55 protein-coding genes and 1 pseudogene (2 of these 56 only partly in view) are annotated in these 55,522 nt (G+C 67.7%); 28 read left to right on the forward strand and 28 right to left on the reverse strand.

Annotated features, from left to right (window positions below; all coding sequences use genetic code 11):
* The 4 genes in view from ACAM58_RS18565 to ACAM58_RS18580 are tightly spaced (at most 35 nt apart) and all read left to right on the forward strand, a layout consistent with a single transcriptional unit that may run on beyond the window.
* Positions 1 to 427, forward strand: partial view of a UxaA family hydrolase gene (locus ACAM58_RS18565; RefSeq protein WP_018905424.1) — the 3' end only. Its footprint begins 749 nt before the window's first position; the window shows 427 of its 1,176 coding nt (coding positions 750–1,176); its start codon lies beyond the left edge, outside the window; it ends in the stop codon at positions 425 to 427.
* Positions 428 to 452: 25 nt separating this feature from the next.
* Positions 453 to 1,382 carry a hydroxyacid dehydrogenase gene (locus ACAM58_RS18570; protein ID WP_244883735.1) on the forward strand — a complete coding sequence of 310 codons (930 nt, stop codon included), beginning with the start codon at positions 453 to 455 and terminating at the stop codon, positions 1,380 to 1,382.
* Positions 1,379 to 2,380: an Ldh family oxidoreductase gene (locus ACAM58_RS18575; protein WP_369663249.1), complete on the forward strand. Its 1,002-nt coding sequence runs from the start codon at positions 1,379 to 1,381 to the stop codon at positions 2,378 to 2,380. The genes ACAM58_RS18570 and ACAM58_RS18575 overlap by 4 nt, the downstream gene beginning before the upstream one ends.
* 35 nt (positions 2,381 to 2,415) lie before the next feature.
* Complete coding sequence (locus ACAM58_RS18580) at positions 2,416 to 3,408, forward strand: Bug family tripartite tricarboxylate transporter substrate binding protein (RefSeq protein WP_369663250.1); 993 nt, start codon at positions 2,416 to 2,418, stop codon at positions 3,406 to 3,408.
* Here the strand turns inward: ACAM58_RS18580 and ACAM58_RS18585 are convergent.
* Positions 3,392 to 4,597 (reverse strand): acetate/propionate family kinase, encoded by a 1,206-nt coding sequence (locus ACAM58_RS18585; protein WP_369664499.1) that lies wholly within the window; start codon positions 4,595 to 4,597, stop codon positions 3,392 to 3,394. The two genes, ACAM58_RS18580 and ACAM58_RS18585, sit on opposite strands and share 17 nt — an antisense overlap.
* Entirely contained in the window at positions 4,594 to 6,417 is a 1,824-nt protein-coding gene (xsc, locus tag ACAM58_RS18590; RefSeq protein WP_369663251.1) for a sulfoacetaldehyde acetyltransferase, read from the reverse strand. Before xsc ends, ACAM58_RS18585 begins: the two co-directional genes overlap by 4 nt.
* 158 nt (positions 6,418 to 6,575) lie before the next feature.
* Between xsc and ACAM58_RS18595 the strand changes: the two genes are divergently transcribed.
* From ACAM58_RS18595 to ACAM58_RS18640, 10 genes are all read left to right on the forward strand, one after another.
* Positions 6,576 to 7,412 (forward strand): IclR family transcriptional regulator, encoded by an 837-nt coding sequence (locus tag ACAM58_RS18595; RefSeq protein WP_015866602.1) that lies wholly within the window; start codon positions 6,576 to 6,578, stop codon positions 7,410 to 7,412.
* Positions 7,413 to 7,438: 26 nt separating this feature from the next.
* Positions 7,439 to 8,422: an AAA family ATPase gene (locus ACAM58_RS18600; protein ID WP_369663252.1), complete on the forward strand. Its 984-nt coding sequence runs from the start codon at positions 7,439 to 7,441 to the stop codon at positions 8,420 to 8,422.
* Positions 8,419 to 10,152: a cobalt chelatase gene (locus tag ACAM58_RS18605; RefSeq protein WP_369663253.1), complete on the forward strand. Its 1,734-nt coding sequence runs from the start codon at positions 8,419 to 8,421 to the stop codon at positions 10,150 to 10,152. The genes ACAM58_RS18600 and ACAM58_RS18605 overlap by 4 nt, the downstream gene beginning before the upstream one ends.
* Before the next feature lie 300 nt (positions 10,153 to 10,452).
* Positions 10,453 to 11,529: an IS110 family transposase gene (locus ACAM58_RS18610; RefSeq protein ID WP_027730205.1), complete on the forward strand. Its 1,077-nt coding sequence runs from the start codon at positions 10,453 to 10,455 to the stop codon at positions 11,527 to 11,529.
* 519 nt (positions 11,530 to 12,048) lie between these two features.
* A complete protein-coding gene (locus tag ACAM58_RS18615; protein WP_369663254.1) occupies positions 12,049 to 12,858 on the forward strand; it encodes an IclR family transcriptional regulator in 810 nt (269 codons plus the stop codon).
* Positions 12,855 to 13,847, forward strand: coding sequence for a tripartite tricarboxylate transporter substrate binding protein (locus ACAM58_RS18620; RefSeq protein ID WP_369663255.1), 993 nt, complete (start codon positions 12,855 to 12,857; stop codon positions 13,845 to 13,847). Before ACAM58_RS18615 ends, ACAM58_RS18620 begins: the two co-directional genes overlap by 4 nt.
* A gap of 128 nt (positions 13,848 to 13,975) precedes the next feature.
* Positions 13,976 to 15,409: an aldehyde dehydrogenase family protein gene (locus ACAM58_RS18625; RefSeq protein WP_369663256.1), complete on the forward strand. Its 1,434-nt coding sequence runs from the start codon at positions 13,976 to 13,978 to the stop codon at positions 15,407 to 15,409.
* Between the two features lie 2 nt (positions 15,410 to 15,411).
* Complete coding sequence (locus ACAM58_RS18630; RefSeq protein WP_369663257.1) at positions 15,412 to 16,941, forward strand: AMP-binding protein; 1,530 nt, start codon at positions 15,412 to 15,414, stop codon at positions 16,939 to 16,941.
* Positions 16,938 to 17,741: a sulfite exporter TauE/SafE family protein gene (locus ACAM58_RS18635; protein ID WP_369663258.1), complete on the forward strand. Its 804-nt coding sequence runs from the start codon at positions 16,938 to 16,940 to the stop codon at positions 17,739 to 17,741. The genes ACAM58_RS18630 and ACAM58_RS18635 overlap by 4 nt, the downstream gene beginning before the upstream one ends.
* A 50-nt stretch (positions 17,742 to 17,791) precedes the next feature.
* Entirely contained in the window at positions 17,792 to 18,814 is a 1,023-nt protein-coding gene (locus ACAM58_RS18640; RefSeq protein ID WP_369663259.1) for a DUF2272 domain-containing protein, read from the forward strand.
* Between the two features lie 31 nt (positions 18,815 to 18,845).
* Here ACAM58_RS18640 and ACAM58_RS18645 read toward each other — a convergent pair whose 3' ends face one another.
* Positions 18,846 to 19,661, reverse strand: coding sequence for an IclR family transcriptional regulator (locus ACAM58_RS18645; protein WP_278880195.1), 816 nt, complete (start codon positions 19,659 to 19,661; stop codon positions 18,846 to 18,848).
* A gap of 96 nt (positions 19,662 to 19,757) precedes the next feature.
* Here ACAM58_RS18645 and ACAM58_RS18650 point away from each other — a divergent pair, with 96 nt between their 5' ends.
* The gene (locus ACAM58_RS18650; protein WP_369663260.1) at positions 19,758 to 21,416 is read left to right on the forward strand and encodes a GMC family oxidoreductase; all 1,659 of its coding nucleotides are present in this window, start codon (positions 19,758 to 19,760) and stop codon (positions 21,414 to 21,416) included.
* The gene (locus tag ACAM58_RS18655) at positions 21,413 to 22,714 is read left to right on the forward strand and encodes an MFS transporter (RefSeq protein WP_369663261.1); all 1,302 of its coding nucleotides are present in this window, start codon (positions 21,413 to 21,415) and stop codon (positions 22,712 to 22,714) included. The genes ACAM58_RS18650 and ACAM58_RS18655 overlap by 4 nt, the downstream gene beginning before the upstream one ends.
* Before the next feature lie 121 nt (positions 22,715 to 22,835).
* On the opposite strand, the gene ACAM58_RS18660 is transcribed toward ACAM58_RS18655, so the two are convergent.
* A complete protein-coding gene (locus tag ACAM58_RS18660) occupies positions 22,836 to 23,309 on the reverse strand; it encodes a response regulator transcription factor (protein WP_369663262.1) in 474 nt (157 codons plus the stop codon).
* 280 nt (positions 23,310 to 23,589) lie between these two features.
* On the opposite strand from ACAM58_RS18660, the gene ACAM58_RS18665 reads away from it, so the two are divergent.
* The 5 genes from ACAM58_RS18665 to ACAM58_RS18685 all read left to right on the forward strand — a co-directional run bounded on the left by ACAM58_RS18665 (position 23,590) and on the right by ACAM58_RS18685 (position 29,169).
* The gene (locus tag ACAM58_RS18665) at positions 23,590 to 23,811 is read left to right on the forward strand and encodes a DUF1059 domain-containing protein (RefSeq protein ID WP_018905405.1); all 222 of its coding nucleotides are present in this window, start codon (positions 23,590 to 23,592) and stop codon (positions 23,809 to 23,811) included.
* Between the two features lie 186 nt (positions 23,812 to 23,997).
* The gene (locus tag ACAM58_RS18670; protein ID WP_015866616.1) at positions 23,998 to 24,501 is read left to right on the forward strand and encodes a (2Fe-2S)-binding protein; all 504 of its coding nucleotides are present in this window, start codon (positions 23,998 to 24,000) and stop codon (positions 24,499 to 24,501) included.
* On the forward strand, positions 24,498 to 26,747 hold the full coding sequence (locus ACAM58_RS18675) for a molybdopterin cofactor-binding domain-containing protein (RefSeq protein ID WP_369663263.1): 2,250 nt from the start codon (positions 24,498 to 24,500) through the stop codon (positions 26,745 to 26,747). Before ACAM58_RS18670 ends, ACAM58_RS18675 begins: the two co-directional genes overlap by 4 nt.
* Complete coding sequence (locus tag ACAM58_RS18680) at positions 26,744 to 28,054, forward strand: cytochrome c (protein WP_369663264.1); 1,311 nt, start codon at positions 26,744 to 26,746, stop codon at positions 28,052 to 28,054. Before ACAM58_RS18675 ends, ACAM58_RS18680 begins: the two co-directional genes overlap by 4 nt.
* Positions 28,055 to 28,122: 68 nt before the next feature.
* Positions 28,123 to 29,169 carry a LysR family transcriptional regulator gene (locus ACAM58_RS18685; RefSeq protein ID WP_015866619.1) on the forward strand — a complete coding sequence of 349 codons (1,047 nt, stop codon included), beginning with the start codon at positions 28,123 to 28,125 and terminating at the stop codon, positions 29,167 to 29,169.
* On the opposite strand, the gene ACAM58_RS18690 is transcribed toward ACAM58_RS18685, so the two are convergent.
* From ACAM58_RS18690 to ACAM58_RS18710, 5 genes are all read right to left on the reverse strand, one after another.
* Positions 29,087 to 29,935, reverse strand: a complete 849-nt coding sequence (locus tag ACAM58_RS18690) for an ABC transporter permease subunit (RefSeq protein WP_369664500.1) — start codon at positions 29,933 to 29,935, stop codon at positions 29,087 to 29,089. The genes ACAM58_RS18685 and ACAM58_RS18690 overlap by 83 nt on opposite strands.
* A 25-nt stretch (positions 29,936 to 29,960) precedes the next feature.
* Complete coding sequence (locus ACAM58_RS18695; RefSeq protein WP_015866621.1) at positions 29,961 to 30,749, reverse strand: taurine ABC transporter ATP-binding protein; 789 nt, start codon at positions 30,747 to 30,749, stop codon at positions 29,961 to 29,963.
* 5 nt (positions 30,750 to 30,754) lie between these two features.
* Positions 30,755 to 31,768, reverse strand: a complete 1,014-nt coding sequence (gene tauA / locus ACAM58_RS18700; RefSeq protein ID WP_018905401.1) for a taurine ABC transporter substrate-binding protein — start codon at positions 31,766 to 31,768, stop codon at positions 30,755 to 30,757.
* A gap of 271 nt (positions 31,769 to 32,039) precedes the next feature.
* Complete coding sequence (locus tag ACAM58_RS18705) at positions 32,040 to 33,191, reverse strand: IS481 family transposase (protein ID WP_369663265.1); 1,152 nt, start codon at positions 33,189 to 33,191, stop codon at positions 32,040 to 32,042.
* A 641-nt stretch (positions 33,192 to 33,832) separates the two neighbouring features.
* Complete coding sequence (locus ACAM58_RS18710; protein WP_369663266.1) at positions 33,833 to 35,353, reverse strand: PLP-dependent aminotransferase family protein; 1,521 nt, start codon at positions 35,351 to 35,353, stop codon at positions 33,833 to 33,835.
* A gap of 117 nt (positions 35,354 to 35,470) precedes the next feature.
* Here ACAM58_RS18710 and ACAM58_RS18715 point away from each other — a divergent pair, with 117 nt between their 5' ends.
* The 3 genes from ACAM58_RS18715 (at position 35,471) to ACAM58_RS18725 (ending at position 37,926) form a co-directional block, all read left to right on the forward strand.
* Positions 35,471 to 35,893 (forward strand): nuclear transport factor 2 family protein, encoded by a 423-nt coding sequence (locus tag ACAM58_RS18715; RefSeq protein WP_018907431.1) that lies wholly within the window; start codon positions 35,471 to 35,473, stop codon positions 35,891 to 35,893.
* A gap of 27 nt (positions 35,894 to 35,920) precedes the next feature.
* Complete coding sequence (locus tag ACAM58_RS18720; protein ID WP_369663267.1) at positions 35,921 to 37,369, forward strand: NAD(P)/FAD-dependent oxidoreductase; 1,449 nt, start codon at positions 35,921 to 35,923, stop codon at positions 37,367 to 37,369.
* Between the two features lie 92 nt (positions 37,370 to 37,461).
* Positions 37,462 to 37,926, forward strand: coding sequence for an N-acetyltransferase family protein (locus tag ACAM58_RS18725; RefSeq protein WP_369663268.1), 465 nt, complete (start codon positions 37,462 to 37,464; stop codon positions 37,924 to 37,926).
* A gap of 17 nt (positions 37,927 to 37,943) precedes the next feature.
* On the opposite strand, the gene ACAM58_RS18730 is transcribed toward ACAM58_RS18725, so the two are convergent.
* Positions 37,944 to 38,294, reverse strand: coding sequence for a hypothetical protein (locus ACAM58_RS18730; protein ID WP_015866628.1), 351 nt, complete (start codon positions 38,292 to 38,294; stop codon positions 37,944 to 37,946).
* A gap of 255 nt (positions 38,295 to 38,549) precedes the next feature.
* On the opposite strand from ACAM58_RS18730, the pseudogene ACAM58_RS18735 reads away from it, so the two are divergent.
* Positions 38,550 to 41,722: pseudogene (locus ACAM58_RS18735) on the forward strand (autotransporter outer membrane beta-barrel domain-containing protein).
* Positions 41,723 to 41,752: 30 nt separating this feature from the next.
* On the opposite strand, the gene ACAM58_RS18740 reads toward ACAM58_RS18735, so the two are convergent.
* The 17 genes from ACAM58_RS18740 to ACAM58_RS18820 all read right to left on the reverse strand — a co-directional run bounded on the left by ACAM58_RS18740 (position 41,753) and on the right by ACAM58_RS18820 (position 52,312).
* Positions 41,753 to 42,412, reverse strand: coding sequence for an FABP family protein (locus tag ACAM58_RS18740; RefSeq protein WP_018907427.1), 660 nt, complete (start codon positions 42,410 to 42,412; stop codon positions 41,753 to 41,755).
* Positions 42,413 to 42,460: 48 nt separating this feature from the next.
* Positions 42,461 to 43,774 (reverse strand): hemolysin family protein, encoded by a 1,314-nt coding sequence (locus ACAM58_RS18745; protein WP_015866631.1) that lies wholly within the window; start codon positions 43,772 to 43,774, stop codon positions 42,461 to 42,463.
* A 31-nt stretch (positions 43,775 to 43,805) separates the two neighbouring features.
* Positions 43,806 to 44,429 carry a recombinase family protein gene (locus ACAM58_RS18750; RefSeq protein WP_369663269.1) on the reverse strand — a complete coding sequence of 208 codons (624 nt, stop codon included), beginning with the start codon at positions 44,427 to 44,429 and terminating at the stop codon, positions 43,806 to 43,808.
* Between the two features lie 358 nt (positions 44,430 to 44,787).
* A complete protein-coding gene (locus ACAM58_RS18755; protein ID WP_369663270.1) occupies positions 44,788 to 46,008 on the reverse strand; it encodes a zonular occludens toxin domain-containing protein in 1,221 nt (406 codons plus the stop codon).
* On the reverse strand, positions 46,005 to 46,340 hold the full coding sequence (locus ACAM58_RS18760; protein ID WP_369663271.1) for a DUF2523 family protein: 336 nt from the start codon (positions 46,338 to 46,340) through the stop codon (positions 46,005 to 46,007). Before ACAM58_RS18760 ends, ACAM58_RS18755 begins: the two co-directional genes overlap by 4 nt.
* Before the next feature lies 1 nt (position 46,341).
* On the reverse strand, positions 46,342 to 47,778 hold the full coding sequence (locus ACAM58_RS18765; protein ID WP_369663272.1) for a hypothetical protein: 1,437 nt from the start codon (positions 47,776 to 47,778) through the stop codon (positions 46,342 to 46,344).
* A 101-nt stretch (positions 47,779 to 47,879) separates the two neighbouring features.
* Positions 47,880 to 48,125: a hypothetical protein gene (locus ACAM58_RS18770; protein WP_369663273.1), complete on the reverse strand. Its 246-nt coding sequence runs from the start codon at positions 48,123 to 48,125 to the stop codon at positions 47,880 to 47,882.
* An 83-nt stretch (positions 48,126 to 48,208) separates the two neighbouring features.
* A complete protein-coding gene (locus tag ACAM58_RS18775; RefSeq protein WP_369663274.1) occupies positions 48,209 to 48,421 on the reverse strand; it encodes a hypothetical protein in 213 nt (70 codons plus the stop codon).
* A 168-nt stretch (positions 48,422 to 48,589) separates the two neighbouring features.
* Positions 48,590 to 48,730, reverse strand: coding sequence for a hypothetical protein (locus ACAM58_RS18780; protein WP_369663275.1), 141 nt, complete (start codon positions 48,728 to 48,730; stop codon positions 48,590 to 48,592).
* 85 nt (positions 48,731 to 48,815) lie between these two features.
* Positions 48,816 to 48,953, reverse strand: a complete 138-nt coding sequence (locus ACAM58_RS18785; RefSeq protein ID WP_369663276.1) for a hypothetical protein — start codon at positions 48,951 to 48,953, stop codon at positions 48,816 to 48,818.
* Positions 48,953 to 49,216, reverse strand: coding sequence for a hypothetical protein (locus tag ACAM58_RS18790; RefSeq protein WP_369663277.1), 264 nt, complete (start codon positions 49,214 to 49,216; stop codon positions 48,953 to 48,955). Before ACAM58_RS18790 ends, ACAM58_RS18785 begins: the two co-directional genes overlap by 1 nt.
* Before the next feature lie 5 nt (positions 49,217 to 49,221).
* Positions 49,222 to 49,539 (reverse strand): hypothetical protein, encoded by a 318-nt coding sequence (locus ACAM58_RS18795; protein ID WP_369663278.1) that lies wholly within the window; start codon positions 49,537 to 49,539, stop codon positions 49,222 to 49,224.
* A 21-nt stretch (positions 49,540 to 49,560) separates the two neighbouring features.
* Entirely contained in the window at positions 49,561 to 50,754 is a 1,194-nt protein-coding gene (locus ACAM58_RS18800; RefSeq protein ID WP_369663279.1) for a replication initiation factor domain-containing protein, read from the reverse strand.
* Positions 50,755 to 51,109: 355 nt separating this feature from the next.
* Positions 51,110 to 51,550: a hypothetical protein gene (locus ACAM58_RS18805; RefSeq protein WP_369663280.1), complete on the reverse strand. Its 441-nt coding sequence runs from the start codon at positions 51,548 to 51,550 to the stop codon at positions 51,110 to 51,112.
* Between the two features lie 74 nt (positions 51,551 to 51,624).
* Positions 51,625 to 51,837 carry a hypothetical protein gene (locus tag ACAM58_RS18810; protein ID WP_369663281.1) on the reverse strand — a complete coding sequence of 71 codons (213 nt, stop codon included), beginning with the start codon at positions 51,835 to 51,837 and terminating at the stop codon, positions 51,625 to 51,627.
* Complete coding sequence (locus ACAM58_RS18815; protein ID WP_369663282.1) at positions 51,834 to 51,986, reverse strand: hypothetical protein; 153 nt, start codon at positions 51,984 to 51,986, stop codon at positions 51,834 to 51,836. The genes ACAM58_RS18810 and ACAM58_RS18815 overlap by 4 nt, the downstream gene beginning before the upstream one ends.
* Complete coding sequence (locus ACAM58_RS18820; protein WP_369663283.1) at positions 51,983 to 52,312, reverse strand: hypothetical protein; 330 nt, start codon at positions 52,310 to 52,312, stop codon at positions 51,983 to 51,985. The genes ACAM58_RS18815 and ACAM58_RS18820 overlap by 4 nt, the downstream gene beginning before the upstream one ends.
* A gap of 94 nt (positions 52,313 to 52,406) precedes the next feature.
* On the opposite strand from ACAM58_RS18820, the gene ACAM58_RS18825 reads away from it, so the two are divergent.
* The gene (locus ACAM58_RS18825; RefSeq protein WP_369663284.1) at positions 52,407 to 52,676 is read left to right on the forward strand and encodes a hypothetical protein; all 270 of its coding nucleotides are present in this window, start codon (positions 52,407 to 52,409) and stop codon (positions 52,674 to 52,676) included.
* Positions 52,661 to 53,512: a symmetrical bis(5'-nucleosyl)-tetraphosphatase gene (locus ACAM58_RS18830; RefSeq protein WP_369663285.1), complete on the forward strand. Its 852-nt coding sequence runs from the start codon at positions 52,661 to 52,663 to the stop codon at positions 53,510 to 53,512. The genes ACAM58_RS18825 and ACAM58_RS18830 overlap by 16 nt, the downstream gene beginning before the upstream one ends.
* Before the next feature lie 10 nt (positions 53,513 to 53,522).
* Here ACAM58_RS18830 and ACAM58_RS18835 read toward each other — a convergent pair whose 3' ends face one another.
* Positions 53,523 to 54,239 (reverse strand): GNAT family N-acetyltransferase, encoded by a 717-nt coding sequence (locus tag ACAM58_RS18835; protein ID WP_369663286.1) that lies wholly within the window; start codon positions 54,237 to 54,239, stop codon positions 53,523 to 53,525.
* Positions 54,240 to 54,370: 131 nt separating this feature from the next.
* Between ACAM58_RS18835 and ACAM58_RS18840 the strand changes: the two genes are divergently transcribed.
* On the forward strand, positions 54,371 to 55,522 hold the 5' portion of the coding sequence (locus ACAM58_RS18840; RefSeq protein ID WP_369663287.1) for a PLP-dependent aminotransferase family protein. Its footprint extends 324 nt past the window's final position; the window shows 1,152 of its 1,476 coding nt (coding positions 1–1,152); its start codon is at positions 54,371 to 54,373; its stop codon lies off the right edge, out of view.

Below are 55,522 nucleotides of genomic sequence, written 5' to 3' on the forward strand. Positions count from 1 at the left end.
AAAGGCGCTCGGCAACATCCAGAAGATCGGAAAGAAGTGCATGGTGGACGGCGTGCTCGACAAGGCCGAGGTGCCCACCGGCCCGGGCCTGTGGTTCATGGACTCGTCCAGCGCGGCGGCCGAGATGGTCACGCTGTGCGCCGCATCGGGCTACGCGGTGCATTTCTTCCCCACGGGCCAGGGCAACGTGATCGGCAACCCGATCCTGCCGGTCATCAAGATCTGCGCCAACCCGCGCACGGTGCGGCTCATGAGCGAGCACGTCGACGTCGACACCTCGGGCCTGCTGCAGCGCGAGATGACGCTCGACCAGGCCGGCGACCAACTGCTCGAATGCATGCTGCGCACCGCCAACGGCCGGCTCACCGCGGCTGAAGCGCTGGGCCACCGCGAGTTCGTGCTGACGCGGCTGTACGAGTCGGCCTGACGGCGCCCGCGCGATGGCAGGCATCATGAAGCGGATAGTGATTGCGGAGTTCATGGACGCCGCCGCGGTTGCGCAGTTGCGCGAGCGGCACGACGTTCTCTACGACGTGGCGCTGGTGGACGACGGCGCCCGGCTCTACAAGGAAGCGAAGTGGGCCCATGCGCTCATCGTGCGCAACCGCACGCAGGTGCGCGGCGAACTGCTGGATGCACTCACGCAGTGCACGGTGGTGGGCCGGCTGGGCGTGGGCCTGGACAACATCGACGTGGCGGGCTGCGAAGCACGCGGCATCCGGGTGATTCCGGCCACGGGCGCCAATGCACTGAGCGTGGCCGAGTACGTGATCGCGAGCGCCATGCTGCTGCTGCGCGGCGCCTACGGCTCCACCGCCGCGGTGGCCGCGGGGCGCTGGCCGCGCAATGCGCTGTCGAACGGGCGCGAGCTCGCGGGCAAGACGCTCGGGCTGGTCGGCTTCGGTGCCATCGGGCAGCTGACGGCGCGGCTTGCGCAGGCGCTCGGCATGCGCACGGTGGCCTTCGACGCCATGATGGACGGCAGCCACCCCGCCTTCGCCGCCACGGGCACGCAGCCGCTGGGCCTCGATGCACTGGTGGCACAGGCCGACGTGGTGAGCCTGCACCTGCCGCTGGTGGACGGCACGCGCAACCTCTTCCATGCGCCGCGCATCGCGGCCATGAAGGGCGGCGCGGTGCTGGTCAACACCTCGCGCGGCGGCATCGTCGACGAAGCCGCCGTGGCGCTTGCGCTGCGCGAAGGCCGGCTCGGCGGTGCGGCGCTCGATGTGTTCGAGGCCGAGCCGCTCGCGGCCAGCCCGCATTTCGAGGGCTGCCCCAATCTGCTGCTGACACCGCACATCGCGGGCGTGACGGCCGAGTCGAACGAGCGCGTGAGCAGCCTCATTGCACAGAAGGTGCTGGAGGCGCTGGAACCATGACGATGCTGAGTCTTGAGAAAGCGCGGAGCGCCGTGGCCGCGGCCTTGCGCGCGGCCGGCGCGAACGAGGCAATGGCGGCGGCCGCCGCACGCGCCCTGGTGCTGGCCGAGGCGCAGGGCCTGGGCTCGCACGGCCTCTCCCGCGTGGCCCAGTACGCCACGCACCTGCGCAATGGCCGGGTGAATGGCAATGCCATGCCGGCGCTGCGCCGCCAGAAAGGCGCGGCCGCGCTGGTCGATGCGCACGAGGGCCTGGCCTTCGCTGCCTGCGAGATGGCCGTTGCCGAGGCCATCGGCCGCGCGCGCGACTTCGGCATTGCGATTGCGGGCGTCACGGACAGCCACCATTGCGGCGTGGTGGTCGACCATTTGCGGCCGGTGGCCGAAGCCGGCATGGTCGGGCTCGGCTTTGCCAACTCGCCGGCCGCGATGCCGGCGGCCGGCGGGCGCCATCCGATCTTCGGCACCAATCCGGTGGCGGCGATGTTCCCGCGCCGCGATGCGCTGCCGCTCGCCATCGACCTGAGCCTTTCGGAAGTGGCGCGCGGCAAGGTCATGGTGGCCGCGAAGCAAGGCAAGGCCATACCGATCGGCTGGGCCGTCGACCGCAACGGCCAGCCGACCACCGATGCACAGGCTGCGCTCGAAGGCTCGATGCTGCCCATTGGCGCGGCCACCAGCCCCAAGGGCGCGATGCTGGCGCTGGTGGTCGAGTTGCTGGTGACGGCGCTGATCGGTGCACAGTTCGGCTTCGAAGCGTCGAGCTTCTTCGAGGACGCCGGCAACCGGCCACGCATCGGCCAGGCCTTCATCGTCATCGACCCCGGCGCGCTCGCGGGATCTGCGGGCTACCTCGACCGCGTCGAGGTGCTGGTGGCCGAGATGCTGCGCGACGACGGCGTGCGCCTGCCCGGCGCGCGGCGCGAGGAACTGCGGCTGCGCGCCGAGGCAGAGGGCATCGAGGTGCCCGAGGCGCTGCTCGCGCAGTGGCGACGCTAGGCGCCACGACCCACACAACAACAGGAGACAACACGATGAAACGACGCGAATGGATGCAGGGAACCACCGCCCTGGCTGCGGCGGGATCGCTGGGCACGCTCATGCCGATGCTGGCCCGCGCGCAGGGCGGCGACTACCCCAAGCCGGACACCACGCTGCGCTACGTGGTGCCCTTTCCGCCGGGCGGCCTGACGGACGTGATGGCGCGGCAGATCGGCCAGCAGCTGGGCGAGCGCTGGAAGGTCAACGTGCTGGTGGACAACCGGCCCGGCGGCAACGGGCAGATCGGCGCCGACCTGGTGGCCAAGGCGCCGCCCGACGGCAACACGCTGCTCGCGGTCACGCTGACGCACGCGGCCAACGTCACGCTGTTTCCGAAGTCGCCGTTCAGCTTCCAGAAGGACCTGCGGCCGGTGGCGCTGCTGGCCGGCAGCCCGATGCTGATCGTGGTGCCCGTGGCCAGCCCCATCCAGGACATGAAGGGCCTCGTCGAGGCGGCGAAGGAGCGCAAGCTCAATGCCGGCTCCAGCGGCAACGGCACGCCGCCCCACCTGACGCTCGCGCTCTTCAACGACCTCAACAAGTCCAACATCCAGCACGTGCCCTACAAGGGCGGCGCTCCGTGCATCACCGACCTCATCGGCGGCCAGCTCGACGTGGTGTTCTCGAACATCCCGGAGTCGATTGCGCATGTGAAGGGCGGCAAGCTGCGCGCGCTCGCCATCGCAAGCAAGACCCGCTACCCCTTGCTGCCCGATGTGCCGACCACCGCCGAAGCCGGCATGCCCGCGCTGCAGGTCGAGAACTGGACCGGCATGATGGCGCCGGCCGGCATGCCCGATGCCGCGGTGCAGAAGCTGGGCGCGGAGGTGGTGAAGATCCTCGCGCAACCCGGCCTCGATGAACGCATGCGCCAGCAGGGCTTCGTGATCGATGCGCGCGGGCCGGACCGCTTTGGAGCGTTCCTGGCTGACGAGATCGCGCGCTGGGCGCACGTCATCAAGGCGGCGGCTATCCAGCCTGGCTGAGCCGCAGCAGCCGCGCGGTGTGCCGCGCGATCACGGCCTCTTCGTCGGTGCGCAGCACCCAGGCGCTGACGGTGCTCCCGGGCGTGGTGAGCCGCGCATGCCCTGCGCGGTTCGCCTCCGCATCGACGCGAAGGCCGAGCCAGCCGCACTGCAGAAGGATGCGCTCGCGCAGCGCGGCGGCGTTCTCGCCGATGCCGCCGGTGAACACGATGGCATCCACGCCGCGCAGCGCCGCAGCCAGGCTGCCCACGTGCTGCACCACCTGCTCGATGAAATGCGTGATGGCTTCGGCGGCAGCGGGCGCAGCCGAAGCCTCCAACTCGCGCATGTCGCTGGAAATTCCCGAGAGCCCCAGCAGGCCCGACTCGCGGAACAGCAGCTTCTCGACATCGTCCGCCGACATGCCCTGCGAGCGCATCAAATACAGCACCACGGCCGCATCGAGGTGCCCGCAGCGCGTGCCCATGGTGAGGCCGTCGAGCGGCGAGAAGCTCATCGTCGTGGCCACCGATCGGCCCTCGGCCATGCCGCACATCGATGCGCCGTTGCCCAGGTGCGCGACGATCACGCGCTGCCGTGCCAGCTGCGGCGCCAGTTGCGCGAACTGCGTCACGATCGATTCGTAGGACAGGCCGTGGAAGCCGTAGCGCCGCACGCCTGCATCGTGCAGCGCGCGCGGCAGCGCGAAGCGGCGGTTCACATCGGGCTGGCTGGCATGAAAGGCGGTGTCGAAGCACGCCACCTGCGGCACGCCGTCGAAAGCCTTCATGGCCGCGCGCACGCCCGCGAGGTTGTGCGGCTGGTGCAGCGGCGCAAGCGGCTCGAGCGCAGCCAGTTCGGCCAGCACCGCATCGTCGATGCGCACCGGCGCCACGAAGTTCGCGCCGCCATGCACGATGCGATGGCCGACCGCCGCGATGCGGCCGCCGTCGCCTTGTTGTGCATGCCATTCGAGCAGCGCGGCCAGCGCGCCCTGGTGCGAGCGGCTGTCGCCTTCCAGCGCCGCGTCGTGCAGCGTGCGCCCGTCGGCATCGCGCACGCGCAGCCGCGCCTTCAGCCCCGCGCCCAGGCCATCGGCCTGGCCCGACCAGCGGGCGGCAGGCAGCGCACCGCCCTCGGCCGGCGCCTCGAACAGCGCCACCTTGATCGACGACGACCCGGCGTTGAGGGTGAACAGCGAATCGGTCAGACGTAGTCCTTGTACTTGTCGAGGAAGCGCACCGGCTTGGACAGCGCATCGCGGCGGAATGGATCGCCGAGCTCGCGGGTGCACATGATCTCGATCACGCAGGTCTTCTTCTGGTTCATCTGCATGTCGATGGCCTTCTTCAGTGCCGGGCCCACGTCCTCGAGCCGGTCGACCACGATGCCCTCGGCGCCCATGGCCTTGGCAATGCCCGCGAAGCTCTCGCTCTCGAGCTCGCCCGCGACGAAGCGGCGGTTGTAGAAGTCGACCTGGTTCTTCTTCTCGGCGCCCCACTGGCGGTTGTGGAAGACCACGGCCGTCACCGGGATGTCATGCCGCACGGCGGTCATGATCTCGACCATGCTCATGCCCCAGGCGCCGTCGCCGGCATAGGCCACGGCCGGACGGTCGGGCGCCGCGCACTTGGCGCCGATCATGGTCGGCAGCGAGTAGCCGCAGTTGCCGAAGCTCATCGGCGCGAAGAAGCTCCTCGGCTCCTCGAAGCGCAGGTAGCTGTTGGCAATGGCGTTGATGTTGCCGATGTCGGTGGAGACCATCACGCGCGGCGGCATGGCCTTCTCGAGCTCGCGCAGCACCTGGCGCGGATGCAGGTAGGTGCCGCCGGTGGGCGTCTTCTCGCCCTTGGCCTCTTCGATGGCGTCGAGGCTGAATTGGTCGCGCTCGTGGGTCCACTCGTCGAGCTCCTTTTCCCATGCGGCTTTTTCGGCCTTGATCTTTTCGGCGCGCTGGGCCTTGGTGGCATCGCAGGCCAGGGTCTTGCCCTGCAGGCGCTTGAGCAGCTCATTGGCGGTGGCCTTGGCATCGCCGTGGATGCCGACGGTGATCTTCTTCACGAGGCCCAGGTTGGTGTGGTCGGCTTCCACCTGGATGATCTTCGCGTCCTTCGGCCAGTAGTCCATGCCGTGCTGCGGCAAGGTGCCGAAGGGGCCCATGCGCGAGCCGAGCGCCAGCACCACGTCGGCCTGCGCGATCAGCTTCATTGCGGCCTTGGAACCCTGGTAGCCGAGCGGGCCCGCGGCGAGCGGATGGCTCGCGGGGAACGAGTCGTTGCGCAGGTAGCCGTTGGCCACGGGCGCGCCCAGGCGCTCGGCCAGCGCCTTGCACTCTTCGACCGCATCGCCCATCACCACGCCGCCGCCCGAGAGGATGACCGGAAACTTGGCCGAGGCCAGCAGCTCGACGGCCGCATTCAAGCTGTTCTCGCCGCCCGCGCCGCGCTCCACGCGCATGGGCTTCGGGATCTCGGTGGTGATCTCGCCATAGAAATAGTCGCGCGGGATGTTGAGCTGCGTCGGGCCCATCTCGGAGATGGCGCGGTCGAAGCAGCGCGCCGTGTACTCGGCCATGCGCTTGGGGTTGTTCACATGGCCCTGGTACTTGGTGAACTCCTGGAACATCGGCAGCTGGTTGGCTTCCTGGAAGCCGCCCAGGCCCATGCCCATGGTGCCGGTCTCGGGCGTGATCATCACGACCGGGCTGTGCGCCCAGTAGGCGGCCGCGATGGCCGTCACGCAGTTGCTGATGCCGGGGCCGTTCTGGCCGATCACCACGCCGTGGCGGCCCGACACGCGCGCATAGCCGTCGGCCATGTGGGCGCCGCCCTGCTCGTGCACCACCGGGATCAGGCGGATGCCGGCGGGCGCGAAGATGTCCATCGCGTCCATGAAGGCCGAGCCCATGATGCCGAAGATGTCGGTCACGCCGTTGGCGACCATGGTTTCGACGAAGGCCTCGGAGGGCGTCATCTTCTGCACGCCGGCGACGGCTTCGCGGGTGGGTGCGGCGGGTTGCTTCTGGCTCATGGAAGGCGTCTCCTGAAGGGAATGGGGCGGTCGGCGGGTTTCAAAAGCCGGAACGGGTTGTTCCGATTTCTCTCCGGCGGAATATAGGACGGCAAGTCCTTGGCGTCAAACAATTTACAAAAACCGGTACGTCTTGTCTTGTTTTTTGTAAAAAGACTATGATCCGGCCCATGAAGATCGTCAAGGGGCCCACGCCCGAAACCCTGGAGCCGGCGCCGGGCGACACACCCACCATGCGCCTGTTCGGACTGCTCGAAGTCATGGCCGCCAAGGACCAGCGCTACTCGCTGCAGGGCCTGGTGGAAGAGACCGGCATGCCCAAGCCCACCCTGCACCGCATGCTCCAGCAGCTCGAAGGCGCAGGCCTGCTGCAGCGCGAGGGCGACGGCCGCCACTACGGCATCGGTACGCGGCTGCGGCGGCTGGCCGAGAACCTGCTGCTCAACGACAGCCTCCACGGTGCACGCCATACGGTGCTGCGTCAACTGGTGGAAGAAATCGGCGAGAGCTGCAACCTCACCGCGCTCTCGGGCAGCGAGGTGGTGTACCTCGACCGCGTGGAAACCGCCGCGCCGCTGCGCTTCTACCTGCACTCGGGCTCGCGCGTGCCGGTGCACTGCTCGGCCAGCGGCAAGATCTTTCTCGCGCAGATGAGCGCAGCGCAGCGCCGCCGCCTGCTCTCCAACGCGCCGCTGGAGCCCTACACGCCCCGCACGCTCACCGACCCCGACGCGCTCGAAAAGGAAGTGCAGCGCGTGCGCAAGGACGGCTACGCCATCGACAACGAAGAGTTCCTGCCCGGCCTGCTGTGCATTGCGGCGCTGGTGCCTTCGGGCGACGACGGCCCCTCGAACCTGTGCATCGCGGTGCAGGCGCCGGTCATGCGGCTCGATGCCGCGAAGGCGAAGGCGCTGCTGCCGGCATTGCAGCGTGCTGCCGAGGCGCTGAGCCGCATCGATGCCGACGCGGGCACCACCAGCCGCGCGCAGGCCTGATCCACTCCATTTATGGAAAACCCATCGTGACCGACATCGCAGACCTTCGGCCCGACCGCATGCTGAGCGTGCGCGAGGTGTTCGGCATCGACACCGAGCTTCAGGTGCCCGCCTTCAGCGAACGCGACGACCACGTGCCCGAAGTCGATGCCGTCTACCGCTTCAATCCCGACGTGACGCTCGCCATCCTTGCGGGCTTCATGCGCGACCGGCGCGTGATGGTGCAGGGGCTGCACGGCACCGGCAAGTCGACCCACATCGAGCAGGTGGCGGCGCGGTTGAACTGGCCCTGCGTGCGGCTGAACCTCGACGGCCACATCAGCCGGCTCGACCTCGTGGGCAAGGACGCGGTGGTGCTGCGCGAAGGAAAACAGGTCACCGAGTTCCAGGAAGGCATCGTGCCGTGGTCGCTGCAGCGGCCGGTGGCGCTGGTGTTCGACGAGTACGACGCGGGCCGGCCCGACGTGATGTTCGTGATCCAGCGCATCCTGGAACAGGGCGGCAAGTTCACGCTGATGGACCAGAACCGGGTGCTGCACCCGCACCCCTTCTTCCGCCTCTTCGCCACCGCCAACACGGTCGGCCTGGGCAACCTCAACGGCCTGTACCACGGCGCGCAGCGGCTCAACCATGCGCAGATCGACCGCTGGAACATCGTGGCCTCGCTCAACTACCTGCCGGCCGATGAAGAGATCGCGATCGTGCAGGCGCGCGTGCCTTCGCTCGCCGGCGATGCGGGGCGCCGGCTGGTCGCATCGATGGTGGCCGTGGCCGATCTCACGCGCAAGGGCTTCGCCGCGGGCGACCTCTCCACGCTGATGTCGCCGCGCACCGTGATCACCTGGGCCGAGAACGTCGAGATCTTCAAGGACCCGGCGCTGGCGTTTCGCCTGTCCTTCGTCAACAAGTGCGACGACGCGGAGCGGCCGCTCGTGGCCGAATATTTCCAGCGCTGCTTCGACCAGGAACTGAAGGAGTCGCACCAGCTGTCGCCGGGCTCGCAAGAATGACCGACATGCCCGCGAGCGCCGTGCAGCGCCGCGTGCGGCAGGAGGAGCAGGTCGCCGAACTCTGCGCAGGCGTGGTGCGCGCCTTCTGCGGCGAGCGCGACCTGCACTTTCGCGGACGGCGGCTGCACCGCGGCCGCGTGGCGCTGCCGTGGTTCGCGCCGCACCTGCACCCTTCGCCCGAGACCGACGACTTCGCCTCCTTCCGCGGCGTGGCCGATGGGTTGGCGCTGCGGCTCACGGTGTCCGATGCCGCGCTGCACGAAAGCCTGCGGCCCGAAGAACCGGTCGAGCGCATGCTGTTCGAGATGCTCGAGCAGTTCCGCGCCGAAGCCATGGCGCCCGAGATCATGGCGGGCATGCGCCGCAACCTGCGGCACCGCCATGAGCAGTGGTCGCTCGCCTTCCACCATTCGGGCCTGACCGACACCGCGCGCGGCCTGCTGCTCTATGCCGTGGCGCAGATCTGCCGCGCCCGCGTGAGCGGCCAGCAGGTGGTGGAAGAAACCGAAGACATGCTCGAAGCCACGCGCTTTCACCTTGCGCCGCTGATCGGCCACGCGCTCGCAGGCCTGCGCCGCGACCGCGCCGACCAGGCCGCCTACGCCGTGCACGCACTCGCCATCGCGCGCACCGTCGCCGCGATGCTGCACGAGGCCGGCGAAGACAGCAGCGACGCACGCGACCCGCATGTGGACGACAAGCGCAGCGTGTTCATGCTGGTCGCCGACATGGACCGCGAGATCATCGAACGCTTCACCACCGCCGAGTCGGGCCGCAGCGCGGTGCTCGACGGCGCGGGCGGCGCCTACCGCGTCTTCACCGCCGCCTACGACCGCGAACACGACGCCGCCGCGCTCGCGCGCAGGGAAGTGCTCGCCGGCCACCGCGAAAAGCTCGACCGCCGCATCGCCGCGCAGGGCGTGAACATCGCGCGCCTGGCCCGCGAACTGCGTGCCCTGCTCGCCGACCCCACGCGCGACGGTTGGGACAGCGGCCAGGAAGAAGGCTTGGTCGACGGCCGCCGGCTCGCGCAGCTGGTGGCCTCGCCGACCGAGCGCCGGCTGTTCCGCACCGAGCGCCTCGAGCCGGTGGCCGACTGCATGGTGACGTTCCTGATCGACTGCTCGGGTTCGATGAAGGAGCATGCCGAATCGGTCGCGATGATGGCCGACGTGTTCGCGCGCGCGCTGGAGCAGGCCGGCGCGGCCAGCGAAGTGCTGGGCTTCACCACCGGCGCCTGGAATGGCGGCCGTGCGCAGCGCGAGTGGGTGCGTGCCGGCAGGCCGCCTCACCCAGGCCGCCTCAACGAGCGCTGCCACATCGTCTTCAAGGCCGCCGCCACGCCCTGGCGCCGCGCACGCCCCGCGATGGCGGCGCTGCTGAAGGCCGACCTGTTCCGCGAGGGCATCGACGGCGAAGCGGTCGACTGGGCCTGCACGCGCCTGCGCGAGCGGCCGGAGGCGCGCAAGTTGCTGCTGGTGATTTCCGACGGCTCGCCGATGGACAGCGCGACGCACCTGGCGAACGATGCGCACTATCTCGACCACCACCTGCGCGACGTGGTGGCGCGGCAGGAGCAGCGGCGCGACATCGAGATCGCGGGCATTGGTGTCGGGCTCGATCTGAGTCCGTACTACAGCCGTAGCCATGTGCTGGACCTTGCTGCCTCTGCCGGTAACACCATCTTCCGCGAAGTGATCGACTTGATGGCGGGGCGGCATCGGCGCTGAGGCTAGCTGAGCGCTGCTGTTCAGGGCGGCGCTCCCGCCGACGGGGTACCTTGCTCCGCGAATGTCCTCCGGCCTGCGGCCTCCCCCTTGATTTCGCTGCGCAAGGCACCCCATCAGCGGGAGCGTTGGACAGAGCAGTCGTTGATCAGCTGTGCACCCAGAGCGTGCCCTTGTGCACAGAGCATCGGGTGCTCCCCGCAGCGAAATGAATGCGAAGGGACTTCTCGCTTCCTGGTCACGGCATCGAGTGCCAAGATTGATTTGCGAAGTCAATCTGAAACCTTTGGAAGGAGAAGCCCCATGAACGAGATTACCCGAGTCGGCATCGATCTGGCAAAGCACGTCATTGAGGTTTTTGCGGTCAACGCGGCCGGCGTGCGCGTTACGGGGCGTGCATTGCCGCGCGCTAAATTCCTGGCTTGGTGCGCGCAATTGCCCGCGGGCTGCCTGGTCGCCATGGAGGCCAGCTCCAGTGCGCATTACTGGGCGCGCAAGCTGCTCGCCCTGGGGCTGGATGCCCGCATCATCGCCGCCGCGCACGTCGTGGCCTATCGCCTGCAGGGCAAGAGCGGCAAGAACGACGCCAACGATGCTGCCGCCATCTGCGAGGCCGCCTCGCGCCCGCACATGCACTTCGTGCCGATCAAGAGCGTGGAGCAGCAAAGCATGCTGTGCATTCACCGCCTGCGCGAGGGCGTCAAGGCAGACCGCACCGCCTGCATCAACCGCATTCGGGGCCTGCTGGCGGAGTTCGGGCTGGTGTTCGCCCAAAGCCCCGAGGCGCTGCGCCAGGTTCTTCCCGATGTGATGGAAGACGCTGGCAATGAACTCGGCGGCCTTGCCCGGCTGGCGCTGCACAGAGCGTATGCACAGTGGCAGGAACTCGATGCGCACCTGCGCTGGTGCGACGAGCGCATTGCCGCGCACGGCAAGGCCAGCGAGCAGGTGCGCCAGGCCGAGCAGTTGCTGGGCGTGGGACCGGTCACGGCCTCCGCGGTGGTGGCAACCGTGGGCGACTTCAAGCAATTCAAGAACGGTGCACAGTTCGGCGCCTGGCTGGGCCTGACGCCCCGACAGAACTCCAGCGGGGGCAAGAACAACCTGGGGCGCATCACCAAGCGCGGCGACGCGTACCTGCGCACGCTGCTGATCCAGGGGGCCAAGTCGATAGTGCTGACGGCGCACAGGCGCGACGACCCGATCTCGCGCTGGGTGCAGGCCTTGCGCGAGCGCTGCGGCTGGCAGAAGGCCGTGGTGGCGTTGGCCAACAAGAACGCACGCATTCTGTGGGCCGTGTTCGCACGGGGCCGGCCCTTCGATGCGCACCACGTCAGTACCAAACCACCAGGCGTCATCGTCGCGGTGATCGCGACGTAGCGCCAGCCGTTCGGATACCCTTTGTTGTTGTTTATTTGCTTGCCAGACGTGAGTTCGAAGATGCAATGAACAGGTCAGACCGGCAGCGGGCAAGCTCGACTCCTCCTTGGTGATGCCGGTTGTAGTGGGCATCACGAGAAATGAATGGAGCCCCGCTGAGCGGTTCGTATCTGGGTCCGCACGGCCACGTGCCAGTGCAACAAGACCGTCGGTAGATGTGCAGTCTGTTCCTCGTTTCGTTGCGCCTCGATCCTCAATGCCTCGCAAGCGATACAGCTTGGTAGAAAAACCAACCCAAACCCGTGCTTGACTGCGCGAGAAGTCCCGGTACAAGGAGGAGGCCGCAGGCCGGGGGACATTCGCGGAGGGGAGTACCCGGTGATCTGTGCACGCGCCCTGAAAAAACCGAAACATTTAGAACTACATCCAAGTCCCCGATTGACAAAACAACCGATCAGTCCAAACATCGCGTCTCACATCCAGGAACAACGTTCCAATATTTGGAACACCAAAAGCCTCATGGATTCCACCCTCGCCAAAGGCCTTGCCGCCATCGAATGGATGACGCGGCAACAGCGCGACTGCCGCGTCACCGACCTCGCCCAGGCCTTCGGCATGGCACGCAGCAACGCGCACCGCACGCTGCAGACCCTGGTCGAGTGCGGCTGGGCCGTGCAGGACCCCGACACCAGCGCCTACCGTCCGAGCCTGCGCCTGTTCGAGCTCGGCGCACTGGTTTCCGAAGCCACCGACATGGGTTCGCTGCTGCGGCCGCACCTTGCGGCGCTGGCGCAGCAGACCGGCGAGACCATCCACCTTGCGGTGCTCGACGGCGCCGAGATCGTCTACCTCGACAAGTTCGACAGCCCCCTGCCCGTGGCCGCCTATTCGCGCATCGGCGGCCGGGCGGCCGCGTATTGCGTGGCCTCGGGCAAGGCCCTGCTCGCCGCGGCCGGGCCGGACCTTTCCGCGCTGCACGAGCGGCTCGGCACGCTCGCGGCGCACACCAAGAACAGCATCACCAGCTTCGATGCCCTTCTCTCGGAACTCGAACGCACGCGCGTTCGCGGCTATGCGGAAAACCGCGAGGAATGGCGCCTGGGCGTCTGCGGTCTGGGCGTGCCGGTGTTCAACGCGCGCGGCGAAGCGGTTGCGGCCGTCGGCATGAGCGTGCCCTCGATCCGCTTCGCGCGGACGCAGGCGCGCGGACTGGCCGACCGCCTCATGGCCTGCGCGCGCGACGCGAGCGTCACGCTCGGCTACCGGGCAAGCCCGGTGCCCGCGACGCCGCTGTCGGCATCCACCACAAGGAGAAGGAGACTCGAATGAACCTGTTGTTCCCCGCCCCCTGGCTGCGCGCTGCGCTGCTGGCCGCGGCCACCCTGGCTCTGCCCTTTGCCGTGCAGGCGCAAAACGGCACCGACTATCCGAACAAGCCGATCCGGCTCGTCGTTCCGTACCCGCCCGGCGGCGGCACCGACGTGATCGCGCGCATCGTGCAGGAGCGCTTCTCGTCGCTGCTCGGCCAGCAGGTGCTCATCGACAACCGCGGCGGCGCGGCCGGCTCCATCGGCACCGAGATCGTGGCCAAGGCCCCGCCCGACGGCTACACGGTGCTGTTCACGCTGTCCTCGCACACCATCAACCCGGCGATCTACACCAAGCTTTCGTTCGACACCGCGAAAGACTTCGCGCCCGTGGGCCTGGTCGCCTCGCTGCCGCAGATCCTGGTGGCCAACACGCAGTTCGCGCCCAACACGGTGGCCGAGCTGGTGGCGCTCGCCAAGGCCAAGCCGGGCTCGCTTTCCTTCGCCTCGGTGGGCAACGGCTCGCCCGGGCACCTGGCGGGCGAGCTGCTGAAGCTGCGCACCGGCACCCAGATGACGCACATCCCCTACCGCGGCGGCGGCCCGGCCGTGACCGACGTGATGGGCGGGCAGGTACCGCTGCTCTGGGTGTCGATTCCCGCGGCCGCGCAGTTCGTGAAGGCCGGCAAGCTCAAGGCGCTGGCGGTGTCGACCACCAAGCGCAGCGCCGCCTTCCCCGACGTGCCCACGATGCAGGAGGCGGGCATTGCCGATTTCGACGTCGACTCCTGGTACGCGGTGTTCGTGCCCGCGAAGACGCCGCAGCCCACCATCGACAAGCTCAACCGCGTCATCAACACGGTGGTCAAGGAACCGGAGATCCGCGACAAGCTGCTGGCGCAGGGCAGCGAAGGCGTCGGCGGCACGCCGGAGCAATTGGGCAAGGTGGTGACCACGGAACTCGTGCGCTGGCAGAAGCTCGCAAAAGAAGCCAGCATCAAGGTGGACTAGAGCTCGCCCCCAGGCTCCGCGCACTTCGTGTCGCTTCTCCCACCCCCTACCGGGGGCAACACCAGCGGCCCGGCAAAGCCGGTTCCGCGGTGTTCCCCGACTGAATACGCAAGGCAAAGATGACGACTATGGAACATTCCCCCTCCTCCCCCATCGCCGAACTGGTGGCGCGCGCCCGCGCCGCGCAGCGCATCTACGAAACCTGGTCGCAGGCACAGGTCGACACCGCCGTGGTGGCCGCGGGCTGGGCCATCATCGAGCCGGCGCGCAACCGCGAGCTGGCCGAACTGGCGGTGGCCGACACCGGCGTGGGCAATGCCCCCGACAAGGTGCGCAAGAACCACCGCAAGACCTTCGGCCTGCTGCGCGACCTGCGCGGTGCGCGCTCGGTGGGCGTCATTTCGGAAGACCCGGCGCGCGGCATCATCGAGATTGCGCGGCCCGTGGGCGTGGTGTGCGCGGTCACGCCGTCCACCAACCCGGGCGCCACGCCGGCCAACAAGATCATCAATGCGCTCAAGGGGCGCAACGCGGTCATCGTCGCGCCCTCGCCCAAGGGCTGGTCGACGGCGGCGCGGCTGATCGAGTTCATCCATGCGCAGTTCGACCGCATCGGCGCGCCGCGCGACCTGGTGCAGCTGCTGCCCTCGCCGGTCAACAAGCAATCGACGGCCGAGCTGATGCGCCTGTGCGACCTGGTGGTGGCCACCGGCTCGCAGGCCAACGTGCGCGCGGCCTATGCCAGCGGCACGCCGGCCTTCGGCGTGGGCGCGGGCAACGTGGCGGGCATCGTCGACGAAACGGCCGACGTGAACGCGGCGGCCGACCGCATCCTGCTTTCCAAGACCTTCGACAACGCGACCAGCTGCTCGTCGGAGAACAGCCTGGTGATCGTGGACGCGGTGCGCGCGCAGATGCTCTCGGCGCTGAAGGACCGCGGCGCGTTCATGCTCGCGGCCGCGCAGAAGGCCACGCTGCAGTCGCTGATGTGGCCGGATGGCAAGCTCTCCGCCGCCGTCATCGGCCAGTCGGCGCGCGTGATCGCCGAGCGCGCGGCGGCCCTCGATGGCGCCAACCGCGAGGGCTGGCTGGCCATTGCGGCGAGGGACCCGCGCGTCCTCATGGTGGCCGAGGACGGCGTGGGCCACGCGCATCCGTTCTCGGGCGAGAAGCTGAGCCCGGTGCTCGCGATCTATTCGGCACGCGATTTCGACGAGGCTGCCGCCACGGTCGAGCGCATCTATGCCTACGAAGGCGCGGGCCATTCGGTCGGCCTGCACAGCACGGTGCCCGAGCGCGCGTTGAGGCTCGGCCTCACGCTGCCGGTGTCGCGCGTGATCGTCGACCAGGCGCACTGCATCGCCACCGGCGGCAGCTTCGACAACGGCCTGCCGTTCTCGCTGTCGATGGGCTGCGGCACCTGGGGCAAGAACAACTTCTCCGACAACATGAACTATCGGCACTACCTGAACATCACGCGCGTGTCGCGGCCGATTCCGGAGCGGGTGCCCAGCGAGGACGACATCTTCGGCGCCTACTTCGCCGAATACGGTGCAAGCTGAACGTGGCGGCCTCCACCGTTCATGAGCTGATCGAGCTGCAGGCGGCGGCACGGCCGCAGGCGGTGTATGCGCTTTCCACCGAGGGTGGGCGCAAGAGCATCGGCTTTGGCGAGCTCGCGCGTGGCTGCCGTACGGTGGCGGCGGTGCTGCACGCGCATGGCGCGCGGCCGGGCGATACGGTGTCGGTGGTCATGCCCAACGGCCTGCAGACGCTGCGCCTGCTGCTCGGCGCCATGCATGGCGGCCTGTGCGTGAACCCGGTCAACCTGCTGTCGCAGCCCGAGCAGATGCGCTATGTGCTCGCGCATTCGGATTGCCGCGTGGTGTGCGTCGCGCCCGAATGGGAAGCACGCGTGCGCGCGATGCTCGATGGCATCGGCCGCCCGGTCGAGCTGCTGGTGGCGAGCCCCGACGCCGATGCGCTGCCGGGCGAAGCGCAGGAGGCGCAGGCGGAGCCCCTGCATGAGGCTGCGCCGCCCGCCGCCGGCGACGTGGCCCTGCTGATGTACACCTCGGGCACCACCGGCATGCCCAAGGGCGTGATGCTCACGCAAGGCAACCTCGCGGCCAACGCGCATGCGATCAGCGCCGAGCATGCGCTGCAGCCCGCCGACCGCGTGCTGGCCGTGCTGCCGCTCTATCACATCAACGCCTTCGCCGTGACCATGCTCGCGCCGCTCGCCCATGGCGGCAGCCTCGCGATGCCGCCGAAGTTCTCGGCCGGGCGCTTCTGGCAGCAGGCGGCGGACACGCGGTGCAGCTGGATCAACGTGGTGCCCACCATGATCTCGTACCTGCTCGAAGGCGAGGAGCCGCCGCCCGCGCAGACCGCTGCCATCCGCTTCTGCCGCTCGGCATCGGCCGCGCTGCCGCCGGAGCATCACCGTGCCTTCGAGCAGAAGTTCGGCATCGGCATCGTCGAGACCATGGGCCTCACCGAAACCGCGGCACCGTCTTTTTCGAACCCGCTCGATCCCGCGCTGCGCAAGCTCGGCTCGGTGGGCCGTGCCTCGGGTTGCGAGGCGCGCGTCATCGATGCCGCGCTGGCCGAGGTGCCCGACGGCAGCACCGGCGAGCTGGCCATCCGCGGCCCCAACGTGATGCGCGGCTACTACAAGAACGAGGAAGCCACGCGCGCGAGCTTCACGCCCGACGGATGGCTGCGCACCGGCGACCTCGGCCACCGCGATGCCGATGGCTTCTTCTTCGTGACCGGCCGCATCAAGGAACTGATCATCAAGGGCGGCGAGAACATCGCGCCGCGCGAGATCGACGAGGCGCTGCTGCGGCACCCTGCGGTGCTCGAGGCCGCGGCGGTGGGCGTGCCCGACCGCCACTACGGCCAGGAGATCGGCGTGTGCATCGTGCTGCGCGACGGCTGCGCCTGCACCGAAGACGAACTGCGCGCCTTCAGCGCCGAGGCGCTCGGCCGCTACAAGGCACCGGGCCACTACCGCTTTGTCACGGACCTGCCGCGCGGGCCTTCCGGAAAGGTGCAACGGCTGAAGCTGCTGCCGCTTTTCGACCTATGACGTTGGCGGAACTGCTGGTGCCGCCGCTGGCGCCGGCGCTGCTCGCCTACAGCCTGTGCGTGGTGTTCGCGGCCGGCGTGGTGCGGGGCTTTGCGGGCTTCGGCTTCTCGGCCGTCACGGTGGCGGGGCTCTCGCTGGTGGTGTCGCCCGCGCTCGTGGTGCCGGCCATCTTCATGCTCGAGATCCTCGCGAGCCTGAGCCAGCTGCGCGGCATTGCACGCGATGTCGACATGCCCTGGCTCGGCTGGCTGATGCTGGGCAACCTGCTGTTCATTCCGCTCGGTGTCGCGCTGCTGGCCTGGCTGCCCGAGACGCCGCTGCGCCTGCTGATCGGCGCGCTGCTGATGGCCGCCGCCTTGCTGCTGCGCGCGGGAACGCGTGCCACGCTGGTGCCCACGCGCGCGGTGCGCTTCGCGGCCGGGCTGGCCTCGGGCTTCATCAACGGCGTGGCGGCCATCGGCGGCATTGCCATTGCGGTGCTGCTGAGCACCACCGCGATGGCGCCGGCCGCCCTGCGCGCCACCATGATCGCGCTGCTGCTCTTCAGCGACGTGGTGTCGCTCGCAAGCGCCGCGCTCATGCCCGCGGCCGCGCATGCCGCGTCGGGCCACCTGCTCGGGGCCGGCACGCTGAAGTGGGCGCTGTGGCTCGCGCCCGCGATGCTGGCCGGCATCTGGTGGGGCCAGCGCTCGTTCAAGGGCGTGTCGCCCGCGCAGTTCCGCCGGCATGTGCTGAACCTGCTGGTGGCACTGGCGGCCGTGAGCGTGGCGCGCTCGGTGGCCGCGCTGGCCATGGCCTGAGCGGCAAGATTCCGCACGGCAGCGCCCGCGCTGGCTATGCTGCGCGCGACATGCTGACTTCTTCATTCTTTTCTCGGCCACCGGGACGCGCGCTTGCGGCGGCCACGGTGCTCCTGTTTGCATCGGCAGGTGCCGCCGCCGAATCGGCTTGCCTCAACACCGCCGCGCGGATTCCGCCGCCGCGCGCTCTCGCGATGGCCGCCGCCGCGCAGCGCGAGCACGAGGCTTTCGGCGCGCAGACGATGGACGCCGAAGGCCGGCTCATCGAATCCGGCCGTTCCGAAGCCGAGGATTCGCGCCCCACGCTCGCAAGCGCCGCGCCGTGGCAGCGCGTGCTCGGCTACTGGGAGGCGGTGCCGCAGCCCCGCACCCCGCTGCCGTCGCTGGTGCGCTTCGGCGCGCTGCAACCGGCCGACCGCACGCTGCTGCTGCAGGCGCTCAGCCAGGCCAGCGCCTCGCACCTGCGAGGGCTGGGCGTGGGGCTGGACCAGGGCCTCGACGCGGCCGAGCTGCGTGCGATGGCCACCGCGGTGAACCGCGTGGCGGCGATCGACACGCCATGGTCGGCGGCCTTCGTGAGCTGGCTCGCGCAGCAGGCGGGGCTGGGCGCGGACGAGTTCGTGTTCTCGGAAGCGCATGCGGACTACGCAGGCGCCGCCTGGCAGGCCGGCACGGCCGAGGCCGCCGGCCACAAGACGCGCTACGCGATGCGCGCCTGCGACCTCGCGCGCACGCCGCCGCGCGTGGGCGACCTGGCCTGCCACACGCGCGGCGCGGCATCGGAGCTCGACAGCTTCGAAAGGATCGGCGCCGTGCTGGCAACGCGGGCCACGGGCGGCGAGCCGCTGCCGATGCATTGCGACGTGGTGGTGAAGGTCGACGAGCGGGGCTTCGACACCATCGGCGGCAACGTGCTGCAGTCGGTCACGCGCAGGCGGCTCGACTTTGCCCCCGGCACGCGGACGCTCGATCCCAGCTATTACCTGCCCGCCGGCTGCACCATCGGCGCGGCGGGCTGCACCGAGCGCCACATGAGCTGGCAGCCGTGGTCGCTGCTGCTGCAGTGGCGCTGAGGCGTCGCACCGCAAGCCAAAGGGCCTGCGCTCAGAGCAGCGTGCCCATGCGCTGCGCGGCGGCCTTGAGCGCATCGATGCGCTTCACCGCCTCTTCCATCGACATGCGCGCGGTCGGCGCGTGCACCGCGAGCGCCGCGCGCACCTGCCCGGCCGCGTCGCGCACCGGCACCGCCACGGCCACCAGCCCCGCGATGAATTCCTCGCAGTCGCGCGAATAGCCGCGCCTGGCGATCGCATCGCATTCGGTGCGCAGCGCATCGGCCTTGACGAGCGTGTTGGCCGTCATGCGCGGCAGCGGCAGCCGGTCGATCAGCGCGTCGCGCTCCTTCTTCGGCATCTGTGCGAGGAACAGCTTGCCGCTCGCGGTGCAGTGCAGCGGCACGTGCGAGCCGACGTCGAGCGTGAGCCGCAGCGGCCACTTCGCCTCCACGCGGTCGAGGTACAGCACCTGGGCGCCGTCGAGCGTGGTGAGGTTGCAGGTCTCGCCCACCTGCCGCACGAGCTCGGACAGCACCTCGTGCCGCAGGCCGCGCACCGTGCCGTGGTTCAGGGTGTCGAAGGCCAGCTTGCGCAGCGCGGGGCCGACGCTGAACGAACGCTCGTCCACGTCGCGCGCCAGGAAGCCGGTGGCCAGCAGCTGGGTGCAGATGCGGTGCGCCGTGCCCTTGGGCAGCCCCAGCTGCGCGGCCAGGTCGGCGAGCGTGAGGGCGCGGCCTTCGCTGGCCAGCAGGGCCAGCAGGCGCAGGCTGCGCTCGGCCGACGAGCCGGAGGCGGACTCCTCCGCGGCGGGCACGGAAAGCGATGGCGAAGACACGGCGGCTGCGGGGCGCGCGGGACGTGGCATGCGGGTAAACCTTAAAAATGGAACATTGCGTTCCGAAAAACAATAACCTAGGATGCAAGCAAGCGAAGCGATTGTTCCACTCCCCGGGTGCCCTGCATGCGTGATGAAGAGTTCGACTACATCGTCGTCGGCGCCGGTTCGGCCGGCTGCGTGCTGGCTGGCCGGCTGAGCGAAGACCCGGCCACGCGCGTGCTGCTGCTCGAGGCGGGCCCGGTGGACCGGTCGCTCTGGATCCACCTGCCCATCGGGTACGGCAAGACGATGTGGAGCCCCACCTACAACTGGCGCTTCGAGACCGATCCCGACCCCAACATGAACGGCCGGCGCATCTACTGGCCCCGCGGCAAGACGCTGGGCGGCTCGAGCTCGATCAACGGACTGATCTACATCCGCGGCCAGCGCGAGGACTACGACCACTGGGCCGCGCTCGGCAATGCGGGCTGGGGCTATGACGAGGTGCTGCCCTACTTCATCCGCAGCGAAGGCAACGAGCGCGGCGCGAACGCCTTCCACGGCGGCGACGGGCCGCTGAAGGTGTCGGACATTGCAGCGAAGCACGAACTCATCGAGGCCTTCATCGGCGGCGCGCAGCAGATCGGCGTGCCGCGCACCGACGACTTCAACGGCGCCGCGCAGGAAGGCGCGGGCTACTATCAGCTCACCACGCACAAGGGCTGGCGCTGCAGCACCGCCAAGGCCTACCTGGTGCCGGCGCGCCACCGGCCGAACCTGCGCATCGAGACCGATGCGCTGGCCAGCCGGCTGGTGTTCGACGGCCGGCGCGCCGTGGGCGTCACCTATCGCCAGGGCGGCGAGATGAAAACCGCGCGCTGCCGCGCCGAGGTGCTGTTGTCGGCCGGTTCGATCCAGTCGCCGCAGCTGCTGCAGCTCTCGGGCATCGGCCCTCGCGCGCTGCTCGAGCGCATGGGCATTGCGCCGGTGCAGGTGCTGCCGGGCGTGGGCGAGAACCTGCAGGACCACCTGCAGATCCGGCTGGGCTACGAGTGCAGCAAGCCCATCACCACCAACGACCAACTCAACTCCTGGTTCGGCCAGGCAAGCATGGGCCTGGAATGGCTGATGCGCCGCACCGGCCCGCTCGCGGTGGGCATCAACCAGGGCGGCTGCTTCATGCGCGCGCTGAAGGACGCAAACGGCCGGCCGGTGGCCGCGACGCCCGACATCCAGTTCCACGTGGCCACGCTCTCGGCCGACATGGCGGGCGGCAAGGTGCATCCGTACTCGGGCTTCACGATGTCGGTGTGCCAGCTGCGGCCCGAGTCGCGCGGGCACGTGCGCATCCGCTCGCTCGACGCGGCCGAGCCGCCCGAGATGCAGCCCAACTACCTGGCCACCGAGCTCGACCGCGCCACCACCGTGGCCGGCGTGAAGGCGGCGCGCGCCATTGCCGAGGCGCCCGCGATGCGGCCCTACGTGAAGCGCGAGGTCAAGCCCGGCCCCGAGGCCGCGAGCGATGCCGAGCTCCTGGAGTTCTGCCGCAACAACGGCGCCACCATCTTCCATCCCACGGGCACCTGCCGCATGGGCAGCGACCCGCTCGCGGTGGTCGATGCGCGCCTCCGCGTCCACGGCGTGGCCGGGCTGCGCGTGGTCGACTGCTCGGCCATGCCCACGCTGGTGTCGGGCAACACCAACGCACCGGCCGTGATGATGGCCGAGAAGGCCGTCGACATGATCAGGGAGGACGTCAGGGCGGCAGCCGCCGCGACAACCACATCGGAGACAACGACATGAGCACAAGCGACGAGAAAGCGATTCGCAGGGTGGTGGCCTCGGCCCTGGTGGGCGCCACCATCGAGTGGTACGACTTCTTCCTGTACGGCGTGGTGGCCGGCATCGTGTTCAACAAGCTCTACTTCCCGGGCAGCGACCCGGTGGTGTCGACCTTGCTGGCCTACACCACCTTTGCCGTGGGCTTTGTCACGCGGCCGCTGGGCGGCGTGATCTTTGGCCACTTCGGCGACAAGATCGGCCGCAAGAGCATGCTGATCATCATGGGCGTGGCCACCTTCCTGATCGGCCTGGTGCCCACCTATGCGCAGATCGGCCTCGCGGCGCCCCTGCTGCTGCTTCTGCTTCGCGTGGCGCAGGGCATCGGCCTGGGCGGCGAATGGGGCGGCGCGGTGCTGATGGCGTATGAATACGCGCCCAAGGGCAAGCGCGGCTTCTATGCCTCGCTGCCGCAGATCGGGCTGGCCATTGGCCTGTGCATGGCCTCGGGCGTGGTGGCGCTGCTGTCGTGGCTGCTGACCGACGCGCAGTTCCTCGCATGGGGCTGGCGCATCGCGTTCCTGATTTCCGGCGTGATGGTGGGCGTGGGCATGTACATCCGGCTGCACGTGCAGGAAACGCCGGAGTTCGCGGCCGTGAAGGCGCGCAACGCGGAGCTGCGCATTCCGTTCATGGACATGCTGCGGCGCTATCCGGGCAACGTGCTCAAGGGCATGGGCGCGCGCTACATCGACGGTGTGTTCTTCAACATCTTCGGCGTGTTCTCCATCAACTACCTGACCGGCACGCTCAAGATCAGCCGCACCGACGCGCTGCTGGGCGTGATGGCCGCGGCCGTGGTGATGATCTTCTTCATTCCCTTCTTCGGCCGCCTGTCCGACCGGATGGGGCGCGGCAAGGTCTACATGTGGGGTTCGCTGATCACGGCGGTGTCGGCGTTTCCGGGCTTCTGGCTCATGACGCACAGCGGGGGCAGCGTGCTGCTGGTGTGGCTCGCGATCATCATCCCGTTCGGCATCCTGTATGCCTCGGTGTACGGGCCGGAGGCGGCGCTGTTCTGCGACCTGTTCGATGCCAAGGTGCGCTACACCGGCATCTCCTTCGTCTACCAGTTCTCGGGCATCTTTGCCTCGGGCATCACGCCGATCATCGCCACTGCGCTGCTCAAGTCGGGCGGCGGCCAGCCGTGGCAGATCTGCATGTACGTGCTGTTCGCCGGCGTGGTGTCGGCGGCGTGCGCGTGGATGATCGGGCGCTCCGCATCGCCGGCCGATGCGCCGGTGGCGGTGGCCTCGCGCTGAGGGCGAGGGGCGGTGCGGTCGTCAGTTGAGGGCGCGTACACAGGCCACCGGGTACTCCCCTCCGCGAATGTCCCCCGTCGGCGTGATCGCGCCCTGAACAAAGCAGACCGCAGACAGGATCTCAGGAGGTCCTGCCCATGGCAAGCGCGCGCACCACGGCCGCAGTGCGCGTCTCGACGCCCAGCTTCACGTACACATGCTCCAGGTGCTTGTGGACGGTGCGCGGGCTGATCTCCAGCAGCGCGGCGATCTCGGCGTCGGTCTTGCCGCGCGAGAGCCAGTGCATGACGTCGCCCTCGCGCGGTGTGAGGCCGGCCAGCGGGGCATCGGAGAGCGGCACATCAGGCAGCGGAACCGCGGCGCGGCAGGCGAGCCGGTACAGGAAGGCCACCGCCACCGCATGCTCCAGCCCCGCGCGCCGGTAGCGGTCGGCCTGCCATGCGGCGCGGCGGAACTCGCTGCGGCCCGGTGCCTTGGCGGCGATGCGCGGACTTGTGCGCAGGCCGCTGCTGCCGGCGCCATGGGGCCGCATCGGCGAATGCCCGGACTCCAGCTGCTCCAGCAGGCGAAGCGCGCCCGCTCGGTCGTTGCGCATCAGGTGTGTCATGGCATGCCCCTTTCACGGTGCATACGCATTGCTGCGTATGGCGCCTGCACGCATCGAGACGCAGGATGCTCGCAGGCCCTTTGCCACCAAAGTTCACCACCAAAGCAGTATAGGCAGACACGGGGCGCGCAGGCCGCCTGCCGGCGGCGGGGATACACATGGCCATCGACGAAACACGGTTTGACGCCTGCATGGGTAGCCCCCGGCCGGCCCCTGCCGGCCGGCCTAGCCTTCGAATCACGCCCGAAAGGGCATTCCAGGAGCCACCATGTCACGCCAATACATCGACTGCCGCGAGTTTCCAAGCACGATGAACTGCAGTGTCGCGCTCTCCGCCGATAGCGAGAGCGAACTGCTCGATGCCGCCGTCCAGCACGCCGTGGCCGTCCACGGCCATGCCGACACGCCGGAATTGCGCGCGCAGCTCGCAAGCATGTTCAAGACCGGCACGCCGCCGCTGCAGGCGCCTGCGCAGGCGACCCCCGCCTGAGGCTCCTGCGGGTCTCGGCCGCCGTCTCCGCACGGCGATGAATACCTTCGGGTGCGTTCGATGAGCACCCGTCGATGAAGTCCGGGCAACCCGGTCGATCGCTGCCCTGCCCGCCAAGCGCGCTTTCCGAAGTCGCGCTATGGTTCGCTGCCACCCACGGCGAACCCCAGAGAAAAGGCAGGGCCCATGATCGATCTCAACATCAACGGCCAGTCCGTTGCCGTCAACGCGCCCGAGGACATGCCCCTGCTCTGGGCATTGCGCGACATCGTCGGCCTGACCGGCACCAAGTTCGGTTGCGGCATCGCCCAGTGCGGCGCCTGCACCGTGCACCTCGACGGCCAGCCCGTGCGCTCGTGCGTGCTGCCGGTCGGATCGATCGGCAAGAAGGCCATCACCACCATCGAAGCCGTCTCGCAGACCCCTGCGGGCAAGAGCATCCAGAAAGCCTGGCTCGACGTCGACGTGGTGCAGTGCGGCTACTGCCAGTCCGGCCAGATCATGTCGGCGGCCGCGCTGATCCAGCGCACGCCCAACCCGAGCGATGCCGACATCGACCTGGCCATGGCGGGCAACGTCTGCCGGTGCTGTACCTACTCGCGGATCCGCGCGGCCATCAAGCAGGCCGCAACCGGCAAGGCCGAGGTGCTGCAGTCGGTGGTTGCCATGCCGGCCAGGAGCGCATCGTGAAGCCCGCCGCAGGCATCAGCCGGCGCAGCGCCCTGCAGGCCGGCGGCCTGGCGCTGGCCTTCACCTGGTTCGGCGCGGGCAAGGCCTTTGCCGCGATCAGCCCCAGGCAGCAGCCGGGCGACGCGGCCGCCGCGCTCGCGGACGGCAACCCGGCATTCGCGCCCAATGCCTTTGTCCGCATCGATGCCGACGGCGGCGTGCGCCTCGTGATGCCGATGGCCGAGATGGGCCAGGCAATCTACACCGGCTCGGCGATGCTGCTGGCCGAGGAACTGGGCGTCGAGCTCGACCAGGTGCGCGTCGAACATTCGCCGCCGAGCGAAGCGCTCTACGGCATGCCGCTGCTCGGCGGCCAGATCACCGGCGGCTCGACCAGCACGCGCGGCACCTACGGCGTGCTGCGCGAGGCGGGCGCGGTGGCGCGCACGCTGCTGGTGGGCGCCGCCGCCGCGCAGTGGAAGGTCGACCCCGCGGGCTGCACGGTCGCGCGCGGCGTGGTGAGCCACGCGGCCTCCAACCGGCAGCTCGGTTTCGGCGCACTCGCCGGTGCCGCTGCCAAATTGCCGATGCCGGAAAAGGTGACGCTGAAGGAGCCGAAGGATTTCAAGCTGATCGGCCAGCCGCTGCGGCGCGTCGATTCGGCCGGCAAGGTCGACGGCTCCACGCAATTCGGCATCGACGTGCGCCTGCCGGGCATGAAGGTGGCCACGGTCAGGGCCTGCCCCACGCTCGGGGGCGTGCTGGCCTCGGTGGACGACAAGGCGGCGCGGGCGATTCCCGGCGTGGTCGACGTGCTGCGCATCAAGGACGCGGTGGCCGTGGTGGGCGAGCACTTCTGGGCCGCGAAGCGCGGACTCGATGCATTGAAGGTGCAGTGGACGCCGGGGCAGAACGCCGCGCTCACCACGCAGCAGCTGCGCGCGTCGCTGGCCAACGCGCTGGCCAAGGACAAGGCCATCGTCGGCAAGGAAACCGGCAAGCGGCCCGAAGGCACGCTGGTGCAGGCCACCTACGACCTGCCGATGCTGGCCCACGCCACGATGGAGCCGCTCAACACCACGGTGCACGTGCGGCCCGACCAGTGCGAGATCTGGGTCGGCACGCAGGTGCCGACGCGCTGCGTGAGCGCCGCGGCCAAGATCGCGGGCGTTGCTGAAGACAAGGTCGTGCTGCACAACCAGTACCTGGGCGGCGGCTTCGGCCGCCGGCTGGAGACCGATTCGGTCGAGCAGGCCGTGGCCTTCGCCAAGCAGGTGCCCTACCCGCTCAAGGTGGTATGGACGCGCGAGGAAGACATCCGCCACGACATCGTGCGCCCGATGTACCACGACGACATCTCGGCCGTGGTCGACGGCGACGGCCAGATCCTCTGGTTCGGCGACCGCATCGCGGGCGGCACGGTGCTGGGCCGCTGGGCCCCCGCCTTCATGGGCAAGGACGGCATGGACAGCGACCTGATCGAATGCGTGGCCGAACCTTGCTACGACCTGCCGAACCTCAAGGTCGAGTGGGTGCGGCACGACATGCCGGCGGGCCTGAACGTCGGCTGGTGGCGCGGCGTGGGGCCGACGCACAACCTCTTCGTGATGGAGAGCTTCATCGACGAGCTGGCGCACCGCGCGAAGAAAGACCCCGTGGCCTACCGGCGCGCCATGCTGAAGAAGAACCCGCGCACGCTCGCGGTGCTCGACCTGGCGGCCGGCAAGATCGGCTGGGGCCAGGGCGCGCTGGCGGCGCGCGTCGGACGCGGCGTGGCCGTGGGCGATGCCTTCGGCAGCCGCGTGTGCGCCATCGTCGAGGCCGAGGTCACGCCGCAGGGCGAAGTGCGCATGCGGCGCGCGGTGGTCGCGGTCGATTGCGGCATTGCCGTGAACACAGGCTCCATCGAGGCGCAGATCCAGGGCGGGCTGCTGTTCGGGCTGAGCGCGGCGCTCTTCAGCGAGATCACGCTGCGCGAGGGGGCCATCGAGCAGAGCAACTTCCACGACTACCGGATGCTGCGCATCAACGAGGCGCCGACGGTCGAGGTCCACACCGTGAAGAGCGGCGAAGCGCCCGGCGGGCTTGGCGAAGTCGGCACCGCCATCGCCGCGCCGGCGCTGGCCAACGCGATCTTCGCGGCGACGGGCGTGCGGCTGCGCGCGCTGCCGGTGAACCGCGCACTGCTGGCGCAGGACAAGGAGGCGCTGAAGAAGAAGATCGCCGATGCGGGGCCCTCCGGGCTCGGCGCAAGGAGTGCAGCATGAAGCGGCTGTTCAACCTGCTGGTGGCGGTGTTCGTCGTGGGTGCGGCGCTGTATTTCTTCCTGAACCGCAGCGACAAGTCCGAGGGCGAGGCGCCGGTGCTGGCCGGCGCGCCCGCCAATGCGGCGCTGCTCGTGCGCGGCGAATACCTCACCAAGGCGGCCGACTGCATCGCATGCCACACCGTGCCCGGCGGCAAGGGGCAGCCCTTCGCGGGCGGCCTGCCCTTCGTGCTGCCTTTCGGCACGATCTACTCGTCGAACATCACCGCAGACCCGGAAACGGGCATCGGCAAATGGAGCGACGACGACTTCGTGCGCGCGCTGCACGATGGCGTGCGCGCGGACGGAAAACGCCTGTACCCGGCGTTCCCGTACACCTCGTACACCGCGCTGAGCCGCAATGACGTGCTTGCGATCAAGGCCTACCTGTTCAGCCTGCCCAAGGTGAGCCAGCCGAACCGGGAGGCCGACCTGGGCTTTCCGTTCAACCAGCGCTGGGCGATGGGCTTGTGGAACGCGGCCTTCTTCAAGAGCAGCCGCTTCGAGGCCGATGCGTCGAAGCCGCCTGCGTGGAACCAGGGCAAGTACCTTGCCACGGCGCTCGGCCACTGCGCGGAATGCCACACGCCGCGCGACTTCGCCTTCGCGATGGATGCGGACAACAACCTCGCGGGCGAATCGATCCAGGGCTGGCGCGCCTACAACATCACGTCGGACGCGAAGCACGGCATCGGCGCCTGGAGCGATGCCGAGGTTGCCTCGTACCTGACGACCGGCCACGCAGCGGGCCGCGGCTCGGCCTCGGGGCCGATGGGCGAGGCGGTGGAGCACAGCCTGCAGTACCTGAAGCCGGAGGACGCCTCGGCGCTCGTGAGCTATCTGCGCACGGTGCCCGCGAAGGCCGGCAAGAACCCGATCGAAGTCGATGCGAAGGCGCCATGGGCCGTGGCCGCGAGCGCGGCAGCGCCCGCCACCAGCACGGCCGAAGGCCACGAGCAGGGGCTGCGGCTCTTCGCCGCGGCGTGCGCGAGCTGCCACCAGTGGAACGGACAAGGCCAGCAGAGCGCCAACGCGTCGCTGCTGGGGACGCGCGGCGTGAACGACCCGGACGGCGCCAACGTCACGCAGATGATCCTGCAGGGCGTGAAGATGCGCGTGCGCGACCAGGAGGTCTACATGCCGGCGTTCGGCAAGGCCTACACGGACACCGAGGTCGCGGCGCTCGCCAACTACGTCATCGCGCAATTCGGAAACAAGCAGGGCGCAGCGGTGACCCCGGAGTTCGTGGCGAAGCAGCGCACGCGCTAGGAAGGGAAAACGGGGGATGCCCCTACGGCCCGCGGCCCCACCCCCGATGCTGGAACAATGCGCCCATCATGGACGGCCTCGATCTCATCAAAACATTCCGCGAAGTGGCGTTCCGGCGCAGCTTCTCCCGCGCGGCCATTTCGCTCGGCATGTCGAAAGCCACGGTCAGCCGCTACGTGGCCGAACTCGAAACGCGCAGCGGCGTGCGCCTGCTCAACCGCTCCACCCGTTCGCTGAGCCTGACCGATGCCGGCCAGGTGCTGCTCGACCGCAGCACCGAGCTGGTGGCCATGGCCGAGAACACGCTCAACGACCTGCAGGCCCACGGCTCGCACCCGCAGGGGCGGCTTCGCATGAGCGCGCCGCACGGGCTGATCGCGGGCTGGCTGTCCGACGTGATCGCCGAGTTCATCCAGCTCTACCCCGACGTGTACGTGAGCCTGGTGTTCACCAATGACGACCTCGACCTGATCGAGGAAGGCATCGACATCCACCTGACGGGCGGGCGCATCGACGACATGAACCTGATCGTGCGCCGGCTGGTGCCTTTCGACATGGTGGTCTGCGCGAGCCCGGCCTACTGGGCCCGGCGCGGCATTCCCGCGGTGCCCGAAGACCTGGGCCGCCACGACGTGCTGAGCTACTCGGCCAAGCCCACCACCCACCTGCCCTTCGAGACCGGCGGCAAGGCGGTCGAGGTGCCGGTGCACAGCCGCATGGAGGCCAACGACGCCGTTGCGCTCATCGAGCTGGCGCTGCGCGGCGCGGGCGTGGCCTACGTGCCCGAGCCGCTGGCGCAGTCGCACCTGGAGCGCGGCGCGCTGGTGCCGGTGCTGCGCGAGCACATGCCGAGCGACCACTGGCTGTATGCCGCCTACTCGCAGCGCCGCCACAACAGCGCCGCGATGCGCACCATGCTCGACTTCCTGGAGCAGTCGATGGCCCGGCACGGCAATCCGCCCGCGATGCCGCCGCTGCCGCCCGCGCTGCAGGTGCTGGCCTCTCCTCCCTCTTCTTCTGTGGCTGCTGCCGCTACATGCGCCCTTTCCAGGGTACCAGGCGCCGCTCGAGCCACCGCATCAGCAGGTCGAACAGATAGGCCACCACGCCGATGACGATGATGCCCATGATGACGATGTCGGTGCGCAGGAAGTTCGACGCGTTCAGCACCATCTGGCCCAGGCCCATGTTGGCCGCCACCATCTCGGCCGCCACCAGCGTGGTCCAGCCGAAGCCGATGGCAATGCGCATGCCCACCAGGATGTCGGGCAGCGCCGACGGCAATATGACGTGCCGTATCACCTGCATGTAGCTCGCACCCATCGAATACGCGGCATTGATCTGCTCCTGCGACGCGCTGCGCATGCCCGAGCGCGCGGCCAGCGCCAGCGGCGCGAAGCAGCTCAGGAAGATCAGCAGCACCTTGGGCAGCTCGTCGATGCCGAACCAGATGATGATCAGCGGCAGGTAGGCCAGCGGCGGCAGCGGCCGGTAGAACTCCAGCGGCGGATCGAAGATGCCGCGCCAGAAGCGGCTCATGCCCATGGCAATGCCCACCGGAATGGCCGTGATGCAGGCCAGCAGGAAGGCCGAGAACACGCGGAACATGCTCGCAAGGAAGTGCTGCCACAGCGGCTTGTCGTTGGCCTGGCCCGTGAGGTATTCGTAGAACTGCTGGAACACCGCCTGCGGCGTGGGCAGGAAGAGCGGCTTGACCCAGCCCATGTTGGTCACGAGGAACCATAGCGCCACCAGCGCCACCACCGTGACCACGCTGATGGTCACGCTCGAGCCCTCGCCCGGCACCTTGAAGGCGCTGGTCTTGAGCTTGGCGCCGGCCGGCGTAGGCTGCGGTGCGGCGGGCTTGGAGGGCGGTGTCATGGCGACGGGCGTTGCAATGGTGGCCTCAGGCATGGGCAGCCTCGCGATGATGAATGATCGAAAGAACCTCTTCGCGCATGCGGATGAACTCGGGCTCCGACTTCACCTTGCGCGAGTCGCCATGCGACAGGAACTGGCGCGAGAACGGAACCTCGTCGTAGATGTGCGAGATGCGCCCCGGGCTCGGGCTCATCACGATCAGCCGGGTGGCCAGGAACAGCGCCTCCTCGACCGAATGCGTGATGAAGAACACCATCTTGTTCGACTTGGACCAGGCCTTGAGCAGGATCTCCTGCACCTGTTCGCGCGTGAACGCGTCGAGCGCGCCCATGGGCTCGTCCATGAGCAGCACGGCCGGGTCGCTGGCCAGCGCGCGCGCAATGCCCACGCGCTGCTGCATGCCGCCCGAGAGTTCGTACACCGCGCGGTCCGCGTACTGCTGCAGGCCCACCAGCGCGAGCTTTTCTTCCGCGACGCGGTCGCGCTCGGCCTTGCCAGCGCCGGCCAGGCGCAGGCCCAGCGCCACGTTGTCGCGCACGTTGAGCCAGGGCATCAGCGCATGCTTCTGGAACACCACGCCGCGGTCGGCGCCGGGGCCGACCACGGGCTTGCCGTCGAGCAGGATGTCGCCGGTGGAAGGCGGCAGGAAGCCGGCGATGCTGTTGAGCAGCGTGGTCTTGCCGCATCCCGAGGCGCCGAGCGCCACGACGAAGTCGCCGTCGCGCATCGTGAGGTTGACCGGCGCCAGCGCCTGCAGCGTGCCGCCCTTGACGGCGTAGTTGACCGTGAGGTCGCGGATGTCGAGCGTGGGCATGCGGCTTACTTCCCCATGGCTTTCTCGACGTAGGCCGTGGTCACGAAGGCGCTGTAGTCGGGCTTGACCTCCTGCACCCGGCCCTGCTCCTTCAGGAACGCCGCCGTGCCCGCCATCGCCTTGGCCGCGCCGCCGCCCAGCCAGGTGGGCGAGACCTGCTCGGCCATGGTCGGGAAGCTGTAGAGCGCCATCGCGGCCGAGACGTCCTTCGGATCGGCCTTGGTCCATTTGGCCATTGCCTTGGTCTGCGGCGAATCGGGCGTCCAGCTCTTGCCGCTGGCCTTGTATTCCTCGTTCGCGCGGTTCAGCGCCTTCACGAAGGCGATCATGAACGGTTCGTTGGCCGCGGCCCACTTGGCGTTGACCACGATGCCCTCGAAGGTGGGCGCGCCGCGCTTGCCGATGCTGCCCGAGGTGGCGATGGTCTTGCCCGTGCCCTTGATCTTGGAAAGCACCGGGTCCCAGATGAAGGTGGCGTCGATGTCGCCGCGCTCCCAGGCCGCCGCGATCTCGGGCGGGCGCATGTTCATCACGTTGACGCTCCTGGGGTCGACGCCGTCCATCTTCATGCCGGCCATGAGCTGGTAGTGCGCGGTCGAGACGAACGGCGTGGCCACCTTCTTGCCGGCCAGGTCCTTCATGCTGTTGATGCCCGACGCGTTGCGCGCAACCAGCGCCTCGGCGTTGGCGATGTCGGCCGAGATCCAGAACAGCTTGATGTCCTGCCCCTGGCTGGCCGCGGCCGTGAGCGGGCTGGAGCCGGTCTCGCCCATCTGCACGTCGCCAGAGGCCATGGCCCGGATCACGTCGCCGCCGCCCGAGAACATGCGCCAGTTGATCTTGTAGCCCGTGGCTTTCTCGACCTCGCCCGATTCCATGACGAGGCGCAGGGGGACCAGCATGTCCTGGTGGGCGAAGGTGAGTTCCTTGGCCTGCTGTGCAAAAGCGCTGCCGCACAAGGCTGCCAGCGTGGTGGCCAGGACGGCCAGTTGCAGGGGGAGACGGCGGGACATGGTCATCGGGTTTCTCCGGTAGGTGAATCTCGCAGCGACTTTGCACTCATCGCATCCCGCCAGGAAGTACCAGCACCGGGGCGAACATGGAGCCAGCCTGTCCGTGAATACCCTTGTTCTGGTGCGATGGCTGTTTGGTGTGCACGGGGGAGGTGCGTTTTTTTGTTTTCCGGGGCCGGGTCTCGCCCCGGCGGGCGACCTACTTTTCTTTGCTTCGCTGTATGGACCGGGGACCTGGGTAACAGGTGTGCGGGGACATAGTAAACACCTTGGGCGCTCAGTTTGAGGTGGCGGGATTGCGCAGATCCAGCCGCATGAAGCGGTGATGGCAGAAGAAGGCGTCGAAGCAGCCATCTGTCTTGGGGTCCGGCCGCATCGCCACGGGCAGCCTGTGCAAGGCACTGGACAGGCGCAGCTTGCGCCCCTGGAAGTGCACCCAGCCGTTCCAGCCCACCGTCAGCACCCGGTCATCAGGGCCATATTCGATCGGCGCCAGCACGGCAGGCAGGGCCCGAGGGCTCACCTGATAGCGCGCTGCGGGTGTTTGCATGCCCAGCGCCTCGTGCGGGCGCTCGTGGTTGTACACGCCGCGCCAGTGCTCGAACGCGTCCTGGGCCTGAGCCAGGTCCAAGAAGCTGCGCCCATTGAGCACCTCGGCCTTGAGCGAACGGTGGAAGCGCTCCAATTTGCCGTTGGTCTGCGGGTGGTAGGGCGCGCTGTGGCTGATGCGAATGCCCAAGCGAATGAGCCACACGCTGAGTGCCGACAGCCCGTGCTCGGCCTTGGCGGGGCTGCCCCAAGGGGCGCCGTTGTCGGCGTTGATGCGTACGGGCAAGCCGTAGCGCAGGAACACCCGCTGCAGATGATCCTGCACGCGGGCAGTGTTCGTCTGGGAGCACGCGGCGATCGTCAGGTTGAAGCGCGAGTGGTCGTCAATCACCGTCAGCGGATGGCAGCGCCCCGCGCCCGTCTCGAAGTGGCCCTTGAAATCGATTTGCCACAGGGCATTGGGCAGCTCGTGCTCGAAACGCTGCCAATGCTCGGCCGCCTGGCTGGCTTCAGGGGTGATCAGTCCGTGGCGATGCAGGATGCCGGTGATGGTGCTGGGTGCGGGCACGCCGCTGAAGCCCAGATCGCTCAGGCGCTGGGCGATCTTGCGGCCACCCCAGCGGGGGTGCTGGCGGCGCAGTTCGATGACAGCTTGCTCGATCGCAGCGCTGCTGCGCCCAGGACTGTGGTGCGGTCGGGTGCTGCGCGGCTTGCATGCATCGCCCATGCCTTGGAGCGCATGGCGGCGCAGCAGCGCATAGCCCGTCTTGGGGCTGATGCCAAAGCGCCGGCACAGTTCGCGGCGGTTGGCCCCTTCTTGCAAGGCCAATTCCAGGAATTCGCGTTTGGTGTCCATCAGGTCTCTCGGTTGCCAGGGCATGGGCCACTTCCTCGGTCGTCTCGACCTCAAAAGTGTTTCCTATGTCCCCGCACACCTGTTACCCAGGTCCCCGGTCCATACACTTCGCCAAAGAAACGTAGGCAAAAGAAAGGCGACCCTACTGTCTGCGTCCCTCCGCTTCGCTGCGGGCAACCTGCGGTGCTCGATTACGGCGGGGGTCCGCAGAACTCGCTCCACTGCGTTGCGCTCAAACAGCTGCGGCCCTGATCCCGCCTCCATCTGCGCTCCTCGGCGCATACAGAAGGGGTGGGAGCGGGCGGCCTTCGCTTCGCTCGGCCCCAAGACCAACAGCCAATACCAACAACCCAATCCAATCCCAACCACCACGGCGCGCAGCGCCGCGGTGGCCTGGTGGCCGAGCGAAGCAAAGGCCCGTTCGGTATCCAATCCCCTCTGTATGCGCCGAGGAGCGCAGCGTTTCGCGGATCAGGGCTCGCCCTTGTTTGAGCGAAGCGAGTTTGGGCGAGACCCCGCGAAACGCGAGCACCGCAGGTTGCCCGCAGCGAAGCGGAGGGTCGCAGACAGTGGGGTCGCCTTTTCTTTGGCTACTTTCTTTTGGCGAAGCAAAAGAAAGTAGCTCGCCCGCCGGGGCGAGACCCGGCCCCGGAAAACAAGAAAACTCAATGCGCCCTCACCTCCCCCCGAGCCAACGCCAACTCCCCAACAGCCATCCCCAAAGCCCGAATCCCCAAAGGAATCTGCGAGGCAGCAATAGACGACAACCTCAACCGAAAAAACGGACACGGATAAGGCGGCTTCGCAAAGAACACATCCCCCGCCTCGATCAGCACCCCATGGCTGCGCGCCATCAGCGACAGCTCGCCCGCGTCAACCCACGCCGGCGCCCGCACCCAGATCGACGCCCCGCCCTGCGGCAGCGTGAACTCGAACTCGGGCAGGTGCTCGCGCAGCGCCTTGGCCGCAAGCGCGAGCCGCTCCTGCATTGCATGGTTCACGCGCCGCGCATGCGACTCGTGGTGCCCGAGCGACAGGAACAGCGCGTACGCATGCTGCAAAAAGGCGCTCGGATGCCGGACCATCGCATGCCGTATGCCGCGCAGTTCCTTGATCAGCGCGCGCGGCGCCACGATGAAGCCGAGCCGCAGCGCGGGCGAAAGGCTCTTGGACACCGAGCCCACGTAGATCACGCGCCCGGTCTTGTCCAGGCTCTTGAGTGCCGGCATCGGCGTGCCTTCGTACAGGTTCTCGGCCTCGTAGTCGTCCTCGATGATCACGAAGTCCTGCAGCTCGGCCTTGCGCAGCAGCCACTGCCTGCGCTCCAGGCTCAGCGTGGCGGTGGTCGGGCTCTGGTGCGAAGGGGTCACGAAGAGATAGTCGGCCGCGGGCAGCGCATCGACCACCAGGCCCTCCTCGTCCACCGCCACCTCGACCCACTTGGGGTTGCGCATCGAGAAGCTGTTGCGCGCATGCGGATGGCCGGGCTCTTCCAGGCCGACGCGGGTGTGCTCGTCGAACAGCGCATCGGCCAAGAGGTAGTACGCATGCTGCGCGCCGAGCGTCACCAGGATTTCTTCCTTCAGCGCGAACACGCCGCGCTTGGGCAGCAAGCGCGTGCGGATCTGCTCGATCAGGTCGGGCACGTCGTCGGTCTCGAAGTCGGGCGTCCAGTGCGGCAGCTGCGAGCGCGCCAGGCTGCGCGCGCAGCACTCGCGGAAGTCTTCGGTGGGAAACAGCTGCGGGTCGTAGTTGCCGTAGACAAACGGGAACGGATAGTCGCGCCAGCGGTCGGGCTTGGCGAGCGTGGGCTTGCCCTCCAGCGAGCGCAGCACGCGCCCCGACCAGTCGGGCGGCTGGCTGGCCTGGCCGCTGCGGCCCACCAGCGGCTCGGCATGCGCAGCGGACAGCGGCCGCGCGTTGTGCGCCACGAACACGCCGCTGCGCGGACGCGCTTCCAGGAAGCCTTCGTCGATCAATTGCAGGTAGGCCGAAGTGACGGTGTTGCGGCTCAGCCCGAGCAGAGCGGCAAGCTCGCGCGACGAGGGCATCGAGGCACCGGGGCTCAGGTGGTCCTCGAGGATGGCCTGCACCACGGCGGCGCGCAGACGGGCCTGCAGCGGCAAGGCGGGCTGGTCGGGCAGCGCGAAGAGCTGCGCCCATTGAGTGGCTCTGGGGTTGGCCATGGTGCGCCGCAGTTTAGGGCAAGCGCGGCGTTCTGGCTCGGTCGAATCCCCGCATCTGGCCCTATCGCGCGGGCGGCCGGCTGCCTACGCTTGCGCCATTCAATCCCGGAGCCCCGCGTGACCGCACAGCCTTCTTCTTCCTCTTCTTCTACTTCTTCCGTCAGCACCGAAACCCTGGCCGCGTTCAGCGATGCATGGAACCGCCACGACATCGACGCGCTGATGGGCTTCATGACCGAGGACTGCATCTTCCAGACCGCCGCCGGCCCCGACGCCTGCGGCACCCGCCACGTGGGCACCGAGGCGGTGCGAAAGGCCTTCGCGGCGGCATGGCAGGCGGTGCCCGATGCGCAGTGGATCAATGGCCGGCATTTCGTGCACGGCGATTTCGGCACCTCGCAGTGGACCTTTACGGGCACCGCTTCCGACGGCAGCCGCATCGAGGCCGATGGCATCGACGTCTTCACCTTCAGGGGCGGAAAGATCCACCTGAAGAACGTGTTCCGCAAGGCCCGCCCCAACCTGCCGGCGGCCCGCTAGGCCCGCCGTTCCGGGAGCTCCCGCATCATGACCCTGTCCGGCACTGCCTCCTTCTCCGCCCCGCAACCGCAGCCGCAACCCCCGAGCCGGCCCTACGACCCGCGCTACGACCCGCTGGTCGCGCCCGATCCCGGCGCCGGCCGCGCCTATGCGCCCACCTGGTGGGTGGCCAGCGCCGGCACGCCGCCCGAGGACGACGGGCCGCTCGTGCGCGACATCGATGTCGACGTGGCCATCATCGGCTCGGGTGCCACCGGCATGTCGACCGCGCTCTACCTGGCGCAGGAGCACGGCATCCAGGCGACGGTGCTCGAGGCCAACCAGGCGTCGTGGGGCTGCTCCAGCCGCAGCGGCGGCCAGGGGCAGAACGCGAGCGGCCGGCTCAAGCGCTCGCAGTGGATCCAGCGCTGGGGCCTGGACACCGCCCGGCGGCTCGACGCCGAGATCCGCGGCGGCTTCGAGAATTTCAAGCACCTGACCACGCAGATCGACTGCGACGCCTTCGATGGCGGCCATCTCTACCTGGCGCACCGGCCCGAAAAGCTCGCGGTGCTCGACGCTGAGGCCCGCGTGATGCGCGAGCAGTTCGGCTACGCCACGCGCATGCTGACGGCCGAAGAAGTGCGGCGCGACTACTGCGACGAGCGCGAGGCGGCCGGCGCCATGTTCGAGCCCGAAGGCGTGGGCATCCACCCGCTGAAGTTCACCTTCGGCCTGATGCGCAAGGCCCGCGCGCTGGGCGTGAAGGTGCACACCTCGAGCCCCGTGCAGGGCTGGCAGACCATCGACGGCGTGCACCACCTGCAGACGCCCGGCGGCGTGGTGCGCGCGCGCCGCGTGGCGGTGTGCACCGGCGGCTACACCGGGCAGGCGCTGAGCCCGCTCCTGAAGAACCGCATCATGCCGATCCTCTCCAACTCGGTGGTCACGCGCCCGCTCACCGAGGCCGAGCTGCAGGCCACCAACTTCAGGTCGCTGACCTTCCTGACCGACACGCGCACGCTGCGCTTCTACTACCGGCTGCTCAAGGGCAACCGGCTGCAGATCGGCAGCCGCAGTTCGGTGAGCGGCGCCGACGCCGAGCACCCGGTGCACCTGAAGCTGCTCACCGATGCCATCGCGCGCAAGTTCCCGCCGCTCGCGGGCATCCGCATCGACTACTCGTGGTGGGGCTGGGTCGACATGAGCCACGACATGATGCCGCGCATCACGCAGCCCGAGGCGGACCGGAAGATCTGGTATGCGGTGGGCTACGGCGGCAACGGCGTGTCCTTCTCGACCTGGGCCGGCAAGCGGCTGGCCGAGCGCGTGGCCGGCAAGGACACGGGCAAGGAGGTGTTCGAGCTTCCGATCTACAAGTCCGCGCTGCCCTTTCCCAATGTGCTGGGGCTGGTGGAATCGCCCGCCTTCGCGCCGTTTCGCCGCATCGGCCAGCGCATGCTCTACAAGTGGTACTGGCTGCGCGACGAGAAGTAGCGGCACGGCGAGCAGGGCCTCGGGCCTTTTCTTCGCGCGCTGAGCCGCGCCGTGTTGGAATTGCATGTTTTCAACGTGCAAGCTACCGACGCATGACGACCTCTTCGCTCCTGATCCGCCCTCCGGCGCCCGACGACTACGCGGCATGGAAGCCACTGTGGGACGGCTACAACGCCTTCTACAAGCGCGAGGGCCCCACGGCCCTGCCCGACGAGATCACGCAGGTGACGTGGCAGCGCTTCTTCGATGCCTACGAGCCGGTGCACGCGCTGGTGGCCGAGCGCGACGGCCAGCTGGTGGGCCTCACCCACTATCTGTTTCACCGCAGCACCACGCGCATCGAGCCGAACTGCTACCTGCAGGACCTGTTCACGCTGCCCTCGGAGCGCGGCCGCGGCGTGGGGCGGCAGCTGATCGAAGGCGTGTACGCGCATGTGAAGCGCGTGGGCGCGCACCGCGTCTACTGGCAGACGCACACCACCAACATCGCCGGGCGCGCGCTCTACGACAAGGTGGCCACGCACGACGGCTTCATCGTGTACGGCAGCTTCGTCTGAACATCGCCCGGTAAAGCTCAGTACTTGATGGTCACACCGGCCTTCACGCCGTTGTTGGCCTTGCCATCCGTCAGCACGCCGCCCGTGAGCGACACATTGCCGCCCGTGCTCGCGCCCAGCGAATAGGTGGGCCGCGGCGTGGAGGTATCGGTGCCGATATAGCTGCCGCTGCCGTCGGGCCGCTGCACGCCAACGGTCGCGCCCTTGGTGTAGGCCGAGGTTTCGGTGGAATTGATGTTGGGCGCCACGTAGACGGTGCCCTTGTCGTCGCTGTCCAGGGGCAGTTTCACCGGCTCCGCCATTGCGGCGGTGGCGATGGCGCAGCAGCACGCGGCCGCACTCGCCCACGCAAAGATCGATTTGCTCATGCCCTCGATCCTCGCGGCTGGGCCGCATCTTTCCTGTAGGACAAGAGGCAGCCCGGCCGGCAGGCGCTTTGTCATGGTTGGGGCGCGCGCGGTCGGGACGCTTGTCTCCCCGCAGAAGGGACGCACCGCTCATGTGCGCGGGCGCCGCAATTCCTACAGTGATTTCACGGGAAAACGCCTGGGTCCGCCATGGACCGCAGGCGTCGCCAGTTGGCAGATCACTTAGGGGAAACAAGCCGTGAAAAAGGTAAATCCATGAACAAGACCTTCCGAACCCTCTGGAATCCGGCGCTCGGCGCATGGGTGGCCGCGCCGGAAATCGCACGCGGCCATGTGCGCACGACCGGCCTGCATGCCGTTGCCATGGCGGTGCTGTGCCTGGGTGCCGGCCCGACCCTGGCCCAGGGCGGCGCAGGCGGCCAGCCGGTGGACAGCGCGCTGCACGCCGGCACCGGCGGCAGCAACGGCAGCGGCGGCGCGGGCGGACTCAATGACACCTCCGTTGCAGCGCATGGCGGCGACGGCGGATCGTCGACCGACGCCGCGGTCACGGCGGGCTCCGCCGCCGATGTCGGGAGTTTCAGCGGCGCCACCGCGGGCGCGGGCGGTGCGGCGGGCAGCTCCAGCACCGTCGTCTCCCCCGGCGTGCTGCAGGGAGCCAGCGGCGGCGCGGGCCAATCGCAGACCGGCGATTTCAGCAACGGCAATGGATACGGCGGCGGCGGTGGCGGCGGCTACTACGGCCTTTTGCTGGGCTCCAGCACCTTCGCGTCCTCTGGCAGCTACACCGGCGGCAGCGGAGGCGCGGGCGGCAACGGCTACTGGGCGGCCGGCGGCGGCGGTGCCGGCGGTTACGGCTCCGTGCTGATCGGCCCGCTCAGCAATTACAACGCCTTCGGCTCTTCCGTGGGCGGCGCCGGCGGCAACGGTGGCAATGCCTATTCGCAGGGCGGCGGCGGCGGCAGTGGCGGCGGAGGATTCTTCATCAGCGCGGCAACGCCGGGCCTCGGCTTCGGCAACAGCGGCACGCTCGCGGGCGGTGCCGGCGGCGCGGGCGGGTCCGAACTGCTGCCGGCCCGAAGCAATGCCGCGGGCGGCGGCGGCGGCGCGGGCGGCGCCGGTGCCACGCTGGCCGGCAGCACCCTCGACGTGACCAACACCGGCCAGATCACCGGCGGCGCCGGCGGCGCTGGCGGTGCGGGCGGCGGCGGCGCGGGCGGCACCGGTGCGCCCGGCGGCGGCGGCGACGGCGGCGTGGGCCTTCTCTCCACCGGCAGCGGCGCGGCGATTGCCAACAGCGGCACCATCGCCGGCGGCGCGGGCGGCATCGGCGGGGCCAACAGCAACGGCGGCGCAAGCGGCGCGCCTGGCGCCGGCGGCGCCGGCATCGCGGGCGCCAACCTGAACATCAGCAACAGCGGCAGCATTTCAGGCGGCCTTGGCGGCGACGGCGCCACGCGCGCACCGGCCGTGGCGTTCACCGGCGGCAGCAACAGCCTGACCGTGAACACCGGCTCGTCGATGCTGGGCGCCATTGCATCGGAAGCGGTGCCAGCGCCAGCGTGATCGCCGGCGCCGACGGCCTGAGCCTGGACAACGCACTGCTGCTGGGCGGCACGGGCACCATCGACACCAACGGCCACGGCCTGGGCTGGTCGGGCCCGATCTCGGGCGCCGGCGACCTGGTGAAGGTCGGCGCGGGCACGCTCACCCTGAGCGGCACCAACACGAACACCGGCGCCACCAACGTCGCGGCCGGCACCCTGCGCGCCGGCGCGGCCGACACGCTCAGCAGCGCGAGCGCCTTCACCGTCAACGCGGGCGCCACGCTCGACCTGGCGGGCCATAGCCAGACGATCGCATCGATGGCCAACAGCGGCATCGTCTCGCTGCTGAGCGGCACGCCCGGTGCCACCCTCACGGTGCACGGCCCCTGGGTGGGCAACGACGGCACGCTGCGCCTGGGCACGGCGCTGGGCAACAGCGCCAGCCTGAGCGACCGGCTGATCCTCTGCGGCACCACCGCCATTGCCAGCGGCACCACCAACATACAGATCACCAACCTGGGCGGACTGGGCGCGCTGACCATCGGCAACGGCATCGAAGTGGTGACCGCGATGAACGGCGCCACCACCACGGCGCAGACCACCCGCGATGCCTTCCGCCTGGCAGGCGGCCACGTCGACGCCGGCGCCTACGAGTACCGGCTGCACGCCGCCGACGCGACCGGCGCGGGCGAGAACTGGTACCTGCGCTCCGGCGTCATCGTCGTGCCGCCGCCTCCTCCCCCACCGCCTCCGCCGCCTCCGCCACCTGCACCACCGGCGCCGCCCGCGCCACCGGCACCGCCTGCACCGCCGGCACCACCAGCACCCCCTGCGCCTGCGCCTGCGCCGGGCGACGGCGGCACCCCGCGAAGCAGCGACGGCGGCTTCCCGCCTGGGGGCGTGACGGTGCCCACCTACCGTGCCGAAGTCCCGCTGTATGCGGCGCTGCCCGAGCAGTTCCGCCAGTCCAACCTGGCCATGGTGGGCAACCTCCACCAGCGCGTGGGCGACGACGGCACGGCCGGCCTTGCCACGGCCACGCCCGAGCAGGGCTACCGCCAGGGCTGGGCCCGCATCATCAGCATGGACCGCACCATCGGCCAGGCCGGCACCGTGAGCCCCACCAGCAAGGGGCGCCTCACAGGCTTCCAGGCCGGCAACGACCTGTGGGCCGATCCCAACTGGCGCGTCGGCATCTATGTCGGCCAGCTCGAGGGCGACATGCGCGTGAACGGCTTTGCCCGCGGCGTGCAGGGCTATGGGGTCGGCTCGAGCGACCTGCGCAGCCAGTACCTGGGCGCCTACGCCACCTGGAAGAACGACAGCGGCCTGTACGTGGACGGCGTGCTGCAGGCCGGGCGCCACCGCTACACCGCGGCCACCACGCTGGGTTCGGCCGGCTCGGGCAAGGGCCACAGCCTGCTGGCCTCCATCGAGGTGGGCCAGGGCTTCCACATCTCGCCGGAGTGGATCGTCGAGCCGCAATTGCAGCTGGTGCACCAGCACGTGAGCCTGGACGACGCCGGCATCATCGGCGCGGTGGTGCAGCAGCACAGCCACAGCGGCTGGCTGGTGCGCGCCGGCGTGCGGGTCAAGGGCGAGATGACCACCAGCGCCGGCCCGCTGCAGCCCTATGCGCGGCTGAACCTCTACCGCAGCAGCAGCGGCACGGACGTCACGCGCTTCATCGGCCCCGCGGCCTATACCGACATTGCCACCCGCACCGGCGGCACGAGCACCGAACTGGCGGCCGGCGCCACGCTGCAGCTCACGCAGAGCATGAGCCTGTATGGCGAGGTCGGCAAGTTCTGGGCCTCGGGCGGCGACGCGCGCATGAAGAGCGGCGTGAATGCCAGCGTGGGCCTGAAGATCCGCTGGTGAATGCGAGGCGCCCGGCGGGCGCCTGCGCCGCTACTTTGGCCGCACCGCCACGGCGGCCGGCGCGTCGGGCATCGCGAGCGGATTGCGCCCCGGCCCCTCGACGCGCGTCAGCGTGTTGCGGTCGGTGTGGTGGAAGGGCTCGGCCTGGCCCTGGATCTGCATCACCGTGTCCTGGTCGTAGGACCAGGTGCCGTCGGCGTTGATGGTCACCGTGATGTTCCACGCCAGCGTGGTGAACGCGTGCTCGATGAAGGGGTTGGACACGATGCCGTTCACCAGGCTGCCGCGCTCGGCGCTGAGCGTGAAGCGCGTGTCGTCCGCCTTGGCATGGCCGCTGGCCATGGCCACCTGTCCGCGCGGAATGGCCAGCGTGTGCAGCACCGTGCCGGTGGCCGGCTCCCAGAGCCAGTAGCCCACCTGGTCGTGGTACATCTTGGTGAGGCCGGGCTTGTGGATGTAGGTGTGGTAGCGCAGGCCGTACAGCAACTGGGGGCCGTTGGTCTGCGGATCGATGGGCTGCAGCTCGTAGCGCTCGACATAGACCTGCGTCTTGGGGCCTTCGCGCTTGGGCTTGACGTCCACGCCGCGGCTGCCCTCCCAGATGCCGGCCATGGCGCGCAGCGGCCCGAGGTTGGCGAGCGTGTCGGGGTCGGCGTTGGGCTCGGTGTAGATGTCTTCGGTGGGGTTCATGGTGTGCGGACTTCTTCTGATTTCTGGTGGGGTGAACGGGCTCGGGCCCTAGTCGTCCATCGTCGATGCCGACTTGTCGGCCGTGGCCAGCACCCGGTCGATGCGGCGCCCCTCGAGCGCGGCAATCTCGAAATGCCAGCCCGCGCAGTCGATGACTTCGCCGGTCTTGGGCAGGTGGCCGGAAACGGCCATCAGCAGGCCGGCCACGGTGTTGTAGCGCCCGCGCTCTTCTTCCGGCAGCTCGCGGATACCGAGCCTCGCGCGCAGCTCCGACACCGGCATCAGCCCGTCGAGCTCCCATACGCCGTCGGGCCGCTCGCGCGCCCAGGCGTCGGTCAGCGTGCCGGGCTGCAGTTCGCCGGTGATGGCCTCGAGCATGTCGCGCGGCGTCATGAGGCCCTGCACCACGCCGTATTCGTCGACCACGAACACCAGCCGGCCGCCGCGTTCGCGGAATTGCTCGAGCAGCTCCATGCCGGTGAGCGTCTCGGGCACGAACACGGCCGGCGCCGCTTCCTGGCCCAGCACGCCGACATGGCCGGTGCCAAGGCGCAGCAGGTGCGCCACGCTGATCACGCCGACCACGTCGTCGAGCGAGTTGCGGCACACCGGGTACCAGGAATGCACCAGGTTGAGCGCGCCGGCGTCGGCCACCTTCTGCAGCGCCTCGGCCACCGTGTCGGAGGCGTCGAGCCATTCGATGTCGGCGCGCGGGATCATCAGCGACGACAGCCGGCGGTCGTCCAGGTGGAACACGTTGCGCACCATCTGGTGCTCGTGCTGCTCGATCACGCCGGCGTCCACGCCCTCTTCCAGGCTGGCCGAGATTTCTTCCTCGGTCATGGAGCGCGCGGCATTGGCGTCGATGCGCAGCAGCTTCAGCACGGCGGCCGTGGCGCTCGCGAGCAGCCACACGAACGGCTTGGCGCCCTTGGCAAGACTGCGCATCGGGCGCGACACCCAGCGCGCCACGGGTTCCGGGTAGAGCTGGCCGATCCGCTTGGGCACCAGCTCGCCGAAGATGATGGTGAAGAAGGTGATGCCGGTCACCACCACCGCAGTGGACACCACGCTGGCCGTGCCGCGGCCCATCCCCAGGTTCTCCATCCAGACCGCGAGCGGCGCCGCGAAGGCGGCCTCGCCCACGATACCGCTGAGCATGCCGATGGAAGTGATGCCGATCTGCACGGTCGACAGGAAGTGGGTCGGCTCCTCCATCAGCCGGAGCGCGGCCTCCGCCCCGGTATCGCCCGTCTCGGCCAGTGCTGCCAGACGCGCGCGCCGGCTGGTTGAAAGGGCCATTTCGGACATCGCAAACAACGCATTCAGCGTGGTCAGCAAGGCCAGCAGGAGAACATCCATGAACGGGGGGTGAAAATGAGGACATGGCACTTTACTTCACTGGTGACAGGTAAGCGCCAAGCACAGGCAATCCTCGCGTCCGTAATTTGCGCGCTGTCGGCTTTTCCGAAAGCCACCACGTCCGCCATACCGTGGAAACCGAACAGGAGAAAATTTCCGCCAGCTGCTCGACCGTAAACAACCCGGTACGCCGACACCGCACCAGCTCGGCAGCATCTTCATCCGTCAGCACCCTCGGCTGACCACCCCACCGGACACCACGCTCATACGCAGCCACCTGACCCGCAATAGCACGCTCCCGGATCAAGCGACGTTCAAACTGTGCGACAGAGCCAAGAATCTGCAGCACAAGCTCACCGATGGCGCTAGACGTGTCTACAGGCTCCGTCAGCGAACGGAATGAGCACCCCATAGCCTCAAGCCGCTCAAGCAGCGATAACAGGTCTTTAAGGCTTCGGGCGAGCCGATCCATTTTCCAGACGACAAGCACGTCTCCGCGCCGCATGCTGGCCAACGCCCGCTGCAGCTCCGGCCTCGCACCAACTGAGCTACCCTTTTCACTGAACACCGTGCGAACCCCCGCCCGACGCAACGCATCCCGCTGCAAGCGCGTCTCCTGCTCACTCGTGCTCACCCTCGCGTACCCGATCAACAAAACAAGCCTCCTCGCTAAAACGATATAGTTGTAAGCACTTGTACAACATAAGCCAGGAGGACGCAGCTATGGGGATTCAAGACCGCGATTGGTACTGGAAGGACCGCGAAGCCAAGGCACGCGCAGAACGCGAGGCCAACACATCCCCGCCGTCAGCGGCTACCAACAACCCAGCTCCAGAGACGATGCTCAGAAGAGCAAACGCCACACAACCTCCCAAGCTATGGGGATCGGATTGGCACTGGAGCATTCAACTGCTGGTCTGGCTGTGCATCGCCGTCCTGCTTCTGCTCGCGTGGCGACTTGTGCGGTAACCGGAAACGAAACTCCAACTTCCACAGGACAGGCACACATAGCTTCAAAGGCCGGAAGCACCCGCAACGGCCGATTCTCTCGGCCTCTTTTCCGCAATCACCACTGGCATTTCCCGGGAGCCCACGGCGAGAACAGGCGCATCGCAAGTGATCGGATACGTCTTGCTTTCATAGCGCAGCACGCCGATGCAGTGCGCGAGCGGTTGCCACCTGTAGCCCGCCTCCCGCAGCTGGTCGCTCGTGATATCCATGACGCGTTGACCATTCGCGCTCACCGTGAAGGTGTACACATCACGGCTGCCCATCTTCATGCTGCCCGACAGATGAACCAGCTTACCGGTGAAAGGCTCGGGCACGGCCTCGACGCTGTCCTTTGCCGTCGCTTCGATGCTGGCGGCTTTGCGGTCCGGTGCATCGAGGACGCACTCCTCTTTCTCATTCATGTGCGCACCCTCGACGCATGGCGAGAACGGCTCAGCCTTCGCGGAGGTCACCCGCGCTTGCGTCCGGCTGTCCGCAACGACTGGCTTACTCGGCTTCTTACCAGATGGCCAGAACGCCCAGACGCAAACCACAAGCGTGAACACCCAGAAGATGCGCGTGCCCCGCTTCCACTTCACGAGCAGCGGCGACACGTCATCCGCCGTGAGCTCAGCAACAGCATTGCCCGCCGTATGCGAGCGATAGAGCTTGAAGAACTTCGGTTCGTATTTGCGCTCGCTGGTCGCAATCTCGCCGCCATTGACGCCATCGAGCACCTTGCGGATGTAGCTCTCTGACTTGCCGAACGCCGTGGCCTTGCGGACTTTGTAGCAGACCTGTACGAGGTCCTTGATCGACTGATCGATCTTGCCCGTGCTCTGCGTCATCAGCAGCACATCCGCATTTGTGTGCCGATGCTCGGCAAACCACTCCTGCACCAGGACGGGCGTCCCCAGTCTGGGGAAGACCTTGTGGCATTCGTCGATAACGTACAGCGGACCGAAGCCGTGCTTCGGATGCTTCCAGGTATCGGCGAAGTCTTCGATGTTGGCGAAGGCACGCCCGTCGCGCCCCACCGCATCGAGGTCCGGGGATTCCTTGAGCGTCTTGGTGCGCAATTCGATTAGCGCGGGATAGCTCGAATCGATGGCCCCGAACTGGTCGACGAACAGCGGAAGATTGGTGATGACCTTGCGCCCCTTCGCCAACGCAGCCAGCACGTGGAATACCGTCGCTTCATAACTCTTGCCGCCACCGGGCGCGCCCAACAGGATATTGATCATGATCCAAGCCGCGTGAAGGGAATGAGTTGCAGCACAAGACGAATGCCAATAGCCGCAGTGATGATGCTGATCGCCGTGCCAACGCCGAGCAGACCGAGGATGTTCAGCACCTCGCCGGGCAAGCTGCCCAGACCCGCAGCGCTGGTCTGCAATCCGCTCACGTCGATGGCATTGACAGCTGTCACGCAGATCTGCATGACCTGTTCAAAAGGCCAGCACGCGGCATCACGCACCAGATCCCATACGGCGATCCAGCACTTGACGAACAGCTGCCCTATCCAGACCAGGACCGCCGCGATCTTGGCAAAGAGCATCGTGAATGCTGCAGCCATATCAGCCCCCGAAAATCAACGCACGGGCGAGCAGCAGCGCGCCGATGATGACGAACAACCGCGCCCATCCCCACGTCTCACAAGGCGGCGCAACGTCATGCGTGCCGAACTGCGCCCATGAAGAGAAATCCAGATTGAGCGGCCAACTCGGGCAGGTGCCACCCGAGCCCACATCGGGCATCAAGTCTGCAGCAAGCTTGAACAGCGGTGCCTGCTTGATCTCTTCGCTTTTCATGTTCCAAATGCCGACAATGCCGTCCGGATATTTGCGAACGTAGAGGTCAGGAACTGGAGGCAGCGGCGTATCCGAGGGCGGCTCATCAACGGCCTCAGGCGTGCCGTTTGTCGTGGTACTACTAACCACATCGCCCGCCTCATTGCGCGTGACACTCGTGGTGGTCTGATTCACCGTTATGGTGTCGCCGCTGTAGGTGTAATTGATGACCGTGGTGTTTGTCGTGGTTAGCGTTTGCGTTCCACCCGAGGTTTGCTGGGAAGTTTGCGTAGTGGTCGTGCTGGTGGGCGACTGCGCCGGCCCCTCGACAGACAAGGGCTGATCCATTTCAAAGTCGCCGCCCTTGTCGGCGTAATCTCGCATGGCATCCCAAACCTTCGACGCATTGGTAGGATTCTTGATCACGTCTTCAAGCTTGGTTTGCACTTGGTCGGTCGTGATCGGTCGCCAAGCAATATCCGAGACGTTCGGCTCCGAGTGGCATGTCCCATCGGACCATTGATACTGACCGGCAGGGCAGATAGCGTTTCGAATAGCCGGGGCCGTCTCGCCGTTGCGAAAGAACGTCCCGTTCGGGTTCGTCTTCACATAAAGCCAACACTTTTCCTCTTCGAACAAGGTCTTTCCCTGCCAACCAAAGGCCTTCACGTCCTCGGCATAGATATCGCTGATGGCAAGGCAACCCGTGGACTTGGTTGCGGACCACGGTCCAGTGCGGCCAGTAATCGGACTCTTGTACTGATAGTCGCTGCCCGTCGAAGGCTGCACGCTACCCGGCACACACTCCTCCCACGCGCCGCTCGGTGTGAGCTGCATCGTTCCGCCCATCAGCCGCACACACGCGGCCTCGGCCAGCGTCTTGAATGCCTCTCCTGCGAGATAGCCACCCACGCCACCACGCAGTGCTTTACCGATGTTCGCGGGGGTCAAGACGCCTTTGACTTTCCCTTTATCGGGGGGAATATCCGGGAGCTTGAATGGCAATTCCGTCAAGCGCTCGAAATCGGACTTACCACCATTGAGGTTGGCAGGCCGGTTCAGCAGCTCACCGAAGGTGCCGCCGTTTGGCGTGACCGTGCCACGCGCTGTATTGGGACCGGTGCGGCTAAGGCCGAGACCGGAATTTCTGTTGATCTGTGAGGCATGCGCAACTACGCCGACGCACAGAATCAAGCACACGCAGAGAACGCGCCAGAGCTTCATAGCGATGCCTTGAAGCCAGCAACAAAGGCGGCGCCGCTCATCGCGCCGAGCATGAGGACAAGACCCCAGAACAGAGCAATGAGGGCGCCGGTGGTCATCGCTCAGACCTTACGGATGACGCGCTTGGCAAGGTCCGGGCCCTTGAAGACAAGGGCGATGCCGACGATCAGCAGGCCAGCCGCAACGACCTTTGCATTCACGCCCGAGAGGTCGATGGCGTCGAAGAACTGATCCAGGCCGCTGCTCGTGGTCTGCGCACTGGCAGCACCCGCCGCGGTCAGCAGCGTTGCGGGAACTAGCACGGCCTTGGTGTAGCCGCGGGCAATGAGTTGCTTGATCTTGTCCATGATGTTTCCTTTCAAAGTTGATGAAGTGGTGAACGGGAATCGCACACCGGAGACGACTGCATGCAGCCGTCTGCGCTGGTGACTCACGCTTTGCGTATGAGCGCAACAACAATGCCGAGCACCCACCCAATGCAGAAGGCCGTGAAGATCGCGCCGAAGCCGAAGGCATAGACCTTGGCGAACAGCTCGGGCGTGATACCGAAGCTCGCGAAATCGAAGGCCTCGGCCATGGGGAGCCATTGCTGGCTTTCCAACGGGCATGGCGTCGCATCGACAGAGCAGGTCAGGAAGCGCATCACGCGAGCGGATACAAGTCATCTACGAGAACCGCAGTGCCACAAGACGGACAGCGAACGGCATCGTCCCGACCCTCGGCCACCTCCCACTCCGAGTAACCATGCTCGGCCCCACATTCCGGGCAATCCGCCAGCGGATCAAAATCGTCTTCCATCGCTATCTCCCTATCAATCAAGGTCCGCGAAACCGCACTCGGGACAGACATACGAAACCATGCTGTACTCCTCGGGAAAATCGAAGAAGGTCTCCGAAGGACCGACATGACCGCACTCGGCACAGGTCATCGTTTCCACCTCTGCTTCATCCATAGCTATCTCCTGAACAGGTTGAACAGAAACCCGACGAGTCGCGATGCCACCGCGCCTACGACTCGACGGACAAAGTACCGCCACATCACTTGATCGCCGGGACTCGGCTGTTATCGCGACGGCGTGCACACTGGATGCGGTAGCGACGTTCTGCGCGTTCGCCATCGATCCAGATCAATGCGCAGATGACGAGTCCCAAGAGGAAACCGATCAGCACTTGCATCAGCCGCCCCTCTCGCCGTTACCGGCAACGAAATGCGATTGGTGTTCATCGGTGTCATCGGCCCTGCCGAGAACATCGAGGTCCACAATCACGGGTTCGTCGTCCAAGTCGGCCCAGTCGTGAACGAGTTGCGTGGCGCGCTCCGCGTCATCGACAACACCGCCCCCCGCCTGGGCCAGCGACCGCACCCATTCGGGTTGGCCGTCAGCGGGCGACGGAGCGAGAAAGCGCCCCGTTGCCAAGCTTTGGACAATGAGCCGCATGGCAGTTATGCCGCAGCCTTTGCGACACGCTCCACAGGCTTTATTTCCACGAGCGTGAGCTTTGCGCTGTCCTCGCGGCCTGCAGCCATTTCGAAGACGGCATTGGCCTTGATCGGCAGCGAGTTGCCCAGGTGCGCCCACTTGTCGAATTCCTTGGCATCGCCGAGCTTGAAGGGACGGGTCACGCGACCGATGGAACGGCCTGCACCGTTTTCCTTGAGGTCCACTTCGCAGTGAAAAGTGCAGCTGCTGAAATCGCGGCCCTCATAGGTGCCCGACGATTCCTTGACTGCGTGAACGATGACTTCGCTGTTGAACTTCATGATGTTTTCTCCGAGCCCGGTTTAATGAAGGTTCTGCGCGACTGGGCCAGATCGCGGAACCACGTATTGGTTGAAGGCTTCGCCGAACGCTTCTTGCAGGTCGGACTTCGAGAAGGACTGAAGTCGCTTGGGCAGCTTCTTCGCTGTCACCAGTTCGAGGAACTGGTCTTCATCGAGGTACTGAAAGAGCGTGGCAATCGTTGGCGCGGCCGTCTCCATAGCCCAACGTGCATTGCGCACACACTCAGCCTTGACGCTCATCAGCGCGGCCTTGGGTGTCGTCGAAACCTGTTGAGGTGCAGCGACTTCGCCCGCCTCGCGCAAGATGGCCGCATGCCAGTCGCTAGCGCCTGCGAAGAAATCGGAAGGGCGACGGAGAATGTCGCTGTCGAGATAGCGCAGCTTGTTCCCGTAGCGCAGCTCAAAACGCAGCCATGGGCTGTCCGCGTCTTCGCCGAAAAGCTGATCGCCCTTTTCGTAAATGTTGGTTTCTTTGCCCGCCTCTTTGGAGCCGAGATAGAGCGAGCGCGAACGGCCTTTGAGCCAGTTGATATCGCGCATCTTGGGACGCTGCCCGTGCACGTCGCAGAGGCCCGCCTTGTACTCTTCGCTGACACGTTCGATGCCGCCTGAGAAGCCGTCGAAGAAGTCCAGCGCAAGATCGGTGCGCGTGATCTTCGCGTCCATGTCATCGACGATGCGGGCCATGCGCTCGTTCCAACCATGCTCCGCGAACGTGCAGGCGAGGCCGTACAGATTGACGTGCATCGTCTCAGCTTGACTGCGCTGGCGCGGGCTGTCGGACGATGCACCGAAGCCGACCCATCCGACCTCGGAGCCATTGCGCTGGATCGACCAACGACGCTTGTAGAAGTCGTGACCCTTAAGCAGTTCAGCACCGCGGGTGAACTCGAAACCGAGGGCCATGCAGACCTTGTCTGCGAGGTCGGAGGCTTGCCCTGCCGGACTGCGCTCAGCGTCGGGCAGATCGTTGATGATGCTCAACAGCTTGTTGAGCCGATAGCCCTCATCCCAGATGCTGGTGGACTCGGCGCGCTTGTCGGTCAGGAACGGCGGTGCATTGCGCAGCTGGACCGTGAAGCGCAGCCAGTCAATATGGACCATTGCCCTGCTGGATTGGCGCTCAGCCAGCAAGCGGAGCTTGACCGTATTGCCATCCAGGACCAATGCATTCTTCGCTGCAACTCTCGTCATGCTGCCTCCCCTTCGGTCGAATTACTCTCCCCGTGATTACCATCGGGGTTCCTCGCGCTCTGCCGCTCCCGCTGCGCGGCGGCCCCACCCCGCAAGCGGGTCCCCGCCGCCGCTTTCGCGGTCACGGAACAGCCCGCGCAGTTGCGATCGCAGCGATCGGCCAAGTACAAGCACAGGAGAAGGCATCCGCCTTCGCTTTCCTGCTCTGCCGCGCAATGACCGGGGCACGTAAGGTCCGGCTGTTCAGGCGATACCGCGTCCTCGCTGCGCTGCGGCGATTGGCTTTGCAGTAAGGGTTGCGCAAAGGCGAAGGCACGTAAGACGCGCTGCGCAGCTTCAAAGGCCGTCATCGAGGTCATGCGCGTGGCTCCATGCCGAGCGAACGGCGACGGAAGGCGGCGGCGCGCAGCAACTGCGGATCGCCGGACGCCTCTTCGAACTCGATCATCTGAAGGACCATCTGGCGGCTGTGCTGCGCGACGGTCAGGCCACCGCGCTTGCGCAAGCCCTCTGCATCGTTCCCGCGCCCAGGCCACGTAGCAAAGTGCTGTGCGCCGTCGACCTGGTCAGGCTGTCCCCATTCCGGGGACTGTTCGACCTGGTCATCGTCTCCCCATACTGGGGACCGCTCTACCTGGTGCGCAATGGCACGCGGTCCCCGGACTGGGGAAGCCACGCCAGGTGCAGATACGGCGCGCGGATGGTCGGGGCAGATGCCGCCCGTGCGGACCTCGAAGCCATGCTTGCGGCATGACCAGTAGGTGACTTGATTGAGCCCGTTTTCTTCGCCCGTCATGAACGAGCAATTCCGGCAACAAGGCCGAGATTGAGGGGTAACGTACCCCGCGTGCTGGTGCTTCGGAATGAGCCTCATAGACGGCCCTGAACGCCTTCCAGGCGCAGCACTGCGAGCTTTGCGCGCTCCTGCTGTGTGCCGCGCTCGACGAAGGCACGCACAACCGCGCACGAGTCCTTGAACTCGGCGGCGGCATTGGCCGTGCCATTGCGGATGCTGGACGGAATCGGCGCGCGCAACACTGCCTGCGCACGGCGCTTGAGGTCGCGCTGTTCGTCGGCAGTCATCGCACACACGGGCTGCTCAACAGCCAGTTCCAAAAGCCATAGACGGCGCCGGACCCCATGCCGAACACAAAGAGCACTGCGCAAGCGCCCATAGCAATATCAAAGACCTTGACCGCGACCGTTTGCGGCTGCTCGTCGCTCGTGCTCATTGCAGCCCCTTGGAGCCGTAGAGACCGACTTGCTTCCAATTGCGATTGGTCAACGCAAAGCGAGTGATCGACTGCATCAGCTCATTGCGCGAGCAGCCCAGCTGGTCGGCAATGGCATCGAGCGTTGCCGCAATTTCCGGCTTGTCGGTGTAGTCGATGCGCGCCCGGTTGGCGCGAAAGGCACGGACACGGGCGGCAGCGTCGGCATGCACCGCCGGACGACCAACGGAGCACGCACCCGAGCCAACCCCGGCCGGAGCCGCCATAGCTTGAGTCGGGGCCTCAGCGGCCCGGGGCGTGCAATCGAGTAAAGAAGTCTGGTGCATGGCGGCTCCAAGTGGCAAAATGGGTAAACCTTTAGGGTCTACCAATTTGGTAAACCGTAACGGAATATACCAATATGGAAAAGGACGTGTCAACATGTTTTTTGAAGAGCTAGACAAACTCTCCCCCGACGACATGCGAGCCCTTGCGGCTCATGGCGTCCCACAACCACGCGTCAGCGATTGGAAAAAGGGCAGGCGCATCCCCACCCGCGCACAAGCCCTTGCGCTGGCCACCGTGCGCAACCTCAACTTCGACAAGCTAGAACGAGAGCTAACGATCCTCGAAACCAAGGCCGACGCCCAGAAAAACGCCGGCTTTGCGCAGATGCTCGCAAGCCTCAAGGGTCAATGGCACTTTTCTTGATCGGCGATATCCAGGGCTGCGACGCCGCCCTCCAGAAACTGCTCGACAAGATCGGTTTTTCACCCAGCCGCGACACCATCGTGCTGCTGGGCGACCTGGTCAACCGGGGTCCCGATTCGGCCGCCGTGCTGCGGCGCGTGCAGGGCTACGGCGCCTCGGCGCTGAGTCTGCTGGGCAACCACGACCTGCACCTGCTGGGCGTGGCGCACGGCGCGCGCAAGTCCAGCCGCAAGGACACGCTGGCCGGCCTGCTCGAAGCGCCCGACAGCGAAGCCATGCTCGAATGGGTGCGCCAGCAGCACATGGCGCTGCACATGCAGATCGATGGCGGCGACCTGCTCATGGTGCATGCCGGCGTGCTGCCGCAGTGGACGGTCGGCGACACGCTCGCACTGGCGTCGGAGGTCGAATCGGTGCTGCGTGGCCCGGCGCTGGGCGAATTCCTGCTTGGCATGTACGGCAACGAGCCCGCGCAGTGGAGCGACGCGCTCACAGGCAGCGCACGGCTGCGCGCCATCGTGAACGCGCTCACGCGGCTGCGCTTTTGCACCGCCGAGGGCGTGATGGAATTCGAGAGCAAGGACGGCATGCTGCCCGGCCCCGAAGGCTTCGTGCCCTGGTTCGACGTGCCCGGCCGCAAGACCGCCAATGCCACCATCGCCTTCGGCCACTGGTCCACGCTGGGCTGGCTCTCGCGGCCCGACCTGCTCTCCACCGACACCGGCTGCGTCTGGGGCGGGTGCCTGAGCGCGGTGCGCATCGGCGCTACCCTGGACGAGCGCGAGCTGATCCAGGTGAAGTGCGAGCAGTCGCAAAAGCCCGGCAAGCCGGACTGAGCGGCCTCACTCAGCCGCGCGGCAGCCTGAAGCGGTCGAGCGCCATGCGCTGCCGGCCCTCGGCATCGAAGTTCGCGGGCGCGAGCCAGCGCTCGAAGGCCGTGCGCAGCATGGGCCACTCGCCGTCGGTGATCGAGAACCACGCGGTGTCGCGGCTGCGGCCCTTGTAGACCACCGCCTGCCGAAAGACACCTTCGAACTGGAATCCCAGGCGCGCGGCTGCGCGCTTGGACGGCTCGTTGAAGTTGTCGCACTTCCATTCGTAGCGCCGGTAGCCGAGTTCGTCGAACGCGAGCTTCATCAGCAGGTACTGGGCTTCGGTCGACATCGGCGTGTGCTTGAGCAGCGGCGAGAAGTTGACGCTGCCGACCTCGATCGCGCCGTTCGCGGGGTCGATGCGCATCAGCGCGAGCGTACCTATGGCGCGGCCGCTCTGCGGGTCGACGACCGCGAAGTGCATCGGATCGGCGCTTTGCGCAGCGCGCTCGATGTGGGCACGGGTGCCCGCGAGATCCGCGGGCCGTTCGACGCCCAGGTAGGTCCAGTCGCGGCCGTCGGGTGCCTGCGCGTAGGCGGCATGGAGGTCGTCGGCATGCCTTGCGGCGTCGAGCGGTTCGAGCACGCAGTACCGGCCTTCGATGGCGCGGCGCGGCGGCAGCGGGCGCGCGGTCCAACCGGGCAGCAGCGGGCCGACCGGCTGGCCGTATGCGTTGTGGCGATCTGGCATGGAGAAAAGCTTTCAGCGGAGGAGATGGATGAAGCGGCACGGCCGAGGGAACCGCTAAAGTACCTTTTGCGTGGCGCCACAGGAAGTGCCACGATCCATTCATTTCATGGTGCCACGTGCCCTCTTCGCTCATGAGCCCGCCACCCCGCAATGCCACCGCCACCGCATGGCTCGAATCCCCGCTCGCCAGAGAGCGCGAGGCCGGCCCGATGCAGCGCCAGCTGCACGAGCGCCTGAAGCGCGCCATTCTCGATGGCGGCCTGGCGCCGGGCAGCCGGCTGCCCGGTTCGCGCGCGCTGGCCGAAGCGCTCTCGATTTCCCGCAACACCGTCACCGCCGCCTTCGAGCATCTGGCGGCCGAAGGCTATGTGCAGCCCGACCGGCAAGGCACGCGCGTGACCGAGCTGGCGCCCGCAAAGGTCATGCGTGCCGCCAGATCCGGCGCTGCACCGGCCACGGCACGGCGGCTCGCACGCATCCAGCCCGGCGCGCCGCGCGCCGAGATGGACGCCGCCCTGCGGCCTGGCATGCCCGCGCTCTCGCACTTTCCCGCGGCCGCATGGCGGCGCGCCATCGACCGCGCGATCCGCGGCGCCAGCCCCGCCACGCTCGGCTATGGCGATCCGCTCGGCGAACCGCCGCTGCGCGCAGCCATCGCGCGGCACCTGGCCATTGCGCGCGGCGTGCGCTGCGAGCCGCACCAGGTCGTGATCGCCGAGGGCGCGCAGGAAGCTATTGCGCTGTGCGTGCGGCTGCTGTCGAACCCCGGCGACACCGGCTGGGTCGAAGACCCCGGCTACCGCGGCGCGAAGGCGGCCATGCATGCCGGCGACATGCGCATCGTGCCGATGCGCGTCGATGCCGAAGGCCTGTGCACGAGCGAACGCGACTGGCACAGGCACCCGCCCCGGCTGGTCTACGCCACGCCTTCGCACCAGTACCCGGCCGGTGCGGTGCTGAGCATCGCGCGCCGCCTGGCGCTGATCGCACAGGCGCGCCGCCACGGCGCCTGGATCATCGAGGACGACTACGACAGCGAGTTCCGCCACACCGGCGAACCCATCGGCGCGATGCAGGGGCTGGTGGACGATGCGCCGGTGCTCTATGTGGGCACCTTCAGCAAGACGATGTTTCCATCGCTGCGCCTGGGCTTCGTGGTGCTGCCTGCGCCGCTCATGGCCGCGGTGCAGAAGCCGCTCGAGGAAATGCTGCGCGGCGGGCACCGCCACGAGCAGCTGGCGATGGCCGACTTCATCGAGAGCGGCCAGTTCAGCCGGCACCTG

The sequence above is a fragment of the Variovorax sp. V116 genome (assembly GCF_041154435.1).
In the GTDB taxonomy this organism is placed as follows: domain Bacteria; phylum Pseudomonadota; class Gammaproteobacteria; order Burkholderiales; family Burkholderiaceae_C; genus Variovorax; species Variovorax paradoxus.

Coding starts and splice junctions, on each gene's coding strand:
- ACAM58_RS18810 (WP_369663281.1), bottom strand. CDS start 51,837: ATGACTGCCGACGAACAGCGCGACCTCAAGCGCCGTGCGCAGGCAGTG.
- ACAM58_RS18635 (WP_369663258.1), top strand. CDS start 16,938: ATGACGTTGGCGGAACTGCTGGTGCCGCCGCTGGCGCCGGCGCTGCTC.
- ACAM58_RS18835 (WP_369663286.1), bottom strand. CDS start 54,239: ATGCCAGATCGCCACAACGCATACGGCCAGCCGGTCGGCCCGCTGCTG.
- ACAM58_RS18730 (WP_015866628.1), bottom strand. CDS start 38,294: ATGAGCAAATCGATCTTTGCGTGGGCGAGTGCGGCCGCGTGCTGCTGC.
- ACAM58_RS18690 (WP_369664500.1), bottom strand. CDS start 29,935: ATGACACCGCCCTCCAAGCCCGCCGCACCGCAGCCTACGCCGGCCGGC.
- ACAM58_RS18760 (WP_369663271.1), bottom strand. CDS start 46,340: ATGGCTGCAGCATTCACGATGCTCTTTGCCAAGATCGCGGCGGTCCTG.
- ACAM58_RS18625 (WP_369663256.1), top strand. CDS start 13,976: ATGGAACATTCCCCCTCCTCCCCCATCGCCGAACTGGTGGCGCGCGCC.
- ACAM58_RS18780 (WP_369663275.1), bottom strand. CDS start 48,730: ATGGATGAAGCAGAGGTGGAAACGATGACCTGTGCCGAGTGCGGTCAT.
- ACAM58_RS18660 (WP_369663262.1), bottom strand. CDS start 23,309: ATGCGCAACGACCGAGCGGGCGCGCTTCGCCTGCTGGAGCAGCTGGAG.
- ACAM58_RS18825 (WP_369663284.1), top strand. CDS start 52,407: ATGTTTTTTGAAGAGCTAGACAAACTCTCCCCCGACGACATGCGAGCC.
- ACAM58_RS18725 (WP_369663268.1), top strand. CDS start 37,462: ATGACGACCTCTTCGCTCCTGATCCGCCCTCCGGCGCCCGACGACTAC.
- ACAM58_RS18665 (WP_018905405.1), top strand. CDS start 23,590: ATGTCACGCCAATACATCGACTGCCGCGAGTTTCCAAGCACGATGAAC.
- ACAM58_RS18680 (WP_369663264.1), top strand. CDS start 26,744: ATGAAGCGGCTGTTCAACCTGCTGGTGGCGGTGTTCGTCGTGGGTGCG.
- tauA (WP_018905401.1), bottom strand. CDS start 31,768: ATGACCATGTCCCGCCGTCTCCCCCTGCAACTGGCCGTCCTGGCCACC.
- ACAM58_RS18595 (WP_015866602.1), top strand. CDS start 6,576: ATGATCCGGCCCATGAAGATCGTCAAGGGGCCCACGCCCGAAACCCTG.
- ACAM58_RS18720 (WP_369663267.1), top strand. CDS start 35,921: ATGACCCTGTCCGGCACTGCCTCCTTCTCCGCCCCGCAACCGCAGCCG.
- ACAM58_RS18795 (WP_369663278.1), bottom strand. CDS start 49,539: ATGAAGTTCAACAGCGAAGTCATCGTTCACGCAGTCAAGGAATCGTCG.
- ACAM58_RS18755 (WP_369663270.1), bottom strand. CDS start 46,008: ATGATCAATATCCTGTTGGGCGCGCCCGGTGGCGGCAAGAGTTATGAA.
- ACAM58_RS18705 (WP_369663265.1), bottom strand. CDS start 33,191: ATGCCCTGGCAACCGAGAGACCTGATGGACACCAAACGCGAATTCCTG.
- ACAM58_RS18640 (WP_369663259.1), top strand. CDS start 17,792: ATGCTGACTTCTTCATTCTTTTCTCGGCCACCGGGACGCGCGCTTGCG.
- ACAM58_RS18650 (WP_369663260.1), top strand. CDS start 19,758: ATGCGTGATGAAGAGTTCGACTACATCGTCGTCGGCGCCGGTTCGGCC.
- ACAM58_RS18785 (WP_369663276.1), bottom strand. CDS start 48,953: ATGCAAGTGCTGATCGGTTTCCTCTTGGGACTCGTCATCTGCGCATTG.
- ACAM58_RS18610 (WP_027730205.1), top strand. CDS start 10,453: ATGAACGAGATTACCCGAGTCGGCATCGATCTGGCAAAGCACGTCATT.
- ACAM58_RS18620 (WP_369663255.1), top strand. CDS start 12,855: ATGAACCTGTTGTTCCCCGCCCCCTGGCTGCGCGCTGCGCTGCTGGCC.
- ACAM58_RS18830 (WP_369663285.1), top strand. CDS start 52,661: ATGGCACTTTTCTTGATCGGCGATATCCAGGGCTGCGACGCCGCCCTC.
- ACAM58_RS18570 (WP_244883735.1), top strand. CDS start 453: ATGAAGCGGATAGTGATTGCGGAGTTCATGGACGCCGCCGCGGTTGCG.
- ACAM58_RS18770 (WP_369663273.1), bottom strand. CDS start 48,125: ATGGACAAGATCAAGCAACTCATTGCCCGCGGCTACACCAAGGCCGTG.
- ACAM58_RS18740 (WP_018907427.1), bottom strand. CDS start 42,412: ATGAACCCCACCGAAGACATCTACACCGAGCCCAACGCCGACCCCGAC.
- ACAM58_RS18615 (WP_369663254.1), top strand. CDS start 12,049: ATGGATTCCACCCTCGCCAAAGGCCTTGCCGCCATCGAATGGATGACG.
- ACAM58_RS18655 (WP_369663261.1), top strand. CDS start 21,413: ATGAGCACAAGCGACGAGAAAGCGATTCGCAGGGTGGTGGCCTCGGCC.
- ACAM58_RS18685 (WP_015866619.1), top strand. CDS start 28,123: ATGGACGGCCTCGATCTCATCAAAACATTCCGCGAAGTGGCGTTCCGG.
- ACAM58_RS18580 (WP_369663250.1), top strand. CDS start 2,416: ATGAAACGACGCGAATGGATGCAGGGAACCACCGCCCTGGCTGCGGCG.
- ACAM58_RS18820 (WP_369663283.1), bottom strand. CDS start 52,312: ATGCACCAGACTTCTTTACTCGATTGCACGCCCCGGGCCGCTGAGGCC.
- ACAM58_RS18575 (WP_369663249.1), top strand. CDS start 1,379: ATGACGATGCTGAGTCTTGAGAAAGCGCGGAGCGCCGTGGCCGCGGCC.
- ACAM58_RS18605 (WP_369663253.1), top strand. CDS start 8,419: ATGACCGACATGCCCGCGAGCGCCGTGCAGCGCCGCGTGCGGCAGGAG.
- ACAM58_RS18670 (WP_015866616.1), top strand. CDS start 23,998: ATGATCGATCTCAACATCAACGGCCAGTCCGTTGCCGTCAACGCGCCC.
- ACAM58_RS18765 (WP_369663272.1), bottom strand. CDS start 47,778: ATGAAGCTCTGGCGCGTTCTCTGCGTGTGCTTGATTCTGTGCGTCGGC.
- xsc (WP_369663251.1), bottom strand. CDS start 6,417: ATGAGCCAGAAGCAACCCGCCGCACCCACCCGCGAAGCCGTCGCCGGC.
- ACAM58_RS18745 (WP_015866631.1), bottom strand. CDS start 43,774: ATGGATGTTCTCCTGCTGGCCTTGCTGACCACGCTGAATGCGTTGTTT.
- ACAM58_RS18710 (WP_369663266.1), bottom strand. CDS start 35,353: ATGGCCAACCCCAGAGCCACTCAATGGGCGCAGCTCTTCGCGCTGCCC.
- ACAM58_RS18645 (WP_278880195.1), bottom strand. CDS start 19,661: ATGCCACGTCCCGCGCGCCCCGCAGCCGCCGTGTCTTCGCCATCGCTT.
- ACAM58_RS18695 (WP_015866621.1), bottom strand. CDS start 30,749: ATGCCCACGCTCGACATCCGCGACCTCACGGTCAACTACGCCGTCAAG.
- ACAM58_RS18800 (WP_369663279.1), bottom strand. CDS start 50,754: ATGACGAGAGTTGCAGCGAAGAATGCATTGGTCCTGGATGGCAATACG.
- ACAM58_RS18805 (WP_369663280.1), bottom strand. CDS start 51,550: ATGACGGGCGAAGAAAACGGGCTCAATCAAGTCACCTACTGGTCATGC.
- ACAM58_RS18815 (WP_369663282.1), bottom strand. CDS start 51,986: ATGAGCACGAGCGACGAGCAGCCGCAAACGGTCGCGGTCAAGGTCTTT.
- ACAM58_RS18790 (WP_369663277.1), bottom strand. CDS start 49,216: ATGCGGCTCATTGTCCAAAGCTTGGCAACGGGGCGCTTTCTCGCTCCG.
- ACAM58_RS18775 (WP_369663274.1), bottom strand. CDS start 48,421: ATGCGCTTCCTGACCTGCTCTGTCGATGCGACGCCATGCCCGTTGGAA.